Here is a 56,270-nt window from a genome sequence, read left to right as displayed (position 1 = left end):
GGGATGTCGTCCTCATCCGTCGACGAGATGACGATCGCGCCGGTCGGCAGCGGCTCGGAGAACGCCGGCTTGGTGCTCTCCTCTTCTTCGTCTTCGTCATCGGCCGCGGCGGGTGCGTCCGTCTCGGCGGCCTTGGTGCCACGGCGTGCGGGAGTCGCGGCGGTGTCGGCGTCGTCGGTGTCGTCAGCGACGTCTTCGAGGTCGTCGCCGTCGAGCTCGACCTCGTCGAGCTCTTCGACCTCGTCCTCCAGCTCGTCGTCTTCCTTGGCGGACTTCTTCGACGCGGTCTTGGGCGCAGCCTTCGCGCGGGTCGCCTTCTTGGCGGGAGTCTTCGCGGCGGCCGTCTTCTTGGCAGGCGCCTTCGCCGCTGTCGTGGTCTCGTCCGCCTCGGTGTCCTTCGCGGCCGAGCGGGCCTTGGTGTTCGTGCCTGAGGTCACGTTTCGCCTTTCACCGGATGCGTGTGCCGACGCCCCCGGTCGATTTCGGACACTAGTAAGACCCTTGTCAAGTCCTCGTTCCGCCGAGATGACCTCACGGAACCAGTTGACAACGGGTCAGAGCATCCAGTATCTCACACTTGGGATGCGCCGCCAGCACGTGTGCTGTCGCGTCGCATCGGTCCTCTGATGCAACGACGGGAGGGCGTGCGGCATTCCGGCTCAGGCGCCGCGCTTGTCGTCGTCGCCGCTCGGTCGGCTGGCCAGGAAGCGCTCGAGCTCGGCCGCGAGCTCGTCTGCGCTGGGCAGGTCCCCGGTGTGGATCATCGGCGTGGCGAGCGTGGAGCCGGCCATATACGCGTCGTAGCGCTCCTCGAGCCCCTGCACCATGCGCGACAGCTCGTCGCTCCCACCGACCTGGTCGTCGACCTTCGCGAGGTACTCGCGGTTCTCCTCGCGCAGCTCTTCCCCGGTGAAGACGAGTCCGGTGGCGACTGTCAGGCTGTCGAGCGCCGCCAATGCGGCGGCCGGGTACTCGGTATCGCCGAGGTAGTGCGGCACCAGGAGCACGAAGCCCGCCACCTGCACGCCGGCCTCGGCGAGCCTGTACTCGACGAGGTGACCCGCGGTCGAGGGCACCTGGGTCTGCGGCTTCCACACGGAATGCGCCTCGGTCAGCTCTCGCCGGGTGCCGCTCACGGTCGTGCCGATCGGGCGCGTGTGCGGCACGGGCATCGGAATGGCGTGCACCCACGTCACCGTCGACACCGAGTAATCGTCGACGAACGCCAGCACGGCTGATGCGAACGCGTCCCATCCGAAGTCCGGCTCGTACCCCGAGAGAACGAGGAATGGCTGGCCCAGCGCGTCGTGCGCGAGCGAGAGCTCGAGACGTGGTGGTCGGTAGTCCGTCAGATGGTCCTGATCGAACGCGATGACGGGGCGACGTGCGCGATAGTCGAGCAGCACATCGTTCGAGAACACCGCGAGCGGTGTGGGTACCAGATCGTCGCGGAAATACTCCACGACCCGACTCACCGCGCTGCCCGCGTCGGTGAATCCGGTGAGCGCGATCACCAGCGGAAGACCTCGCGGCACCGGGGGCGCGGAGGCCGAGCGCTCGAACAGCGGGCCGGACAGGGGCATGCCTCCATGCTACGAGCCGCCGTCGGGCGGAGGGCTCGCGCCGCTCCCGCTCAGAGCGAACACGCGACCTCCCTAGGATGGAGACCATGTCGTTTCCCGACCTCGCGTACAGCGATGCACCGATCCGAGAGTCCGACGCCGACGCGATCCTGATCGCACTTCCCCCGCTCGAGGGCGACGCTGCCCCCGATCTGGCCGACTGGCCGGGTCTGCGCGAGACGCTCCTCGCCACCGGTTTCACCGGGAGCCCGGGCGCGCTGCAGCGTGTCTACGCCCCCGAGTCGACGACCAAGCCGCTCGCGGTGGTCGGAACCGGCGCGAAGGCGGATGCCGCGGCCCTCCGCGAGTCCGTCGGCGCCGCGGTCCGAACACTGACGGGCTTCGAGACGGTCGCCGTGGCGGCGCCCGTCGCCGACCCCGCCCTGTGGACCGCCGTCGCCGAGGGCGCGGCGCTCGGCGGCTACCGCTTCGACGGATACAAGAGCGAGGCGCCGAAGGCGCGAGCCTCGCGCGTGATCGTGCACAGCACCGACCCGGAGGACTCCGGTGCGCTGGCGGGCGTCATCGCTGCCGCCGACGCCGTCGCCCTCGTGAAGGACCTCGTCTCGACGCCGGCAGAATGGCTCGGGCCCGCCGACTTCGCCGACCGTGCCGCGGCATCCGTCGAAGGGCTCCCGGTCTCGGTTGACGTGCTCGATGAGGAGGCGCTCCGGGACGGCGGCTATGGGGGCATCCTCGGCGTCGGACAGGGCTCGGACCGTCCGCCGCGGCTCGTCCGCCTGTCTTACGCCCCGGAGGGCGCGTCCCGGCACGTTGCCCTCGTCGGCAAGGGCATCACGTTCGACACCGGTGGACTGTCGCTCAAGCCTGCGGCATCGATGGTCGGCATGAAGTACGACATGTGCGGCGCCGCCACGGCGCTGGCCGTGCTTCGCGCGGTCGCCACCGTCGCGGCTCCGGTCGCGGTGACCGCCTGGCTGTGCATCGCCGACAACATGCCCTCGGGCCGTGCGACCCGCCCCGGCGACGTCCTGCGGATGCTCGACGGCACCACGGTCGAAGTCCTGAACACCGACGCCGAAGGCCGTCTCGTGCTGGCCGACGGTCTGGTCGCAGCCAGCCGCGAGCACCCCGACGTGATCGTCGACGTCGCCACCCTGACGGGGGCGATCACGATCGCGCTGGGCACGCGCCACACCGGCGTCATGGGCGACGACGATGCAGTCGCCGCGTACCTCGCGGCCGCCGCCGCCGAGTCGGAACCGGCCTGGCAGCTCCCGCTTCCGGCGCACATGGTGGACGAGCTCGATTCCCCCATCGCCGACCTCCAGAACGCCAAGATCGGCGACCCGGCGGGCGGGTCGCTCTTCGCCGGCCTTTTCCTGCGACACTTCGTCGGCCGCACGTCGGACGACGCCGACGCCCCGCGTATCCCGTGGGTCCATCTCGACATCGCCGGAGTCGGCATGAACAAGGGCGGCGGCTACGGGTTCACCGACAAGGGTCCGACGGCTGCCACCGTGCGCAGCCTGATCCGATTCGTCACGACAGAGGAGTCCTGATGACCGACCACACCTTCGATCTCGTCGTCCTCGGCGGGGGCAGCGGTGGTTACGCTGCCGCGCTGCGAGCCGCCGAACTGGGCAAGTCCGTCGCGCTGATCGAGAAGGACAAGGTGGGCGGCACCTGTCTCCACCGCGGCTGCATCCCGACCAAGGCGCTCCTGCACGCCGCCGAGGTCGCGGAGTATGCGAGGGACGCGTCTACTGTCGGCATCCGGGCGTCGTTCGACGGGGTCGACCCCGCAGGCGTGCGCGCGTACCGCGAGGGCATCGTCGCCAAGAAGTACAAGGGTCTCGAGGGACTGGTCAAGGCGCGCGGGATCACCGTGATCGCCGGCGAGGGGCGACTCGAATCCGGACCGGCCGTCCGCGTCGGCGACGACCTCTATCGGGGTGCGGACGTGGTTCTCGCCACCGGCTCGTACAGCCGCACTCTCCCGGGCCTCGAGATCGGAGGCCGCGTGCTCACGAGCGAGCACGCGCTCGAGCTCGACGAGATCCCGTCGCGCGTGGTCATCCTCGGCGGTGGCGTCATCGGCGTCGAGTTCGCGAGCGTCTGGCGCTCCTTCGGCGTGGAGGTGACGATCGTCGAGGCGCTCGACCACCTCGTGCCGAATGAGGACGTGGCATTGAGCAAGGCACTCGAGCGGGCGTTCCGGCGCCGTGGGATCGCCTCCTCTCTCGGCGTGCGGTTCCAGGGCGTGACGCAGACAGCGGATTCCGTCACCGTCACGCTCGAAGACGGCAAGACCTTCGAGGCGGACTACCTGCTCGTCGCGGTCGGCCGGGGACCCGCGACCTCCGGGCTGGGCTTCGAAGAGGCGGGCGTCACCTTGGACCGCGGATTCGTCGTCACCGACGAACGGCTTCGTACCGGCGTGCCGCACGTGTGGGCGGCGGGCGACATCGTGCCGGGCCTGCAGCTCGCGCACCGCGGCTTCCAGCAGGGCATCTTCGTCGCCGAGGAGATCGCGGGGCTCTCCCCCGTCGTCGTCCCCGACGCGCAGATCCCCAAGGTGACGTACAGCCACCCGGAGGTGGCCTCGGTGGGCCTCACCGAGGCCCAGGCGACCGAGGCGCACGGCGCCGACGCCGTCGTCGCCTACGAATACAACCTCGCCGGGAACGGCAAGAGCGAGATCCTCGGGACGTCGGGGATCGTCAAGGTCGTCCGAGCGAAGGACGGACCGGTGATCGGCGTGCACCTGATCGGCGATCGCGTCGGCGAGCTCATCACGGAGGGCCAGCTCGCCGTGGGCTGGGAGGCGCACCCCGAAGACATCGCACCCTTCATCCACGCCCACCCGACGCAGTCCGAGGCACTGGGCGAGGCATTCCTCGCTCTGGCGGGCAAGCCGCTCCACGCGCTCTGACGCTCGCGCCTCGGCGCTTCACTAAGCTAGTCCCGGAATTCTTTCTGAAGGAGATATCGACATGAGCACTTCCGTGGTCCTCCCCGCTCTCGGCGAGAGCGTCACCGAGGGTACGGTCACCCGCTGGCTCAAGCAGGTAGGCGACACGGTCCAGGCCGACGAAGGTCTGCTCGAGATCTCCACCGACAAGGTCGACACCGAGATCCCCTCGCCGGTCTCCGGCGTGATCGAGGAGATCCTGGTCCAGGAAGACGAGACCGTCGAGGTCGGAGCCGTGCTGGCCAAGATCGGAGACGGCTCGAGCGCCCCAGCCGAGGCGCCGCAGCCCGAGGCCGCCGCCGCTCCGGCCGAGGCGGCCCCTGCTGAGGCCGCTCCGGCCGAGGCTGCGCCGGCTGAGGCGGCGCCCGCGCAGGCGGCTCCCGCCGAGACCCCTGCCGCAGAGGCCCCCGCTCCCGCAGCGGAGGCGCCTGCCGCCGCACCGGCATCGCCGGCCGCCCCCGCGGGTGGCAAGGACGTGGTGCTTCCCGAACTCGGCGAGAGCGTGACCGAGGGCACCGTCACCCGCTGGCTCAAGAAGGTGGGTGACGACGTCGCGGTCGACGAGCCGCTGCTCGAGATCTCCACCGACAAGGTCGACACCGAGATCCCCTCGCCGTTCGCCGGAACGCTGCAGGAGATCCTCGTCCAGGAGGACGAGACCATCGCGGTCGGTTCACCGCTCGCGCGGATCGGCGAGGGCGGCGCTGCTGCGCCCGCCGCTGAGGCTCCCGCGCCCGCGCCGGCCGCCGAGCCTGCCCCGGCTCCGGCCGCTGAGGCCTCCGCTCCGGCCCCGGCCGCCGCGGCGGCTCCCGCTCCGGCCCCGGCCGCGGCGGCTCCGACTGCCGCGCCCGCTCCGGCCACTGCGCCTGCTCCGTCCGCGCCCGCCTCGGCCTCGCCTGCCGCGGACGATTCCGACGCCGTGTCGTACGTCACGCCGCTGGTCCGTCGCCTGGCGCAGCAGCAGGGCGTGGACCTCGCTTCGGTCAAGGGCACCGGCGTCGGTGGCCGCATCCGCAAAGAGGACGTGCTCAAGGCAGCCGAGGCCGCCACTGCCGCACCCGCCGCTGCACCCGCGCAGGCGGCGCCCGCTCCGATCGAGGTATCCCCGCTGCGCGGGACCACGCAGCCGATGTCGCGCCTGCGCAAGGTCCTCGCCGAGCGCGCTGTCGCTTCGATGCAGTCCACCGCGCAGCTCACAACGGTCGTCGAGGTGGACGTGACGAAGCTCGCCGCGTTCCGCGACTCGGTCAAGGGCGACTTCCAGAGCAAGACGGGCGACAAGCTGTCCTTCCTGCCGTTCTTCGCCCTCGCTGCTGCCGAAGCCCTGCAGGCCTACCCCGTGATCAACTCGACGGTCGACGGAACCGACATCGTCTACCCGCCGACCGAGAACCTGTCGATCGCGGTCGACACCGAGCGCGGCCTGCTGACGCCGGTCCTTCGCGACGCCGCGTCGAAGAACCTGGCGCAGATCGCGCACGAGATCGCCGACCTTGCGGCCCGGACGCGTGACAACAAGCTCAAGCCCGACGAGCTGGCCGGGGGCACCTTCACGCTCACGAACACGGGCTCCCGTGGTGCGCTGTTCGACACGCCGGTCGTGTTCCTGCCCCAGTCGGCGATCCTCGGCACCGGCATCGTCGTGAAGCGCCCGGGTGTGGTCTCGGTCGACGGCAAGGACGCGATCGCCGTCCGCTCGTACGTCTTCCTTGCGCTGTCCTACGATCACCGGGTGATCGACGGGGCCGATGCCGCCAGGTTCCTCGGAGCGGTCAAGGCGCGCCTCGAGGCTGCGGACTTCCAGGGCCAGCTCGGTATCTGATCGTTCGACTCACGGCTGCTGCGTGGCGTCATGGACGTCGCGCAGCAGCCATTCGCCGTCGACGGCGGCGATGACGACGAGCTGGGGCGGCAGCGAGTCCTCCTGCGCATCGACGCGCAGCACGGCGACCCCTCCGAAATCGTCGAGAAGGGCGAGCTCACGGTGTGCGGAAGGCAGAGCGGCGATACCTGTGACATCGGAGCGGTCTCCGAGGAAGAGCGCTCCCGCGCAGGCATGGTCGTCGCCGCAGGCGGCGAGACGGTCCAGCAGATCCCCCGTGACCGCCTCCAGGTCTTCCGCCTCGGGCGCCTGACCCGTCGGGGTCGGCTGGGGGCGGTCTCCCGTCCCGGGCGCACCGTCGACCGAAGGCGTCGGCGAGGCCGACAAACCCTCGGCTGTCGCGACGGGTCCTGAGTCCGCCGGCCAGAGCAGGCCGACGGCCAGTACGCCGGCGGCGGCGGATGCTGCCACCACGACGGGCGCTCGCCTGCGGCGGCCGGTCTCACGGCTGCGCCAGCGGCGCCACAGCCCGGTCGTCGCCTTCGAGACGAGGTCGGCCAGATCGCCGTCGACGTGCGCCATGAGGGATTCCCACATGCCGCGCCTCGGCGTGTCGGCCTGGTCGACGGTGGAGTCGCCGCGGGCGGGCCGCCCTCCGAGCGCGTCCGTATCCGGGGCGCGCAGATCGAGCGGCTCCGGCACGGCCGTGGCGAAGAGCGCCATCTCGGCACGATCGAGGTCGGAGGCGCTTACGCGCACCGCCCCCGCGGCCGAGACCGCCTCGTTCCAGGCATCGTCCCGGGGGACGGCGCGGGCGATCTCGTCGAAGAGCGACGTCGTCGTCTCGGCGAAGGGAGTGGGCGAGGCATCCGTCGCGAAGACAGGTCGACCGGATTCGGCGAGCCACCACTCCCCCGTCACCGACGCGCGCTCCGCGAGTTCGGCGCGCGCCCGCAGGAGACTCACCCCGATCGTCACCGCCTCCCCGACGCGAAGAGGCACGGCCGAGTCCGCGCGCCGGCGCAGGAACAGCGACAGGGGCTCGTGAAGCACCGGGAGGAGCACATCGTGCCCGTCGGCGCGGCGCGCCACGTCGAGCGCGGCCAGGACGTGGCCGCCGGGAGAGGCATCCCATCCGCGCCACCCGGCCGGGAGCACACGCGTGTCGACGAGCACGAACCGTTCACCCGACGGCCCTGCCGCGAGCATGCCGGGCCATGGTCCTCCGGATCCGGCGTGGACGGGTCTCACCGATCGGTACGGCGACCGCAGGCTGTCGGAGGACTTCACAGCTACAGCGTCACGGGGGAACGACGGCTGCCGGCGCTCGGACGACCGCGGCTGGGGACGATCGCCCGCCGCGAACGAGCTGGGGAGGAGCCGAAGCGAGCGCGCTCGGAAAGGTAGGCTTGACCCCATGGCCGCCCGCAGTTCCGCACCCGAGAAGCGTCCCGGGTTCTTTTCGCAGATCCGAACCCTCTACACGTTCACCCAGCAGGCGTTCGCCTGGCTGCCTTGGCTGATCGTCGGCGTCGTGCTGGTCGGCATCGCCGCGGGTGTGGGCGTCGGATTCCTGATCCCGCCGATGGCGATCTGGAGCATCATCCTGTGGGGCATCACGGGACTCATGCTCGGCATCCTCGGCGCCCTCATGATCATGACGCGGCTGTCCACCCGCGCGATGTACCGGAAGATCGACGGGATGCCGGGTGCTGCCGGCCACGTGCTGTCGACGTCTCTCGGCCGCAAGTGGCAGGCCGCCGACATGCCGGTCGGCGTGAACCCCAAGACCCAGGAGGCCGTCTACCGCGCGGTCGGTCGCGGCGGAATCGTGATCGTCGGCGAGGGAGCGCGCGGCCGCCTGACGCGCCTCGTCAACGACGAGCGTTCGAAGGCGCAGCGCGTCGCATCCGGCGTGCCGGTCACGGTCCTCTACATCGGGCACGGCGAGGGCGAGGTTCCGATCGCGAAGCTCGCGCCCACGATCAAGGCGCTTCCGAACAAGATCGACCGCGCGACGATGGCGGCCGTCGTCAAGCGCATCGAATCGGTGTCGCAGTCGCTCGCCTCCATGCCGATCCCGAAGGGCATCGACCCCACGAAGGTCCGGGCGCCCCGCCCACGCTGACCTTCGGCCGGCTCAGGCGCGCAGCAGGATCGTCCCGGCGGCCTTGTCGTGAAGCCCGCGCTGATCGACGTCCCAGATCACCGCGGGGATGACGACGATCAGCAGCAGCGTACGGATGATCGGCCGCCAGAGGCCCACCCATGCACCGTCGGCGCGCACGATGCGCAGGCCGAAGATGCGATGGCCGGGACTGCCCTGGAGCGTCGGGATGAACACCAGCTGGATGGCGGCGAAGATCACGAGGATGGCCAGCGCGTCCCAGCCGAAGAACCCCGAGATCAGGTACGCCGCGCCGTAGTCCAGGAAGAGGGCGCCGACTCGGCGGCCCAGTCTTCCGACGGATCCGGTGCCCTCGCGGGGCAGTCCGAGTCGTTCGCCGGGATAGCTCGGGGGGCTCTGCGTCACCCGTCCAGCGTATCCAGCCCGCCGTAACATCCCGGAAACAATGGTGTCACTGCCGGGCAATGCCCGACGGGTACCGTGCCACACAAGCGCGCATGCGTGGCAGTTCCCGATGCCCTATCACTGGAGCCTTCATGTTCAAAGATTCATCCGAGGTGCTCAAGTTCATCAAGGACGAGGACGTCAAGTTCCTCGACATCCGTTTCACGGACCTTCCTGGTGTGCAGCAGCACTTCAACATCCCGGCCTCGACCGTTGACGAGGAGTTCTTCACGGTCGGCCAGCTGTTCGACGGCTCCTCGATCCGCGGTTTCGCCAGCATCCACGAGTCCGACATGCAGCTGATCCCGGATGTATCGACGGCGTACCTCGACCCCTTCCGCGAGGCGAAGACGCTGATCATGATCTTCGACATCTACAACCCGCGCAACGGCGAGATCTACGCGAAGGACCCGCGTCAGGTCGCCAAGAAGGCCGAGAAGTACCTCGCATCGACCGGCATCGCCGACACGGCGTTCTTCGCCCCCGAGGCCGAGTTCTACATCTTCGACGACGTCCGCTACGAGGTGAAGCAGAACTCCAGCTTCTATTCGGTCGACTCCGAAGAAGGCGCCTGGAACACCGGCCGCGTCGAGGAGGGCGGGAACCTCGCCAACAAGACCCCCTACAAGGGCGGGTACTTCCCCGTCTCCCCCGTCGACAAGCAGGCCGACCTCCGCGACGACATCAGCCTCAAGCTCATCGAGGCGGGCCTCGTGCTGGAGCGCGCGCACCACGAGGTGGGCACGGGTGGCCAGGCCGAGATCAACTACCGCTTCGACACGATGGTGCACGCGGCCGACGACATCCTGAAGTTCAAGTACATCGTCAAGAACACCGCCCTCGAGTGGGGCAAGGTCGCCACCTTCATGCCGAAGCCGCTCTTCGGCGACAACGGTTCGGGCATGCACACCCACCAGTCCCTGTGGAGCGGCGGCCAGCCGCTGTTCTACGACGAGAAGGGCTACGGCGGACTGTCCGACATCGCCCGCTGGTACATTGGCGGCATCCTCGCGCACGCTCCCTCGGTGCTGGCCTTCACCAACCCGACCCTCAACAGCTACCACCGCCTGGTGAAGGGATACGAGGCTCCGGTCAACCTGGTCTACTCGGCCGGAAACCGCTCGGCGGCGATCCGCATCCCGATCACGGGTTCGAACCCCAAGGCCAAGCGCATCGAGTTCCGCGCTCCGGATGCCTCGGGCAACCCGTACCTCGCCTTCGCGGCGCAGCTCATGGCTGGTCTCGACGGGATCAAGAACCGCATCGAGCCGCACGAGCCGGTCGACAAGGACCTCTACGAGCTTCCCCCCGAGGAGGCCAAGAACATCCCGCAGGTGCCGAACTCGCTGCAGGACTCGCTCGACGCCCTCGCGGCCGACCACGAGTTCCTGCTCGCAGGCGGTGTGTTCACGCCCGAGCTCATCGAAACGTGGATCGAATACAAGATCGAGAACGAGATCAAGCCGCTCGCGGCGCGTCCGCACCCGTTCGAGTACGAGCTGTACTTCGGCGTCTGATCCTTTCCGGCGCTGATCCCGCACCACGTCCGCCCCTCTCCGACACGTTCGGAGAGGGGCGTTTCGTGTCGCCCTCGGCCGTCGCGATGTCCTGCATCCGGCGTACGCTGGACGCGTCGGCCGGAGGAAGCGAGGCTCCGCACGTGGCCGACTGGCATCCGATTCTCGCCGCCGTCGAGGGCCCGACCGGGGTGTGGCGGATGGTCGCCCCGGACGGTCGCGAATACGGCCGGATCGAGCTTCGACGCGTGACGAACGGCGCCCGTGTCCGGTACAAGACGGTCTGGCGCGGCGAGGTCCTGGGCTGGGCGGCCACGCTCCGCGAGGCGTGCTGGCGGCTGCACGGCGCCTACCTCGCCGCCCACGGTCCGAGCGGCGGGCCCGTCGCGGATTGGGGAGGACGAGATGCGTAGCTCGTCCCAGAGCCGACGGTCTGTGGCATATCCCAGGCGCCGGACCTAGGCTGAATCCGCTCCCCCACGATCGACCGAAGGTGCCCACATGCCCGCCCGCCCGGCTGCGAAGGCGCGCCGCTCGCGAACGCGACGGCCGACCTCCTCACCTCGCCGAGCAGGCACTCGTCCCCGGGTGAATCATCGGAGCAGGCGGCGATCCAGGGGTCTTCCCGGCCGCGCCGTGGCTGGGGCCTTGGCTGCCGTGATCCTGCTCGCGTTCGCCGTGGGCGCGGGTGCGATCACCGCGCACCTGCTTGCGGCACCGCTGGCCGACCGGGCCGAGGCAGCGCCGTTCGCCGCCCCGCCTGCCCCGCGCGCCCCCGGCGTCGCCGGTTACGGGCTCGAACAGCTGGCGAACGCCTGCACGATCATCACGGCGGGCCGGGACCTCGGCCTCGATGAGCGCGATCAGACGATCGCGGTCATGACCGCGATGGGCGAGTCCTCCCTGCGAAACATCGACTACGGCGACTGGGAGACCAGCGGAGTGACGAATCCCGACGGCTCGCGCACGACCTCGATCGGCCTGTTCCAGCAGCAGGACGGGTGGGGATCGCGTGAAGCCCGTCTCGACCCGTATACGGCGGCCAGCATCTTCTATCGGGCGATGACGACCCGGGTACCCGATCGAGCGACGCTCGAGCCGACGCTCGTCGCGCATCGGACGCAGATCAATGCCGACGCCTTCCACTACGCCCGGTACTGGGAGCGCGCCGTCCGTGTCGTAGCCGCACTCAACGGGGCTCCGCTGGAGCGGGATCGCGTCGAGGGCGTCCCTCTCTGCCGCGTTCCGTGAGGGATCGGATGCCGCGGCATCCGATCCCTCACCCGTAGAAGAGCTTCTCGAACACCCGGCGGGCGCGACGCGTGGTGCCGAGATAGTCCTCCTCGACCTGCGTCGCCGAGCGGGGCGGGTACCCGAGGAGCCGGCCGATTCCGTCGAGCTTGTTGCGATCGACCGGAAGCACGTCGCTGGTCTGTCCCGAGAGCAGCGTGTTCGCCGAACGGAGGCGGCTTGCGAGGCGCCAGGCCTCGCGCAGCCGGTCAGCGGAGGTCGCGGGGATGAGGCCGGCCTCCTTCGCGGCGGCGAGGGCATCGAGTGTCGACGTCGTGCGCATTCCGCGGATGGCATGCGCATGCTCGAGCTGCAGGAGCTGCACGAGCCACTCGACGTCGCTGAGCGATCCAGGCCCGAGCTTCAGGTGGCGCTGGGGGTCGGCTCCCTGGGGCAGCCGCTCGCTCTCGACGCGTGCCTTGATGCGCTTGATCTCGCGGAGACCTTGCGGATCCGCGCGCTCGGGATACCGCACCTGGTCGGCCAGCTCCGTGAAGGCGCGGATGAGCTTCGTGCTGCCCGCGACGCCCCGGGCGCGCAGGAGCGCCTGCGCCTCCCATGAGAGAGACCAGCGGCGGTAGTACGCCGCGTACGCGTCGAGTGACCGCGCGAGGGGGCCGTTGCGGCCCTCGGGGCGCAATCCTGCGTCCAGATCGAGGGGGACCCGATGGTCCTCGGACTGGGTCCGCAGCGCAGTGACGAGCTTGAGCGACAGTTCGTGGGCTCGCTGCGGGTCCACATCGTTGGCCCGGTACACGTACATCACGTCGGCGTCCGACCCGAACCCGAGCTCTCGGCCGCCGAAACGCCCCATCGCGATGACGGAGAAGTCGAGCGAATCGTCCTCGGGCGGCACGACCGTGGGCCGTACCGCCCGCAAGGTGGCCTGGATGGTGACCTCCGTGATCGTGGTGAGCGCGTCGGCCACCTCTTCGATCGTGACGGCGCCCAGGATCGCCCCCATCGCCGTGCGCAGAAGCTCCCGGCGGCGCAGCGCGCGCACGGACCTCATCGAATCGTCGACCGACCCGTGCCGAGCCTGAATGGCGCGCGCCTCCTCCTGCAGAGCGACCCCCGACCGCGGGCGCAGGAGATCGTCGTCGTCGAGCCACGCGGCCGACTCGGGGATCCACTCCATGAGCTCGCCGACATAGCGCGAGCCGGAGAGCACGCGGGTGAGGCTCTCCGCGGCGGCCGACGAGTCGCGCAGCATTCGGAGGAACCATGGCGTGTCCCCGAGACGCTCGCTCAGCCGCCGGAACACCAGCAGCCCGTAGTCCGGGTCGACGCCGTCGGCGAACCAGCGGATCATGACGGGCATCAGATGCCGCTGGATCGTCGCCTTGCGGCTCAGGCCGCTGGTGAGCGCGGCGATGTGCCGCAGCGCACCGGCCGGATCGGCGAATCCGATGGCCGCGAGGCGATCGTGCGCTTGCGCGGTCGAGAGCACCCGCTCCTCAGCCGGGAGGGCAGCCACCGCGGAGAGGAGCGGTCGGTAGAACAGTCGCACGTGAATGTCGCGGACTTCCCGCTTGACGGACTCCCACAGCTGCCAGATGCCCTCGCCGGTGTCCGCCAGGCCGGTCGCACGCGCCAGGACCCGCCGGTCCTCGGGCCGCGCCGGCATGAGGTGCGTGCGCCGGAGGTTGCGCAGCTGCACACGGTGTTCGAGAAGCCGCAGCACCCGGTAATCACGTGAGAACGCGGCCGCCTCCGTCCGCCCGATGTATCCCTCGGTGACGAGCGCATCCAGGGCCTCGAGGGTGCCGCGCTGCCGGATCCGGTCGTCGGAGAGACCGTGCACCAGCTGCAGGAGCTGGACCGTGAACTCGATGTCGCGGATGCCTCCGGGGCCGAGCTTCAGCTGAAAGGGGACGTCGGCGGCGGGGATGTGCTCGGTCACGCGCTCGCGCATCCGCTGCACGCTGTCGACGAAGTTCTCCCGCGCCGCGCTGGTCCACACCTTCGGCTGCACGGCGGCGACGTAGGCGTCGCCGAGAGCCGCGTCGCCCGCGATCGGGCGGGCCTTGAGGAGAGCCTGGAACTCCCAGCTCTTCGCCCAGCGGTCGTAGTAGGCCAGGTGCGAGTCGAGCGTCCGCACGAGCGCGCCCTGCTTGCCCTCCGGCCGCAGGTTGGCGTCGACCTCCCACAGCGGCGGCTCCACCTCGATGCTCGAGATGCCCCGCATCGTCTGCAGGGCCAGCCGTGTGGCGATGTCGACGACGCGGCTCTCGCCGATCGCCGCCAACGCGGAGTCGTCGGCGCCTGCGACGAAGATGACGTCCACATCGCTGACGTAATTGAGCTCGCGGGCCCCGGTCTTGCCCATGCCGATGATCGCAAGGCGCGCCGCAGCGACCTGCTCCCGGGGGAACAGCCCCGCGCCGGCGGCGCCACCCGAGACGCGTGTCCGCGCGACGGCGAGCGACGCCTCGAGCGCTGCGCCCGCGGCATCCGCCAACCGGGCGGCCACGGCCGGCACGTGATCGACGGGCGCGGCGCTGAGCAGGTCGTACGCAGCGATCCGTGCGAGGAGGCGCCGATACCGCACGCGCAGCGCCACCCAGGCGGCTTCGGCGCCGTCGGACGCGAAGCCGTCGACGGCACCCACCGACTCCAGGAGCGCATCCCGAAGCTCGGACGACGACGGCAGACCGGCGCCCGCACCCGCGAGGTGGTCGAGTTCGGCCGGGTGGCGGAGGAAGAAGTCGGCGAACCCGCTCGAGGCGCCCAGGAGCGCCCACAGCGCGCGACGCCCTGCCGCGTCCTCGTGCAGGCGGCGCGCAGCCTCCGCATCGCGTCGGGCGATGCGGGCGAGTGCGTTCAGTGCCTCGTCGGGGTCTGCGGCGACGGATGCCCCGTGCATGGCGGCCGCGCGAGGCAGGCCGTGCTCGGTCTCGAGTTCGGTGAGCAGTGCGTCGGCATCGCTCAGGCTGGTGAACCCCAGGCGCGCGAGGTGGGTGAGGGAGCTGGACCGTTCGCTGCCGGACATGCGTCGCCGAGACGGGTCAGAGCATCTCGAGATTGCTCTTGAGCTCGAACTGCGTCACCTGCGAGCGGTACTCCTGCCACTCGCGACGCTTGTTGAGCAGCACGTAGTTGAAAACCTGCTCGCCGAGGGTCTCGGCGACGAGTTCGGACTCCTCCATGTACTCGAGGGCGTGGTCGAGACTCGCCGGCAGCGGCGCGTAGCCGAGGGCACGGCGCTCGGCATCGGTGAGCGACCACACGTTGTCCTCCGCTTCCGGCGGAAGCTCGTACCCCTCTTCGATGCCCTTGAGGCCTGCGGCGAGCATGAGTGCATAGGCGAGATAAGGGTTCGCCGCGGAGTCGAGCGCGCGGTACTCCACGCGCGAAGACTGGCCCTTGCTCGGCTTGTAGAGCGGCACGCGAACGAGGGCGGAGCGATTGTTGTGACCCCAGCAGATGAAGCTCGGGGCTTCGTCGCCACCCCACAGTCGCTTGTAGGAGTTGACGAACTGGTTGGTGACCGCCGAGATCTCGTTGGCGTGGCGCAGCAGGCCGGCGATGAACTGTCGGCCGACCTTGGAGAGCTGATACTGCGCGCCCTCCTCGTAGAACGCGTTGACGTCGCCCTCGAACAGCGACATATGCGTGTGCATGCCACTGCCCGGCTTCCCGCTGAGGGGCTTGGGCATGAACGTGGCGTAGACGCCCTGCTCGATCGCCACCTCTTTGATGACGGTCCGGAACGTCATGATGTTGTCGGCCGTGGCCAGGGCGTCGGCGTAGCGCAGGTCGATCTCGTTCTGACCGGGACCGCCCTCGTGGTGACTGAACTCGACCGAGATGCCCAGGTCTTCGAGCATGCGCACCGAGCGACGCCGGAAGTCGTGAGCCGTTCCGCCGGGGACGTTGTCGAAGTAGCCGGCCGAGTCGACCGGCTCCGGGCCGTCGGCCCCGAACGACGACGACTTCAGCAGGTAGAACTCGATCTCCGGGTGCGTGTAGAACGTGAATCCCGCGTCCGCCGCCTTCGCGAGCGTGCGCTTGAGGACGTGGCGCGGATCGGCGACGGCGGGCTGGCCGTCGGGCGTGGTGATGTCGCAGAACATGCGCGCCGTCGGATCGATCTCGCCCCGCCAGGGCAGGATCTGGAACGTCGTGGGATCGGGGTGCGCGAGCAGGTCGGATTCGTAGGAACGGGTGAGGCCCTCGATCGCGGATCCGTCGAACCCGAGGCCTTCGCTGAAGGCGCCTTCGACCTCGGCGGGCGCGATCGCGACCGACTTGAGCGTGCCGATCACATCGGTGAACCACAGCCGGACGAACTTGACGCCCCGCTCCTCGATCGTCCTCAGAACGAAGTCACGCTGCTTGTCCATCGCATCCTCTCCGGGGTGCCTCAACGGGCCGTAGCCAGACTACTGGTCACGGCACGCCTCACCTGACGCCTCGCGGCCGCGCTATGAGTCCTCGCGCGCCTCTTCCTCGGCCCACGCGCGTGACCGCTCGCGCATGATCTCGGGAGCGCGGGCCGCCTCCTCCGCCGTCTCGAAGGGACCGGCGCGGTCGACCGCGGGTGACTCGTAGCCCTTCTCGACCTCCCCTGTCTTGAGGTTGTACCAGTACTTCTCGCTGTCGCTCGTCATGGCGTACTCCTCGCGTGGATGGGCCGGCGGTGGCTCAGGCTCGATCCTACTGACGACCCGCGGGATGCGGCGGGAGCGGCTGGATAGGCTGAGCGCATGGCATCTCAGGCGACGCGCGCCGTGGGCGTGGACATCGGCGGCACCGGCATCAAAGCGGGAGTGGTCGATCTCGAAAAGGGTCAGCTCCTCAGCGACCGCATCAAGGTGGCAACCCCTGAGGGTGCGGAGCCGCAAGACGTGCTGCGGGCGGTCACCGAGGTGCTCTCGACCCTCGGAGTGAGCGGCGAGACGATCCCGCTCGGTGTCGCGTTCCCTGCCATCGTCAAGAACGGCCGTACGCTGTCCGCCGCCAACGTGTCGGAGAAGTGGATCGACTTCGAGGCGGAGAGGTTCTTCGAGGACGGTCTCGGTCGCGAGATCCACTTCGCCAACGACGCCGACGTCGCCGGCGTCGCAGAGGTGCGCTACGGCGCGGCGAAGGACCAGCCCGGCCTCACGATCCTCACGACGCTCGGAACGGGCATCGGCTCGGCACTGCTGTACGACGGAGTGCTCATTCCGAACTCCGAGCTCGGCCATGTTCAGCGGGCGAAGCACGGGAGGGATGCCGAGGCGTACGCGGCATACTCCGCGATGGAACGTGAAGAGCTCACCTGGCAGGAGTGGGCCGCGCGGTTGCAGTGGTACTACAGCCACATCGAGTTCCTCTTCAGCCCGGACCTCTTCGTCGTGGGCGGTGGGGTCTCGAAGCACTCCGACCAGTTCCTGCACCTGCTCGAGCTGCGCACGCCGATCGTGCCGGCGGTGCACCGGAACAATGCCGGGATAATCGGGGCTGCCGCGCTCGCGCTCGGCTGATCCGCGGTCCGCCTCGCGGGGGGAAACCCGCGATCCTGATGGGACCTGCGCCGCAGCGCTCGCGGGCGCTGACGTGGGGCGAATGGGCCGGCCTGTACGCCGGGTTCTGTCCGGGGGCTCGCGCCCCGTGGACGGTCATCTCTCTCGGCGACACGTTGCCGTGCCGCTCCAGCGGCCTACCCGGGGACTCGGCGGGCCGCGTCATCATCCCCTGTCTGGCCTTGCTCCGGGCGAGGTTTACCGTGCGGGTCGTGTCACCACGACCCCGGTGGTCTCTTACACCACCCTTTCACCCTTACCGGCGCCGAGGCGCCGGCGGTCTGCTCTCTGTGGCACTGTCTCGCGGATCGCTCCGGGTGGGTGTTACCCACCGCCCTGCCCTGCGGAGCCCGGACGTTCCTCGGCGCGAGCGAACTCGCGACGCGACCGTCCAGCCGACCCATTCGCACTTCGGATTCTAGTCTGCGCGCGCAGGCGGCCTACCCGGGCGGTGAGGCGTCACACCCTTTCGATCGAGAATCGGTCTCAATTACTGGACTGAGCACAAATACAGGTTGACGCTGCCTCGGCCTGGGGAATACCTTTTCCGGCACAGGACAGCTCGGAGATCTCATGACACACACCACCACCGCGCCGCGCGCGTCCGAGCCGCGCGCGGTCACCGATTCCAGCAACCTTCTCGACCCGACGAGGCAGCCCGACCGGGAGCGGACCGTGACACCAGACGGCGCGCTCCCCCGAGAGCGCACTCGGCTCATGTCCGAGGCGCACGCCGATCGAGCGGTCGGCGTGGGGTGTCCACAAGACGCCCTCGTCACTCCACGAAAGAGGGAAGAAGTTGTTGAAATCCAGTGCGCGCCGCACCGGCGCGGCTCGGTGGGCCGTCGGCATCACGGCGCTGCTCACCTGTTCCACACTCATCCTTGTCCCGTCGATCGCCCACGCGACGACGGGCGATGAACCCGAGATCGTCGGCAGCGCCGCCGCGGGGGCCGTGGCCGGTGAGTACATCGTCGTCCTCAAGCCGGCGAGCCAGATCGGCACGGCGGAGGATGTCGCCGCAACCCTCACCGATCAGATCGGCGGCGAGGTCCAGGCGACCTACGACACCGTCCTCAACGGCTACTCAGCACAGCTGACCGAGGAGGAGGCGCTCGCTGTGGCCGCCGACCCCCGCGTCGACTACGTGGAGCAGGTCCAGCGCTTCACCGTCCTCAGCGAGCAGGTGGACCCGCCGAACTGGGGAATCGACCGCATCGACCAGCGCGATCTTCCGCTGAACGCGCGATATTCCTATCCCGACAACGGCGGTGAAGGCGTCAACGTGTACGTCGTCGACACCGGAATCCGGTCGACGCACACGGAGTTCGCCGGCCGTATCCGCCCCGGCTTCGACGCGGTGACGGCGGGCGGCGACGCCGGCGACTGCAACGGCCACGGAACCCACGTCGCCGGCTCTGCCGTCGGCGCCTCGTACGGAGTGGCCAAGAAGGCGACCGTCTACCCCGTTCGCGTGATCGACTGCACCGGCAACGCGACGACGGATGATCTGCTCGAGGGCATCGAGTGGGTCACCGAGAACGCCGTCAAGCCGGCAACGGTCAACTACAGCATCGGCTGCAAGTTTGCCTGCTCGATCCCTTCGATCGACGAGGCGGTGACGAACCTCATCGCGTCGGGCGTCACGTGGGTGCAGGCGGCCGGCAACAGCAACGACGACGCGTGCCGCTACAGCCCGCAGCTGCTGCCCGAGGGCATCACCGTGGGAAACATGACTCGCACCGACGCGAAGGCGTCGACGAGCAGCTGGGGCCGCTGCCTCGACGTGTGGGCGCCGGGAAGCTCGATCCCGTCGGCCTGGTACACCGGTGACACCGCGATCAACACGATCAGCGGCACGTCGATGGCCTCACCTCACGTGACCGGTGTGACGGCGCTGTACCTGGCGCAGAACCCCGAGGCCACCCCGGCGCAGGTCCAGGCGGCGATCGTCGGCAATGCGAGCACGGGCAAGCTGAGCGGGCTGGATGCCTCGTCCCCGAACCGCCTGCTCTACACCGGATTCCTCGGCGGCGGCACTCCGCCGGTGGGCACCGTCGACCTGACGACGCCCGCGAACCAGAGCAGCACGGCGGGGCAGCCGGCCAGCCTCGCGCTCTCCGCATCGGGAGGCACCGCGCCGTACACCTTCTCGGCCACCGGCCTCCCCGCAGGGCTCTCGCTCAACGCGTCTACGGGCGCGATCACGGGTACGCCGACCACGGCAGGCACCTCGACCGTGACGGTCACGGTGCGCGACGCCGCCAGCCCGGCCACGACGGACTCGGCGACGTTCACGTGGTCGGTCGCGGCGGCTCCGACGAGCACCTGCACCGGACCGCTCTCGCGCACCGGCACGCTCACCACGGGGCAGCAGGCGGCTCTCCCGTCGTTCACCCGCACCACCGGCGCGATCGAGGTGTGCCTCGATGGGCCGGCAGGCGCCGACTTCGACGTCTACCTGCAGAAGTCGACCTGGCTCGGATGGAGCACGGTGGCCCGCGGGACCTCGGTGAACCCCGATGAGAAGTTCACGTACACGGGCACGGCGGGCACGTACCGGCTCGTGGTCCTCGCGTATTCCGGATCGGGCGCCTATACGGCGACCGTGAAGTAGTCCCCCCGGACTCGCGGGTGCCGCGGAGCTCAGGCTCCGCGGCACCCGTCGCCGTTGGGGTCAGTCCTTGAGCGCAGTGTCGGAGATCCGGACGTCGAGGCGGAACTCGAGCGGGAAGTCCCCGAAGAGCAGGCGCCCAGCGGCAGCCGCGGCATCCGTCACCGCCCGCGCCGAATCCTCCGCGAGGGATTCCGGCGCGTGGACGATCACCTCGTCATGCAGGAAGAACGCGAGGTGCGGCCGTCGTGCGAAGACCGGCCCCGAGCGCGGAGCCGCCTGCGCGTCGCCGACGGGAGGCAGGGCGTACAGCCGGCCGCGCAGGTCCGCCAGCCACGACAGCGCCCATTCGGCGGCCGTGCCCTGGACGACGAAGTTGCGGGTGAATCGTCCGCGGTCGCGTGCCCAGCGTCGCGCGCGCATCTCGTCGGCGCCGGATGCCTCGGCCTCCGTCGCGCGCGACTGCGCGGCGCTCCAGGCCTCCGACGGCCGCGGCGAGGTGCGTCCCAGCCAGGTGGTCACGACGCCCCCGTCCTCGCCGGTGCGGGCCGCATCGTCGACGAGTCCCATGGCGCGGGGGTATGCCCGCCGGAGGCGCGGGACGAGGCGCCCCGACTCCCCCGTCGTCGCGCCGTACATGGCGCCGAGGAGAGCGATCTTCGCTTGCTGGCGCGTCGCGACGGCACCGCTGTCGACGATCCCCTCATAGAGGTCGCGCCCGCGCGCTGCGGTTGCGAGCGCGGTGTCGCTGGCCATCGACGCCAGGACCCGCGGCTCGAGCTGCGCCACATCGGCGATCACCAGCTTCCAGCCGGGGTCGGCGCGCACCGCCTCACGCAGCTGCCGTGGCAACTGGAGCGCACCGCCGCCGGATGACGCCCAGCGACCGGTCACGACGCCCCCGGGCACGTAAACGGGCCGGAAACGTCCGTCGTGCACCCACCCCTCGAGCCAGCTCCAGCCGTTCGCCGACTGGAGCCGGGCGAGCTTCTTGTATTCGAGCAGCGGTTCGATGACGGGATGCTTCTGCTCGGCGAGCTCCCAGCGGCTCGTGGACTCGACCAGGACGCCGGATCGATGGAGCGCACGCAGCAGCTTGGGCTGTGAGTCGAGGCTCGCGGCGGGATCCCCGAGCGCCTGGCGCACCCTGTCGGCGGCAGCGGCGAGCCGGGCCGGCTGTCCGCCGCCGGCGGGCCGAGCCCCGAGGGTCTCGGTCAGGATGCGATCGTGCGCCGCGGCGTCCCACGGCACGCCGGCCGCCCGCAGCTCCTCAGCCACGAGCGCGCCGGCTGACTCCGCCGCCGTCAGCAGCCGCAGGCGCGCCGGATCCGACGACCCGGCGATCGCGTCGCGCTGCCGGGCGAACTCGGCCAGCGCATCATCGAGCCCGTCGGGCAGGCCCGTCGCCACGGACGCCGCGTCGAGCTCGAACAGCGTCGGCGCCTTCTCGTCACCGGCTGAGGCGGGCGCAGCATCCCACTCGGTCGAGCCGCGCACGGCCGCACCGGCGTCGACGAAGGCGGACTCGCGCAGGATCGCATGACACAGACGCAGGTCGTGGCAGCGGGCCACGCGGACACCACTCGCGAGCAGCGACGCGTACCACTGCGGGGCATCGCTCCACACCCAGCGCGGGGCCGCCTGCGCTTCGTGGCGCTCGATCCAGGACGGGAGAGCGGATGCCTCGATCTGCTCGCGCGAGATCTCCGCGGCGTCCGCGGAAAGAAGCGCCGCGCGGATCCCGCCCGGCGCGCGGCCGAGGACGATCCAGCTCGGCGCGCTAACGCCGTCCGTCGAAGTCACCGCGGAGGCAGAACGCGCTCACAGCCCGGATTCCCCGGTGCGAACGAGGATGCTGCCGCATTCGGGGCACGTGAGGACGGCGTCTTCGGGCGCCTGGCGGAGGGTGTTGAGGTCCGTCCCGGAGAGGACCATGTGGCACCACTCGCAGGTGCGCGCGCGCAGCAGGGCGGCGCCCGCACTGCGAGTGGAGAGCTTCTCGTAGAGCGCGAGCAGGTCGGCGGGGACGGTGCCGGCCACCGCCGCGCGGTCACGCGTCGCCGCATCGAAGGCCGCCGTCGCCTCAGCTACCACGCGTTTGCCCTCGGCGCTCAGTTCCGCGCCCTGCTGGTTAGTTTCTGCGATCAGCGCCTCCTGCTCGGCGACGGCTGCTTCGGCCTGCTCGAGGCGCTCCATGATCTCGAGCTCGGCATCCTCGAGGTCCGACTTGCGGCGCGCGAGGGATGCGAGCTCGCTCTCGAGCCCCTGGGCTTCCTTGGAGTTGCTCGAGGAGGCGAGACGCTCGGCGTCACGGGCGCTCCGCGCATCCACCACGGCGACGTCGGACTCGATTCTCGCCAGCTCCGCCCGCAGGTCGTCGCGCGCGCCGAGACGCCGCGTGAGCTCCTGCGAGAGTGTCTGCCGCTGGGCGAGAAGCTCCTGCACACGCCCGGCCTGCGGGGGGTTCTTGCGGGCGTGGTCGGCCTGACGGATGCGGGCGTCGAGTTCGGCGACCTCGACGAGGCGAAGCTGGTCGGCGGGGCTGGCGTTCACGACACCAAACCTACCCGGCCATCGACGCTCGAGCGGGCCCCCGGCTAGCATTCAACGACCGGCCATGCGAGAAAGGCGAGAGCAGTGAGCGTTCTGCGCAAGAAATCCGTCGAGCAGTCGATCGCCGACACCGACGAGCCGGAGTTTCGACTCAAGAAATCGCTCAGCGCCCTCGACCTCACGGTCTTCGGCGTCGGCGTCGTGATCGGTGCCGGCATCTTCACGCTCACCGGCAAGGCCGCTCACGAGGTCGCCGGTCCCGCGATCGTCATCAGCTTCGTGGTCGCCGCGATCGCGTGCGCGCTGGCAGCACTCTGCTACGCGGAGTTCGCCTCCACCGTGCCGGTCGCCGGCTCGGCCTACACGTTCTCGTACTCGTCGCTGGGCGAGCTGTTCGCGTGGATCATCGGCTGGGACCTCATCCTCGAGATGTTCCTCGGCGCGAGTGTCGTCGCGCAGGGCTGGAGCGCCTACCTCGGCACGCTCATGGCCCAACTCGGAGCACCCATTCCTCCCGCCATCGCATACGGCGGGACCGTCGACGTGATGGCCATCCTGCTGGTGCTCGTCCTCGGCGGTCTGATGACCTTCGGCATCAAGGAATCGCTGCGAGTGAATCTGGTGCTGGTCGCGGTCAAGCTCTTCATCGTCCTCTTCGTCATCATCGCGGGCCTGCTCTTCGTGAACCCGGCCAACTGGTCGCCCTTCGTCCCGGAGGCGCAGCCCGCGGATGCGGCGAGCGGATTGGGGCAGCCGCTCCTCCAGTTCCTGTCGGGCATCGAACCCACCGCCTTCGGCATCGGAGGCATCTTCGCGGGCGCCGCCCTCGTCTTCTTCGCATACATCGGCTTCGACGTCGTCGCGACCACCGCCGAGGAGACGAAGAACCCGCAGCGCGACATGCCCATCGGCATCATCGCGTCCCTCGTGATCTGCACCATCCTCTACTGCGCGGTCGCCTTCGTCGTCACCGGCATGGTTCCCTACCAGGACCTCGACCCGAGTGCCGCGCTGGCGAACGCCTTCGTGTTCCACGGCGCCGACTGGATGGCCACACTGATCTCGGCCGGCGCGGTCGCGGGCCTGACGACCGTCGTGCTGACGCTTCTCATCGGCGCCACGCGCATCATCTTCGCGATGTCGCGCGACGCCCTGCTCCCGGCCGGACTGGCGAAGGTGCACCCGCGCTTCCGGACGCCGTGGGTCATCTCGATCCTGGTCACGATCGTCGTCGCCGTCGTCGCCGGTTTCACGCCGATCGGCGTCCTCGAGCAGATGGTGAACATCGGCACACTCTCGGCGTTCGTCCTGGTGGCCGTCGGGGTGATCGTGCTCCGTCGCACCCGTCCCGACCTGACCCGCACGTTCAAGGTGCCCCTGAACCCCTGGCTGCCCGCGCTGTCGGCTCTCGCAAGCCTCTACCTGATGCTCAACCTGAGCGTCGAGACCTGGCTGCGGTTCCTGATCTGGCTGGCGCTCGGGTTCGCGATCTATTTCGCCTACTCGCGCCGAAACTCCCGCCTCGGCCAGCCCGGGTACCAGGAGTTCGCGCTGCCGCACGTCGTGTCTCATCAGCGCGACGACAGCGACGACGACCCGCGCCGTTGAGTGGGCCCTGCCGGGATCGAACCGACGACATCCACGGTGTAAACGTGGCGCTCTACCAGCTGAGCTAAAGGCCCGTGGCCACCAGTGTAGGACGTGCGTCCGCGAGGGCTTCGACTGGGTAGGCTGAGAGATGGTGCGTTGTGCACGGTGAACAAAGCCTGCACCGCTCCGGTAGCGATTACCTGGCACGATCTGCCAGACGACGAAAGGTCATCTGTGACTGTCAACGATCAGGATCCGTACTCGCAGGACCCCCTCGACAGCGATCCCGATGAGACCTCCGAGTGGCAGGAATCCCTCCAGCAGCTCGTGCAGGCGAAGGGCCACGGACGTGGCCGAGAGATCATGCTCAGCCTTCTGCAGACCTCGCACGAGCTGCAGCTGAACGTGCCCCAGGTTCCGACGACGGACTACATCAACACCATCGCGCCCGACAACGAGCCCGAGTTCCCCGGTGACGAGGAGCTGGAGCGCCGATACCGCCGGTGGCTGCGCTGGAACGCGGCGATCACCGTTCATCGCGCGCAGCGCCCAGGAATCGGCGTCGGCGGCCACATCTCCACCTACGCCTCGTCGGCCTCGCTGTACGAAGTGGGGTTCAACCACTTCTTCCGCGGCCTCGACGACCCCAACGGCGGAGACCAGGTCTTCATCCAGGGCCACGCCTCGCCCGGGATCTACGCGCGTTCCTTCCTCGAGGGCCGCCTCTCCGAGGACCAGCTCGACGGCTTCCGTCAGGAGAAGTCCAAGGCGCCGGACGGCATCCCGTCGTATCCGCACCCGCGTCTCATGCCGGAGTACTGGCAGTTCCCGACGGTCTCGATGGGTCTTGGGCCCATCAACGCCATCTACCAGGCGATGACCAACAAGTACCTCACCAACCGCGGCATCAAGGACCTCTCCGAGTCGCGCGTCTGGGCCTTCCTCGGCGACGGCGAGATGGACGAGGTCGAGAGCCGCGGCCAGCTGCAGGTGGCCGCGAACGAGGGCCTCGACAACCTGACCTTCGTCGTCAACTGCAACCTGCAGCGTCTCGACGGCCCGGTGCGCGGCAACGGCAAGATCATCCAGGAGCTCGAGAGCTTCTTCCGCGGTGCCGGCTGGAACGTGATCAAGGTCGTGTGGGGCAGCGGGTGGGACGAGCTGCTCGCGAAGGACACCGACGGTGCCCTCGTTCATCTCATGAACACCACGCCCGACGGCGACTTCCAGACCTACCGCGCCGAGGACGGGGCCTTCATCCGCGAGCACTTCTTCGGACGCGACGAGCGCACGGCCGCACTGGTGAAGGACTGGTCCGACGAAGACATCTGGGGCAAGCTGCGCCGCGGTGGCCTGGACTACCGCAAGGTGTACGCCGCGTACAAGGCGGCGAGCGAGCACAAGGGCCAGCCGACGGTCATCCTGGCGAAGACGATCAAGGGCTACGGCCTCGGTCACCACTTCGAGGGACGCAACGCGACCCACCAGATGAAGAAGATGACGCTGCAGGACCTGAAGTACTTCCGCGACTCGATGCGCATCCCGATCACCGACGCGCAGCTCGACGAGAACCCGTACCTGCCGCCGTACTACAACCCCGGCGCTCAGGACGAGACGATCCAGTACATGCTGGAGCGCCGGCGCGCCCTCGGCGGTTTCCTTCCGGAGCGCCGCAGCCACCACGTGGGGCTGCAGCTTCCGGGCGACGACGCGTACGCCCTTCCCAAGAAGGGCTCCGGCACGCAGGAGATCGCCACGACCATGGCGTTCGTCCGACTGCTGAAGGATCTGCTGCGCTCGAAGGACTTCGGCCACCGCATCGTGCCGATCATCCCGGACGAGGCGCGCACGTTCGGCATGGACGCCTACTTCCCGACCGCGAAGATCTACAACCCGCACGGCCAGAATTACACCTCGGTCGACCGCGAACTGCTCCTGGCCTACAAGGAGAGCCCGCAGGGCCAGATCATGCACGTCGGCATCAACGAAGCCGGCGCCGCCGCGGCGTTCACCGCCACCGGAACCTCGTACGCCACGCACGGCGAGCCGCTCATCCCGGTCTACGTCTTCTACTCGATGTTCGGGTACCAGCGCACGGGTGACGCGTTCTGGGCGGCAGGCGATCAGATGACCCGCGGTTTCATCATCGGGGCCACGGCCGGTCGCACGACCCTGACCGGCGAGGGTCTGCAGCACGCCGACGGCCACTCCCACCTCCTGGCCGGCACGAACCCCGCCACGCTCTCGTACGACCCCGCGTACGGCTATGAGATCGCGCACATCGTGCGTGCCGGCATCGAGCGGATGTACGGGGGCAACCACCCCGACCCCAACGTGATGTACTACCTCACGGTCTACAACGAGCCGCTCGTTCAGCCGGCCGAGCCGGAGAACGTCGACGTCGAGGGCATCGTGCGAGGCATCCACCGCATCTCGCAGCCCGAGGGTGACGGTCCGCGCGCGCAGATCCTCGCCTCGGGCGTGGGCGTGCCGTGGGCGCTCGAGGCCCAGCAGCTCCTTCGCGACGACTGGGGCGTCCAGGCCGACGTCTGGTCGGTCACCTCGTGGAACGAGCTGCGCCGCGACGGCCTCGCCGCCGACGAGCACAACTTCCTGAACCCGGGTTCCGAGCCGCGCACGGCGTACATCACCGAGAAGCTGCGCGACACCCCCGGCCCTGTGGTCGCGGTGAGCGATTTCATGCACGCCGTCCAGGACCAGATCCGCCCGTGGGTGGAGCACCGCTTCGTCACGCTCGGTGCCGACGGGTTCGGATTCTCCGACACGCGTGCGGCCGCGCGCCGGTACTTCAAGATCGACGGACCTTCGATCGTGGTCCGCACGCTGCAGGCCCTCGCAGCCGACGGCACCGTCGACCGCGGCCTCGCGGCGCAGGCGATCGAGAAGTACCGTCTGCATGATGTGACAGCCGGCACGAGTGGGAACGCCGGCGGCGAGAGCTGACCGGAGCGATGCCCGCCCCCGCCTCGATGGACAAGACCGAGACGCTCGCCTGGCTCAGGCGAATCTCGGGCGACCTCGCGACCGCGACCATCAAGCGACTCGAGGACACGCTCCCCTGGTACGCCGACATGCCGCCGGCTCGCCGGTCGGCTGTGGGCCTCGTGGCGCAGGCGGGCATCACCTCGTTCATCTCGTGGTACGAGGATCCGACCTCGACGCCGTGGATCGCGGCCGACATCTTCGCCGTCGCACCGCGTGAGCTGCTGCGGTCGGTGAGCCTGCAGCAGACGCTGCAGCTGATCCGGGTGACCGTCGAGGTGACCGAGGAGCGCGTGGCGGGTAAGGGCGAGCACCTGCGCGAGGCGATCCTGCTGTACTCGCGCGATGTCGCGTTCGCGGCCGCCGATGTCTACGCACGCGCCGCCGAGGCCCGCGGACTATGGGACGCCCGGCTGGAAGCGCTCGTCGTCGACTCGATCCTCACGGGCGAGGCCGATGAGGAGCTGCCGAGCCGGATCGCCGCCCTCGGCTGGCACGGGCACGGTGAGGTGGCGGTGCTCGTCGGCACCACGCCGCCGCAGTTCGACATCGATCAGCTTCGCCGTACCGCGCGCAAGCTCGGCGTCGATGTGCTGATCGGCGTGCAGGGATCGCGACTGGTCCTCGTGCTCGGCCGCGCAGAGCCGCCGACGCGACCCGACGACGTTCCCGTCGACCTACCGTTCACCGAGATCGCCAAGCGCCTCGAGCCGGGGTTCGGTCCCGGGTTCCTGGTGCTCGGGCCGACGGTTCCCGCCCTCGTCGACGCGGGTCAGAGCGCTCGCGCCTCGCTCGCGGGATTCGCCGTCGCGCGGGCGTGGCGCCACGCGCCACGGCCCGTCGAGGCCGACGATCTGCTCCCCGAGCGCGCACTCGCCGGTGATCCGCTGGCGAAGCTGACCCTCGTGGACCGCATCTTCCGCCCATTGCAGGCCCACAGCGCCGATCTCGTCGCGACCCTGTGGAGCTATCTCGACAACGGGCGCTCGCTCGAGGCCACGGCGCGCGAGCTGTTCGTCCACCCCAACACGGTCCGCTACCGGCTCAAGCGCGTGTCAGAGGTCATCGGCTGGGACGCGACCGGGCCTCGCGAGGCTCTCATCCTGCAGACGGCCCTCATTCTGGGGTCGATCGGCACGGATGCCACGCGCCGCCGCAGCCCGCAGGCGCGCCGCCCCGCACACTGATCTGTGAGGCTCACACAAAGCCTTCGATCATTCTTGTGAGGCCATCGCCAGAAGGCCCTGCGTGATCCTTGGCAGGATGGACGAGTGAGAATCGCCGTCTTCCCCGGCCAGGGCTCCCAGTCCCCCGGTTTCCTGTCCTCCTGGCTCGCCGTCGACGGCGCCGCCGAGCGTCTCGCACAGTACTCGGAGTGGTCCGGTGTCGACCTGGTCGCCGCAGGCACCGAGTGGGACGCCGACCAGATCCGCGACACGCAGGTCGCGCAGCCGCTCATCGTCGCGGCGAGCCTGCTGTCGTGGAACGCTCTCCCGGACCGAGCCGGGGTCGAGGGCGTTGCCGGCCACTCCGTGGGCGAGTTCGCGGCCGCGGCCGCCGCGGGGATCCTCTCCGAGCAGGACGCCTTGACCCTCGTCGGCATTCGCGGGCGAGCCATGGCCGAAGCGGCCGCCGCCGAGCGCACGGGTATGAGCGCGGTGATCGGCGGGGACGAGGCATCCGTCGTCTCCCGCCTCGAAGAGCTCGGCCTCACGCCCGCGAACTACAACGGCGGCGGTCAGCTGGTCGCGGCCGGCGCGCTCGATGCCCTCGCCCAGCTCACCGCCGAACCCCCGGCGGGCACGCGAGTGATCCCGCTGCAGGTCGCGGGCGCGTTCCACACGCGCTACATGGCGCCCGCCGTCGAGGCCCTGCGAGCCGCGGCAGCAGAGGTCGACGCATCCGACCCCCGGGTCACCGTGTGGAGCAACCGCGACGGCGCCGCGGTCGCCTCGGGAAGCGACTTCGTCGGACTCCTCGTGGACCAGGTGGCCTCGCCGGTGCGGTGGGACCTGTGCATGGCGTCTTTCTCTGCAGCGGGTGTGTCGGGCATGGTGGAACTGTCGCCCGCGGGTACGCTCACGGGGCTCGCCAAGCGGGCTCTGCGCGGCGTCCCCGCCGTCGCGGTCAAGTCCCCCGACGACCTCCAGGCGGCCGCCGCGCTCCTCAGCGGCGCTGCCGACGCATGACCGGAGAGAACCCCGCATGACTCCCACTCTGATTCAGCCCACCGGCGCCGCCCACACGCGCATCTACGCGTACGGCGCGGCTCGCGGTGAGATCGCGGTCCCCAACGACGACCTCGTCGGCCCCATCGACTCGAGCGACGAGTGGATCCGCCAGCGCACGGGCATCATCACGCGCACGCGCGCCGTCCCCGAGACCGACGCGATCGACCTCGCCTCCGATGCGGCCCGCGAAGCGATCGAGAAGTCCGGAGTGGATGCCTCGAAGATCGACGCGGTCATCGTGGCGACCATCAGCAACCCCAAGCAGACGCCGTCCGTCTCGGCCATCGTCGCTGACCGCGTCGGCTCCAACCCGGCCGCCGCGTACGACCTCAACGCCGCCTGCGCCGGCTTCGCGTATGGCGTCGCCCAGGCGGACGCGCTCATCCGTGCCGGGGCCGCGAACTATGCGCTCGTCATCGGCACGGAGAAGCTCAGCGACGTCGTCGACCCGACGGACCGCAGCATCTCCTTCCTCCTCGGCGACGGCGCGGGAGCGGTCGTCATCGGCCCGAGCGACACCCCGGGCATCGGTCCGACCGTGTGGGGCTCCGACGGATCCAAGGCCGACGCGGTCGGAATGAACCACACCCTCACGGAGTTCCGCGACGGCCTCGCCCCGTGGCCCACTCTGCGCCAGGAAGGCCCGACGGTCTTCCGCTGGGCCGTGTGGGAGATGGTGAAGGTCGCGCGTCAGGCTCTGGAGGCTGCGGGCGTCGAGGCATCCGATCTCTCCGCTTTCGTTCCCCACCAGGCGAACATGCGGATCATCGACGAATTCGCGAAGCAGCTCGGCCTTCCCGACACCGTCGTGATCGGCCGCGACATCGAGACCACCGGCAATACGTCCGCGGCGTCCATCCCCCTCGCAGCCCATCGGCTGCTCGAGGAGAACCCCGAGCTCAGCGGCGGGCTCGCCCTGCAGATCGGCTTCGGAGCCGGTCTCGTCTACGGCGCACAGGTCGTCGTGCTCCCCTGAGCCACCCCCACCCCGACCATAGACTTGTCCCCGGACCGCCCGGTCCGGAACCCCCGAGGAAGCAGGAGAAACCATGGCATTCAGCAGCGACGAGGTCCTGGCAGGGCTCGCCGAGCTCATCACCGACGAGACCGGCATCTCCGCCGACGAGGTCGCCCTCGAGAAGTCGTTCACCGACGACCTCGACATCGACTCGATCTCGATGATGACGATCGTCGTGAACGCCGAGGAGAAGTTCGGCGTCACCATCCCCGACGACGAGGTCAAGAACCTCAAGACCGTCGGCGACGCCGTCATCTACATCACGTCGAACCAGGCGTAGGACCACCCCGGTGGGGGCTGCCTCAGCCCCCACCGGTCAACACGAGGACTCGATCTCTATGAGCACACCCCGCATCGTCGTCACCGGCATCGGTGCGTCCACCCCCCTGGGCGGCACGGCACCCGAGAGCTGGTCGGCCCTCCTGGGGGGCGCGTCCGGCGCCCACACCCTCGAGTACGACTGGGTGCAGGAGTACCAGATCCCCGTGACCTTCGCCGCCGAGGCGAAGGTGCGGCCGAACACGGTCCTCGAACGGCCCGTCGCCAACCGGCTCGACCCCTCTGCGCAGTTCGCGCTGGTCGCGGCTCTCGAGGCGTGGGCGGATGCCGGCGAGCCAGAGGTCGCCCCCGAGCGCTTCGGCGTCGACTTCGCAACCGGCATCGGCGGTCTGCAGACCACTCTGGCCGCGTGGGACACGCTCAAGGAGAAGGGCCCGCGCCGGGTCATGCCGATGAGCGTCCCGATGCTCATGCCCAACGCTCCCGCTGCGGCGGTGTCGATGCACCTCGGCGCCCGCGCCTACGCCCGTACCGTGGCATCGGCCTGCGCCTCGAGCACCGAGTCGCTCGTGAACGCCTTCGAGACGCTGCGCCGCGGCGACGCGGATGTGATCATCGCCGGCGGTTCGGAGGCGGTGATCCACGGGCTCACGCTCGCGGCTTTCGCGGCGATGCAGGCGCTGTCCAAGCGCAACGACTCCCCCGAGACGGCCTCGCGGCCGTACAGCGTCGACCGCGACGGCTTCGTGATGGGAGAGGGCGCCGCGTGCCTCGTGCTGGAGACCGAGGAGCACGCCAAGGCTCGCGGCGCGAAGATCTACGCCGAGATCGTGGGCGGCGGCGTGACCGCCGACTCGTATCACATCACCGCCCCCGAGCCCGAGGGCCTCGGCGCCTCCCGCGCGGTGCGCCTCGCGCTCGAGCAGGCGGGTGCCACGCCCGACGAGGTGACGCACATCAACGCTCACGCGACGTCGACTCCCACAGGTGACATCGCCGAGTACAAGGCGCTGCTGAGCGTCTTCGGCGACCGCGTGCACGAGATCCCTGTCTCGGCCACGAAGGCGTCGCACGGCCACCTCCTCGGTGGAACCGGGGCGCTCGAGGCGATCTTCACGATCCTCGCACTGCGGGACCGTGTCGCACCGCCGACCATCAACATCTCCGAGCAGGACCCCGACATCCCGCTGCGGGTCTCGGGCGACCCCATTCCGCTCGGCGACGGGCCGCAGCTCGCGATCACGAACTCGTTCGGCTTCGGCGGCCACAACGCGGTCGTCGCGATCCGCTCGGTCTGAGCACGACACCGACCACGCGAAGACGCCCCCGGGAAGCCTCCGGGGGCGTCTGTCGTGTCAGGCGGGGATTCGCGTTCCCGCTGCCCGGGGTGTTCCGCCGAGCTTCGGTAGTGACGCCTCATCCCGCCCGAGTCTGTGGTGCCGGTCAGCCGACCTTGTGGAGCCAGACGACCGGCGCGTCGTCACTCGCGTGGCGGAAGGCCTCGAGCTCCTCGTCCCACGCCGCGCCGAGCGCGACCTGCAGCTCGCGATGAAGCTCGATCGCGTTGCCGCCGGAGACCTCCATCGCGTAGCGGATGCGGTCCTCGCCGATGACGACGTTTCCAGCGGTGTCGGTCTGGGCGTAGTGGATGCCGAGACCGGGGGTGTGCAGCCACCGGCCGCCGTCGCTGCGCGGCGTCGGGTCTTCCGTCACCTCGAAGCGGAGGTGCTCCCACCCGCGGATCGCGGTCGCGAGCGCGGCGCCGGTACCGGCGGGCCCCTCCCAGTAGAACTCCGTGCGCCGCGCACCGTGCAGGACGGGCTGATCGGCCCAGTCGAAGTTCACGGCGCGCCCGAGGGCGCGACCGACCGCCCACTCGAGGTGCGGGCAGAGTGCTCGTGGCGCAGAGTGAATGTAGATCACTCCACGCGCCTGCGGTGTCGCCATGATCTCTCCGTTTCATCAGGTGCGTCTTCCCCAACGACCTGACACGGACATTCCGGCGATTCTTCGGTTGTGGGGCCATTATCGCGCACACCCACCGGGAATCACAAGCGTGTGATTCGCCGCGTGTCGAGGCATCCGTTCACGACGAAGGCCCCGGCCGTGAAGCCGGGGCCTTCGAGGGAGCGTGAGGTCAGGCCTCGCTCATGACGTTGACCGCCTGCTGGCCCTTCGCGGCGTAGTAGGCGGCGCGCGCGGCGTCCTTGCGGGCCTGCTCGGCGTAGCCCGCCTCGAGGACGTCCTGCGGCACGTGGACGCTCTCGGTGTGGTTCACGCCGTTGTACTTCTCGATGTAGGCGTCGAGCTCGGGGCCCGAGGTCCACGACGTGATGAGGCAGTAGCGGGGCTCGGTGCCGACGTGCGTCGCCGCGTGCCAGAGACGCTGCGTGTCGATGATGAGCTGAGCGCCGGCGGGCAGCGCGATGCGCACCTCGCCCTCGGGGTCGGTGCGGTTCTCGCGGAGGACGAAGAAGCTGTCCTTGTCGTCGGTCAGGTTGAAGAACCCGCGCACAACCCAGCCGGTGCCGTCGGGGTTGAGGCGGTTGTTGTCGTCCTGGTGCAGGTTGTACAGGCACTCGCCGTACGGGGTCGGCTGAAGCTCGATCACGCGGCAGCGGCCGACGTTGGCGCCCGGCTCCTGGGCGCGGCGCGTGAGGTTGGGGGCCTTGGCGACCTGCGAGTCGATCCACACGCCGTCCTTGTCGGTGCGCGGCGGCTTGTGGTTCCAGAAGCCGTTGCACTCGATCTCGCCGAACGCGCTCGCGAGCGGCGCGAACCGGGTGTCGCCCGAGGACTTCCAGTCGTTGTACTCGATGTCGAGCCACTCCTTGGGATCGAGCTCCTGGTTGTAGCGATCGAGGACGACGTAGCCGGTCTCCTCGAGCGCAGCGGACTTGATGTAACCCATGACGGATTGCCTTTCGGTCAGCGGACCAGCACGTTTTTACAGGTCCAACTAAGGCAAGCCTACCTCGGAGGCCTCAGCGGGCCCGGTGGCGGAACCGTGAATAACCCCGCCGCTCCGGTGCGCTCCGGGCTTGCTCGAGACGCTCGATTAGACTCGACGACGGCGTGTCCGGCGGCCCTCGACCCCCGCGCCGTCGAGCTTCGAAGGAGCGGATCCAGGCGATGGTCAGTGCCACGAACGTCGACGCGACAGCGGTCAACACGGTCGGGTGGCTCTCGTCGGGCGATTGGACGATCGTCGTCCCCGTCTACCAGCGGCAGTACCGCTGGGACATCGGCGCGTGCGAGCAGCTGCTGAGCGACATCCGCGCGGTCGCCGACCTGGACGACCGGCACATGCACTTCATCGGCTCGATCCTGTCATCGCTGGCCTCACCGGGTGCCGACCCGGAGCTCGTGCTCATCGACGGCCAGCAGCGCATCACGACGCTCATGCTGCTGGTCGCGGCGCTGCAGCACACCGTTCGGGACACCGACCCCGCCCTCGCCGCCGAGCTCGGGCGCGTCCTCGTGCGCGCCGACTCCGACGACCGCACGAAGCTGCGTCCGCATCGTGCGTGGGCGGGCGTCTTCGAGACCGTGGTCCTCGACCGGCGCGCCGGCGACGGAGCCCGGGACTCGCGGTTCGACGACAACTACGCCTTCTTCCGCAGCCAGATCAGCTCCGACGAGGCACCGCGCATCTGGCGTGGTCTGCAGAAGCTCGAGCATGTGGCCATCACGCTCGGGACGGGCGCCAACGCGCAGCAGATCTTCGAGAGCCTCAACTCCACGGGCGAACCGCTGCGCGATCACGAGCTGATCCACAACTACGTGCTGATGGGGCTTTCGCACGCCGAGCAGCAGGAGATCGAGGCGGACTTCTGGGTGCCGATCGAGCGCAACACCGGCGATGCGATCGCGGCGTTCTGGCGGCAGTACCTCGTCATGAAGACCGGTCGCGAAGTGGTCGTCACCGGCGGCCGCGGCGTGTACGACACCTTCCGGCAGGTGTTCCCCCGTCTCGAGATCGGCGACCTGCGCCGATACGCGGCCGAGTGGCGAGAGTTCTCCGACATCTACCGCATCCTGCTCTCCCCTGCCGAGGAGACGGATGCCTCGATCTCCCGTCAGCTCGCCTGGCTCAACACCTTCGGCAGCGGCATGTACCCGTTGGTCATGCGGGTCTACCGCGACCATGCCCACGGGCGCGTGAGGGCCGATGAGCTGATCCGCACGCTCGAGCACCTGCAGGCGCTGCAGCTACGGCGTGCGATCGTCGGAGTCGGCAACGAGCGGCTCGTCGCGCGACTGTGCCGCGCGCGCGAGGAGGGGGCGGATGCCCTCGACGCGGCGATCGCGCGCATCTCGCCGTCGGACGAGCGGATCCGCGCGGCCTTGAAGTACTCGCCGCTCCCCCACCCCGCGTACGTCCTGAGCCGGCTCGCCGGCCTGGACTCCGCCGCGGGACTCGACGTGGAGCATATCTTCCCCGCCGCGCCGTCCGACGTGTGGACGGGTGACGGTCGACGGGAGTGGAGCGAGTACACCGAGGACGAGCAGAACAGCCACCGGGCCCTGGCCGAGACGATCGGCAACCTGGCGCTGCTCGAGGAGGAGTTCGCGATGCGCGCCCTCGACGCCTCGTTCCCCGACAAGCGACGGCTCTACGGGCGGAGCGCGGTCGATTCCACGCGCGAGCTCGCTCAGGTCGAGGCGTGGGGCACGGCGGCGATCTCGCAGCGGTCGGCGACTCTCGCCCAGCGCGTCGCCGAGGTGTGGGCACGGCCGATCACGACTCTCATCGACGACGACGGCCTGACCCCGATCCTCGACGCTGTCAAGCGCCGGGGCTGGCCGCCCGGGTGGCAGCGCGAGTGGGACTACGTCGAGTACCGCGGCGAGCACTGGGAGGTGCCCGACGTGAAGTACCTGTTCAACCGTGTCTTCAAGCGACTGTGGGCCGACTCGCGCGCCGACGTCGTGGCCTACAGTGATCGACGCGGCGGGCCCGTGTACAAGGACCAGTCGTGGAACGGGCAGTGGGACCGCCTCGACGACGACAACTGGCTCTACATGGGGTGGGACTCGAGCTACATGCTCACCGCCGTCCAGGGCGTTCTCGAACAGGCCGGAATCGCAGCCGAAGTCTTCGTCAAGTACTCCTACATCGGGGCCGCGATGAAGTGAATGTCGCCGAACGCTAGGCTCGGTGTGAAGGGGGCGGTGGCCAAGCTGGTCAAGGCAGCGGGCTCATAACCCGACGATCGTGGGTTCAAGTCCCACCCGCCCTACGTCGAGGGGTCGCCGACGAGCGGCACCTTCTCATGGTCGTGGAAGGATCACCTCGTGGACGCGCTCGGCTGGACGGTACTCGCCGGCCTCGCCGTGGCGACGGCCGTGGTCATCGCGCTCGCACCCCGATTCAAGCGGCACCACCTCCAGAAGCAGCTCGACGGCACGGCCGGAGGTTCCCTGGCCGGCGTCGGCTCCGGCTTCGACTCGGTGTGGCGCCCATCGGCCGAGGATGCCCACGCCGATTGGGAAGCGCAGGTGGAGATGCCTGCGCCGGCTCCCGCTCCCGGTGACAAGGGCCGCGTCGAGGACGGCCGGCTCGTGATCGAGGTCGCCGACGATCCGGAGCCTGCGTGATCAGCGCCCCGGATCGCCCTTGTCTTTGACGGGAGGATCCGGCCACACCTTGGCGACCGCCTCGGTGACGCGGATCGAGCCGGTCATCGGCTGTGTCGCATCGGCCCCCGGTTCGCTGCCGCGCACGATCGGCAGCTCCTGGCTGTCGCTCAGCACCTGCGGGTGATAGCGCGCGAGCTGCCAGACGCCCCACACCGCCACGGCGCCGACGGCCGCGAATGCGAGGTACACCCACAGCGGCGCACCGCTGGCCTCGCCGAGGATGAACAGGCCGATGAGGATCGCCACGATCGGATCGATGACCGTGAGCCCGGCGATGACGAGGTCGGGCGGACCCGACGCGTACGCGGTCTGCACGAAGTAGGCGCCGATGGCAGCGCCGAGGATCAAGGCGACCAGGCACGTGAAGGTCAGCCACTCGAAGTTGCCGTCCTTGATGCGCTCGATGATCACCTTGGCGAGCGTGGCGACGAAGCCGTACATGATGCCGGCCGCGGAGATGTAGAACAGCGCGCTCAGGCGCTGGCGCCGCCACAGCCAGAAGGCCCCGAGCACGATGGTGACCACCGCGAAGAGCACCAGGATCACGATCAGCTGCTGATCCGACACGGGCTTCTCGGTCGCGAAAAGCGCGGCGATCGTGACGAACACGAAGATGCCGCCGACGCACGCGCCGATCGCCCCGAGCGACCGCTTGGTCGGACGATGGCCGCTGATCTGGGCGTTGAGGAGCGTCGTGATCACGAGGGCGATCGCTCCCAGCGGCTGCACGACGATGAGCGGGGCGACCGCGAGAGCCGAGAGCTGGCAGACGATCGCGAGGGCGAGCATCAGGGTGCCGATGACCCAGGACGGGCGCGACAGCAGCTTCAGGAAGTGCTGGGGGTTGAGTCCACCTGTTCCCGTCGCGCCGGTGAGCTTCTCGACCTTGATGACGCCGCGGTGCTGGTATTGCGCGCCGAACGACATGAAGACGGCACCGAGCAGAGCGAGCGGGATGCCCACGAGGATGCCCGGGTTCTGGAATGCGCCGACCAGTTGGTCGCCCACATCCTGCAGCTCGTCCACCGTCAACACCACATGACGACACTAGCCGCAGCCCCCGCTCGATAGGCTCAAGGCGTGGCCGTTCTGCCGATTCGCATCATGGGTGACCCCGTCCTCCACGCCCCCGCCGGACGGGTCGAGGAAGTGACCGACGAGATCCGCGCGCTGGTCGCGGACATGTTCGAGACGATGGATGCCGCGCCCGGCGTGGGCCTGGCGGGACCGCAGGTCGGCGTGCCGCTGCGCATCTACACGTACTCCTATGCCGACGACGACGGCGCGCCGTGGCGCGGCGTGATCCTCAATCCTGAGCTCTGGATGCGCCCGCTCGATCCCGGCGACCCCGACCCCGACGAGGAGTCGGAAGGCTGCCTGTCGTTCCCCGGCGAGCGATTCCCGCTCCGGCGCTCCGACGAGGTACTCGTCACCGGCACCGATCTCGAGGGCGCGCCCGTGCGCATTCAGGTCGACGGCTGGCGCGCGCGCATCATGCAGCACGAGTTCGACCACCTCGACGGCATCCTCTACGTCGACCGCCTGGGCGACAGCGACTGGAAGACGGCGCAGAAGATCGCGCGCAAGCGAGGCTGGGGGCGGCCCGGCCACTCCTGGACGCCGGGCGTCGACGACATCGAAGCCTGACCGAGCGCGCTTCCGGCAACGAAGAAAGCCCCGGGGGTGGAGCCCCGAGGCTTTCGCTCCCCCACTTGGACTCGAACCAAGAACCTATCGGTTAACAGCCGATTGCTCTGCCAATTGAGCTATGGAGGAATGCTGTCCCGCTCGCGCGGGCAACCACACCATATTAGCAAACGCTGAGGTGTGCTCGTGACGTCAGGACGCCACCAGGCGGTGGTCGGCGTCGCTGCTCGGGGTCCACAGCAGGTCGCGCGTCCCATGGCCGTACGCGATCGCGTGACCGGCCTTCATCACCAGCACGTCGGCGTCGAGCTCCCTCACGACCTCGGACTCGTTCGTCACCACGAGCGCCGACATCCCGTACTCGCGCCGGCGCCGGATCAGCGCGTCGCGCGCCGCGTGACGCACCTCGATGTCCATGTTCGAGAACGGCTCATCGCCGATGAACAGCCGCGGCTGCAGCACGAGCGCGCGCGCCATCGCGACCCGCTGCCGCATCCCCGCGCTCAGCTCGTAGGGATACTTCGCCGCCGCCCCCAGCGGCAGCATCAGCTCGTCCAGCAGCGAGGCGACCCGCACCGACAGCGCCCGCTGATTGACCCGGCGGTCCCGGCTCGTGATCGGCTCGCCGATGACCTCGGAGACCGTCAGTCGCGCGGGAAGGTTCGCGCCCGCGCGCTGCGGCAGGTAGCCGGTCACGTACGTGTGCACCCGGTGGCCCCGGCCCGGATGGCGTACGGCGATTCCCTCGACGACGGCATCGCCGCCCACGACCGCCACGCCGTCGTCATCGGAGCCGGCCAACACGGCGGCGAGACTGGACTTGCCCGATCCGGTCGGCCCCATCACGGCGAGCGTTCCGCCGTGCGGGAGGGTGAACGAGAGGCCGTCCACGACGCGCTCGGTGCCCGCACGGCCGGCCCGTGCGATCGACAGGTCGCTGCATAGGATGGCGACCTCAGCGTCGCGGCGTCGGGACATGTCCTCATCCTGCCGTGCCCGGCCAGCGCGCGCCAGCGTCGATGTGCGGTCAGGCTTCCGCGGCCAGCTCCTGGCGCTGCGCATCCAGTTCGCGCAGGCGGATCCGGATGGCGCGTCCCTCGTCGGATGCCGCGGGCACGCGCTGGATCGCACCGAGCAGCTCGTTCTTCTCCCCCTCGATCGCGCGGATGACGAGGCGACGAGACAGGTCCGTGGTCGAGGACACCGCGGCCTCGTCGTCGAGCGCCGGGAAGTCGGCTGCGAGCAGCTCACCGCCGAGGGCTCGGTAGGGTTCGCGCACAGCACCGATGGCATCCATGGCCCACCCGGGGCGCTGCATGCCCGTCTGCTCGACCGCATGGGCGACGGCGTGGCGGACCGCATCGAGTGCCGGATGCCGGAACGGCAGCGCGACCGCACGCGCGACCACCTGCGGCTCGAGACGATGGCCGAACTGCAGGAAGCCCATCAGGGCGTCGCGCTCGAGCGTGACATCGGCGGTCCGCGGGAGGGAGGCGAGCGTCACGCGAACCAGGGGCTCACCGGGAGCAGCGTCGACAGGGAGCGAGGCATCCGGAGCCTGATCGCGACGCGCAGCACCGCGACCCGCGCGCTCGACCTCGCGCCGCACATCTTCGGTGTCCATGCCGAGCCGGCGAGCGAGGACGCGCACGTACTCCGGCTGCAGCAGCGCATCCCGGAGCTCGGCGACGACCGGGGCCGCTGCGCGAAGCGCGCCGACGCGGCCCTCGACGGAGGCGAGGTCGAAGCCGGTGATGCGCTGGTCGAGCACGAACTCGACCATCGGCACCTTGGTCTGCATCAGCGCGCGCACGGCGCCGTCTCCGCGCTGCAGTCGCAGGTCGCACGGATCGAGGCCCTCGGGGCCGGTGGCGACGTACGTCTGGGCGTTGAAGCGCTTCGCGTCGGCGAAGGCGCGCAGCGCCGCCTTCTGGCCGGCGGCATCCGGATCGAACGTGAACACCACCTCGCCCGCGGTCGAGTCATCGCCCATCACGCGCCGCAGGACGGTGATGTGGTCCGAGCCGAAGGCTGTGCCGCATGTTGCGATCGCCGTCGTGATGCCCGCCAGATGGCACGCCATCACGTCGGTGTATCCCTCGACGACGACCACCCGGTGATCCCTCGAGATGTCGCGCTTGGCGAGGTCGAGGCCGTAGAGGACCTGAGCCTTCTTGTAGATCGTCGTCTCGGGGGTGTTGAGGTACTTGGGGCCCTTGTCGTCATCGAACAGACGCCGTGCACCGAAGCCGATGACCTGCCCGGTCACGTCGCGGATCGGCCACACGACGCGTCCGCGGAAGCGGTCGTAGACGCCTCGCTGACCTTGCGACACCAGGCCGGAGTTCGTGAGCTCCTCGTCGGTGAAGCCCTTGGCCTTGAGCGCGTCGTGCATCGCCGACCAGCCCTTCGGCGCGTAACCCACCCCGAAGTGCGCGGCCGCACCGGCGTCGAAGCCGCGCTCTCCGAGGAAGCGGCGGGCGATCTCGGCCTCGGGCGAGAGCAGCTGGGCCCGGAAGAACTCCGCCGCCGCGGCGTTGGCCGCGTACAGGCGCGTCCGCCCGGTGTGCTCGGGAGCCGCTCCCCCGTCCTCGTAGTGGAGGGTGTAGCCGACACGCGCCGCGAGACGCTCGACCGCCTCGGTGAACGAGACGTGGTCCATCTTCGTGAGGAACGAGTAGACGTCGCCGGACTCGCCGCAGCCGAAGCAGTGGTAGAAGCCCGCCTGCGGGCGCACGTTGAAGCTCGGGCTGCGCTCGTCGTGGAACGGGCACAGTCCCTTCATGGCCCCCACGCCGGCGTTCTTCAGGGCCACGCGCTCCCCGATGATGTCGGCGATGTTGGTGCGCGCCTTGACCTCTTCGACGTCGGCCTGACGGATGCGTCCCGCCATCAGCGCGTCCCGGCGGCGCGGGCGGTGGGCGCCCAGATGCCCAGCGACGCGGCGTCGAGCTCGCCGACGAGCCGCCCGTGCCAGGCGATCGCGACCTGGTCGGTGAGGCTTGCGACCTGGTCGACGATGACACGGCGGCGCGAGGCATCCGTCTGCGCCGCCTCGAAATCGAGCGCATGCAGTGCGTCGAGCTCTTCGGGGCGGTCCCACAGCGCCGAGGCGAGGCGCTTGAGCACGCGGCGCTGCTCTTTGTAGAGCTCCTTGCGCCCCTCGATCGACACGACGACCGCTCCGATGGTGCCCTTGAGCACGGCCATCTCGGCCTCGACGACCCGCGGCACGACCACGTGAGCACGATAGCGGGTGAGCGCCGACATCCCGTAGGCGTCACGTGTCGCGGTGGTGGCCGCGCGCGCGAACCGCCCGATGAGATCGGACGTCAGATTCTTCAGCCGGGCAAGGGATGCCCGCGTGCCATCGAAGGACGTGATCCATTCCGGCATCCGCATGAGGCGGTACAGGGCGTCCTCGAGCTCATCGCGCGCGAAGTCGAAGCCCACCCACGACTGGATCGCCGTGAGCAGCGCCTGGTGCTCGGCGGGGTCGGCGAGCCGCGCCGGGTCGAGGTAGCCGTTGACGACGGCGTCCTCGAAGTCGTGGACCGAATAGGCGATGTCGTCGGAGAGGTCCATGACCTCGGCCTCGATGCAGCGCACGCGGCCCGGCGCGCCCTCGCGCATCCAGCGGAAGACGTCCTCGTCGTCGGGGTAGACCCCGAACTTGAGACGGCCCCCGGGATCGGGCAGCGGGTGCTCGGCGGTCCAGGGGTACTTGCAGGTCGCGTCGAGGCTCGCACGCGTGAGGTTGAGCCCGAACGTGCGCCCGGCGTCGTCGACCACCTTGGGCTCGAGGCGCGTGATGATCCGGAGCGTCTGCGCGTTGCCCTCGAAGCCGCCGATGGCTTCGGCCCACTCGTTCATCGCCCGCTCGCCGTTGTGCCCGAACGGTGGGTGCCCGAGATCGTGGCTCAAGCAGGCCGTGTCGACGACGTCGGGCGCGAGGCGCAGCGCCGTCGCCAGCTCCCGGCCGACCTGGGCGACCTCGAGCGAGTGCGTGAGCCGGTTGCGCGCGAAGTCGGCCGGACTCGCAGGACTGAGCACCTGCGTCTTGGCGGCCAGGCGGCGCAGCGCTGCGGAGTGGAGCACGCGCGCACGGTCACGCGCGAAGTCGTCGCGCTGCGAGCGGTGGCGTTCGGCGTGGAATCGGGCGGCGTCGGCATCGTCGTAGCCGGCCGGGCGCTCGGACGTGATGCCGACCGCGACCGCGCCGTCACCCGCCACTGTGGTCGAGCTCCGCTTCGGCGATGGCACAGGATGCCTCGGCGCTCAGCTCGCGCGAGTCGAGCCAGTGCTCGGGAAGGGCGGGTCGCTTGGGCGTGCCCGCGCGACCTCGCTGCCCCTCGGCGGCGGAGCCCGGGTACGGTGCCTCGAGGTCGAGGGTGGCGAGGAGGTCGTCGATCTCGACGAGGCTCGACACCGTCGCGAGCTGCGCGCGGAGCTCGCCGCCCACCGGGTAGCCCTTGAAGTACCAGGCGACGTGCTTGCGGATGTCGCGGCATCCGCGATCCTCGTCCTCGAAGAACTCCACGAGCAGCTCCGCGTGACGGCGGAACGCCTGCGCCACGAAACCCAGGGTCGCGTCGACCGGGGCGCCGGCGACGGCATCCGGGCCGCCCAGTTCTCGAGCGAGGTCACCGAACAGCCAGGGGCGACCGAGGCATCCGCGCCCGACCACCACGCCGTCGCAGCCGGTCTCATCCATCATGCGCGCGGCGTCGGCGGCCGACCAGATGTCGCCGTTGCCGAGCACCGGAACGCTCGTCACGACCTCTTTCAGCTGCGCGATCGCGGTCCAGTCGGCCTCACCCGAGTAGAATTCGGCGGCCGTGCGGGCGTGCAGGGCGACGGCGGCGACGCCGGCGTCCTGGGCGATCCGGCCGGCGTCGAGGTAGGTCAGATGGTCGGAGTCGATGCCTTTGCGCATCTTCACCGTCAGCGGGACCTCGCCTGCTGCGCGCGCCGCGCGCGTGACGATGTCGCGGAACAGCCCCAGCTTCCACGGCAGCGCGGCGCCGCCGCCCTTGCGGGTGACCTTGGGGACCGGGCATCCGAAATTCAGATCGATGTGGTCGGCGCGGTCCTCTTCGACCAGCAGGCGGACGGCCGCCTCGGTCGTGGCGGGATCGACGCCGTAGAGCTGGATCGAGCGCGGCGTCTCGGACTCGTGGTGCGTGATGAGCCGCATCGTGGTCGCATTGCGCTCCACGAGGGCGCGCGTCGTGATCATCTCGCTCACATAGAGTCCGGCGCCGTACTCACGGCACAGGCGGCGGAACGCCGTGTTCGTGATCCCGGCCATGGGTGCGAGCACGACGGGCGCGTCGAGCTGGATGGGCCCGATGCGCAGGGTCCGCGCGGGCGCGAAGGCAGTGGTCACGTCGTCCATTCTCCCAGAGGATTCCGACCGTTCGCCGAACCGGAGGCCATAGCCTGGGGACATGACCGAGGCTACCGCGACCGACCTCCGAAGCATCCCGTTCCAGACCGCCGACGGCGGCACCGCGACACTCGCCGACTACGGCGACAGCGTGCTGCTCGTCGTGAACGTCGCCTCGAGGTGCGGCCTGACGCCCCAGTACGAGCAGCTGGAGCAGCTGCAGCGCGCCTACGCCGACCGCGGATTCACCGTGCTGGGATTCCCCTGCAACCAGTTCTTGGGGCAGGAGCCGGGCTCGATGGACGAGATCCTCGAGTACTGCTCGACCACGTGGGGCGTGTCGTTCCCGGTCCACGACAAGGTGAAGGTCAACGGCGGCAAGGCCGCGCCGCTCTACAAGGCGCTCAAGCAGGCCCACGATGCCGAGGGCAACAAGGGCCGCGTGCAGTGGAACTTCGAGAAGTTCGTCCTCACGCCTGCGGGCCAGGTGCACCGGTTCCGTCCGAACGTGAAGCCCGACGACCCGGCCATCGTCGAGGTCATCGAGGCGAACCTGCCGCGCTGACGCCCCCACCGACGAGACAAGCCCCGCCGCGGTTCGCGCGGCGGGGCTTGGTGGTCTTCAGGGGTCACGCCCCGACGGGAGCGTCCTCCCGGTGCTCGGCCCACACCTGGCGGACGATCTGCGCGAATGCCTCCGCGGGCTGCGCACCCGAGACGCCGTACTTGCCGTCGATCACGAAGAACGGCACCCCGTTGATCCCATATGCCTGAGCCTGCGCCTGGTCGGCGCGCACCGCGTCGAGGAACCGCCCGCTCCGCAGAGCTTCCCGCGCGCCGTCTGCATCGAGACCGGCGTCGGCCGCGAGCGAGACGAGCTCGTCCTCTTGGCCGAGGTGGCGACCCTCGGTGAAGTACGCGGACATGAGGCGCTCGGCGAGCTCGTGCTGGCGTCCCTGCTCCTTCGCGAAGTGGAGCAGCTCATGCGCCTTCACGGTGTTGGTGTGCTTGAGCAGGTCGAAGCGGTACTCCAGGCCCGCGTCGGCCGCGACCCCAGTCACGCGCTCGAGCATCTGCTGCGCCTGATCACGCGAGATGCCCTTGTGGGTGGCGAGGTAGTCCGCCTCGCCGCCGTCGAAGTCGACGGGAGTGTCGGGCGACAGCTCGAACGAGTGGAACACGACCTCCACAGCGGGGGCGTCGTCGTCGACGGATGCCTCGGCGAGCCCCTTCTCGAGATTCCGCTTGCCGATGTAGCACCAGGGGCAGGCGATGTCGCTCCACACGTCGATCTTGATCGCATCCGTCATGTGAAGGACAACGGCGGAGCACCGGCCCTGTATTCCGGCGAATGCGTCAGCCCTCGTTCGGCGGGTCGGCGTCGGGAAGGAACCGGAAGCGCACGCGCACGTCGTCGTACGGCACCACGATGGTCGAGGCATCCGCCGACCATTCGTCGGGCACCAGGTAGAGCCGGCCGCCGCCCTGCGCGAGCAGTCGCAGGCCGAAGTACCGGTAGCCGAACGTCGGCGACGTCGCTCCTTCCGCGGCGGGATCGGACGGCGGCGGCTCCCCCAGCTCACGCAGCTCGATGGCGGCGTTGCCGGGATAGATCAGCTCCTTCGTATCGAGGACGACCGCCGGCAGCGTGCGCAGGTCTGCGGCCAGAGACCGCGCCTGCCCGCGGCCCCACCACTGGGCGAGCGTCGCGGTCGACCAGAAGGTTCCCGCCACGAGCACGAGCACCAGGAGGACGACGACGCTGCGCCCGATGCCGGACCCGCCCAGCGCCCTCACCGTGGACGCGGCGTAGGCGGCCAGCCCGGCGCCGAGCGCGAGCAGCAGCGGCGCGAGCAGCTGCGCGTAGTCCCGCCCGACGAGGACCGGGATGAGGAACGCCAGGGCAAGACCCGCCAGCAGGAGGCCGATGCCCGTCCAGGCGATGATCGCGATCAGGCGGCGCCGAGGGGCGGGGTCCGCGCCCTCGAGGTAGCGCCGCAGCCGGCGGTGGCCGACGATGAGACCCGCGGCCAGCAGCAGGAGGATCATCACGGGGACGAAGAGCGCCCCCGGGCTGCGCATGACGAACTCCTGCGAGCTCAGGCCGATGATGTCGACGTCGATGCCGAAGTAGCGGAAGAACTCCCGGGTGGACACGTAGCCGAAGTAGAACAGCAGCGCGGTGACGAGCGTCAGCGGCGCCACGAACGAGGAGAGGAAGCCCATCCACTTCTCGAAGCCCAGACCGCGCTCGCGCGGAGCGGCGGGCTCCTCGGCGGGGGCTCCGGCGGGCGCGGGAGCGGGTTCGGCCGTCGCCGACTCGTCGCGCGTCATCAGGCGCCTGCCGGGGTGTTCACGACCACCGGGGGGCCGGGGTCGACGTCGCGACCCGCCATCGCGTCGCACACCTCGACGGTGGGGCACTCGAGGGTGCCGATGAACGTGATGCCGGTTCCGTCGACGAAGTCGGGCCCGGGACGCACTTCGAGGCCGCAGTATGCCGTCGCGTTCGCGTCGAATGGCAGACCGAGACACGACGCCAGCGGCACGCCCGACTCAGGATTCGTGCCGCATGCGGCGCGGGTCACCTCGAGCCCGGCCGCATCGACGACGGGCTCGGTGAAGGTGAACCGCACACCCTCCGGCACGGGTTCGCTTCCGCCCCAGAACACCTGGAGGGTCTTGCACCAGACGCCGGCCGCGACGACCTCGGCCTCGCCCTGGTCGCCGTAGGCCGGTCCGCCGTACTGAGCGACCGGCCCGGTCCGGACGCGGTCCTGCGTCGGATCCTCCTCGTCCCCCGGTGTCGGGTCCGGCGTGGGTTCGGGTGTCGGGTCGGGCGTCTCGACGGCGGTCGGGTCGGTGTCCGCTCCGCCCTCGTCCGAGGTCGGTGCGCATCCTGTCATCAGGAGGGCGAGGGCCACGAGAGCCGCGGCGATCTGCGTCCTCCCGGTGCGAGGCAGAAGAGACATGGCACACCTCCTGACCGGCCGCGGCGGGCGGCGCTCATCAGTGAAGAGGACGCTGACGCTCGCAGGATACGCCCGGTGGGGGCATCCGGAACAGGGCCCTAGAGTGCGGGCGCTTCCGGCGTATCGACGGCGCCGCCGAAGCGACGGTCGCGATCGAGGTAGCGGCCGATCGCCTCCCAGAGATCGGCGCGCGAGAAATCCGGCCACAGCGTGTCGAGGAAGACGAACTCGGCGTAGGCGGATTCCCACAGCAGGAAGTTCGAGGTGCGCTGCTCGCCGCTCGATCGGACGAACAGGTCGACGTCGGGCATGTCGGGCAGGTAGAGCCGCTTCTGGATGAGCTTCTCGCTCACGGCCGACGGGCGGAGGCGTCCTGCCGCGACGTCGTCGGCGATGGAGCGCATCGCATCGACGAGTTCGACCCGACCGCCGTAGTTGACGCACATCGTGAGCGTGAGCACGTCGTTGCCGGCGGTGAGCTGTTCGGCGAACTGCAGCTCCTTGATGACGCTCGACCACAGGCGGGGCCTGCGCCCCGCCCAGCGCACGCGCACGCCCCATTCGTTGAGCTGATCGCGCCGGCGATGCAGCACGTCCCGGTTGAACCCCATCAGGAAGCGCACCTCGTCGGGTGAGCGCGACCAGTTCTCGGTCGAGAAGGCATACACCGACAGGTGCTTCACCCCCGCCTGGATCGCGCCTGCCACGACGTCGAGAAGCGCCGCCTCGCCCGCCTTGTGCCCTTCGACGCGCGTCAGCCCGCGACGGTTCGCCCACCGCCCGTTGCCGTCCATCACGATCGCGACGTGACGCGGCACCGCGCCCGGCGGGAAGGCGGGCGGATAGACGCCCGTCCAGTCGATCGGCCGATAGGGCACCGCATCGCGGTGCGTGAACGGCTGGGGAGTCATCGGTCGCCCTCCTGCGGTGCCGCGACGTGAGACAGGGAGCGGATGCCCCGCTCGAGGTGCCATTGGGCGTAGGCCGCGATGAGGCCGGATGCCGCGGCGCACGACGCTGGGGACGCGGCGTCCACCTGATCCCACTCCCCCGCCATCAGCGACTGCAGGAGCCCGGCGGTCTCGGGGTGGACGCGCGCCGCCCCGGTCGGTGCGCAGTCCCGGCACACCATGCCGCCCAGCTGCGCGACGAAGGTGTCGTGCGGACCGGGCGCGCCGCAGCGGGCGCACTCGCCGAGCCCGGGCGCCCAGCCCGACAGTGCCATCGCACGCAGAAGGTAGGAGTCGAGGACGCTGCGTGAGGCGTGCTCGCCGCGCGAGAGGGCGCGGAGCCCGCCGACGAGAAGGAGGTACTGCTGCGGTGTGGCCTCGGCCTCGTTCAGCCGGTCCGCTGCCTCGACCATCGCATGCGCCGAGGTGTAGCGATCGTAGTGGGCGGCGATCTCGGCGCCGTACGAGCCGAGCGACTCCGCTTGCTGCACGATGTCGAGCGAGCGCCCCTGGTAGAGCTGCACATCGGCCACCATGAAGGGCTCGAGCCGCGCGCCGAAGCGCGACGACGTGCGGCGAACACCCTTGGCGACGGCGCGCAGCTTGCCGTGGCGACGGCTGAGCATCGTCACGATCCTGTCCGCTTCGCCCAGCTTGTGGGTGCGCAGGACCACGACTTCGTCGCGGTAGGTGGGCACTCGTCAATTATGGGCGCCCCCACCCCCGCCGGCGCGGCGGCGCCCCGCAGGCCCAAGGTCGACTTATCGTGTACACTATTCACTATGTCTGGTGTTCAGCTCCTCGACGCGCTGCTCGCCCTGACGGCCGTTCTGCAGGCGGACCAGGAGCGGGAACTCGATCGGCGTGGCCTGACGCCGTCGCGCACCCACCTGCTGTGGGTGCTGCACCACGGCGGTCCGGCGACCCAAGCACATCTCGCGCATGCCCTCGACGTCACGCCCCGCCACATCACCACCCTCGTCGACGCGCTGGAGGCGACCGGATTCGCCCGCCGCGAGCCGCACCCCACCGACCGGCGCGCGGTGCTGGTGAGCCTCACCGAGCGCGGTGCCGAGGTCATGCGGTCGATGGACGACGAGCACGACGCCTTCGGCGCCGCGCTCGTCGAAGGACTGGACGACGCGACGGTCGAGGCATCCATCCGCGCCGTCGAGCACGTGCGCGGCCGCCTCGAACACCTGATCGCCGAGAATGAGCGGTCGCTCGCAGAAAGGGACGAAGGCCGATGACGGAACTCGCTCCCCCGACCGCCGCGGCACCGCGGCGCGGCCTGGTCGCCCGCATCATGACACTCAGCCAGGCGGCCTGGCGTGCCGAGGTCGGCATCTGGAAGAGCCTGTACCGGTGGACGTTCCGACGCCCGCGGGTTCCTGCCGGGGCATCCGGATTCGCCTACCACTCCCCCGTCCTCACGATCCTCGTGGTCTTCATCGTGCTGTCGGCGATCGAGATCCCGATCATCGACCTGATCGTCCACGACATCGCGTGGCTGCGCATCCCCCTGCTCGTCCTGGGGATCTGGGGGCTCACGTGGATGATCGGCCTGCTGCTGAGCTTCTTCACCCGACCGCACGCCGTCGGGCCCGACGGGATCCGGGCCCGATCGGGCGCGGACGTCGACATCGACCTGCCGTGGGACGCCGTCGCCAGCGTCGAGAAGTCGCACGTCGTCGTCGAGAAGGCGCCGAAGATCCGCGAGGAGGCGCACGGCCGCACCCTCGCCTTGCGCATGCAGAACGAGACGAATGTTCTCGTGGTGCTCGAGCGCCCGGTGCGCACGGGTCTCGGTGGGTCCGAGGTCGAACTCGACGCGGTGCGGCTGTGGGTGGACGACCTCGACGGCTTCATGACGGCGGTGCGCACCCACATCCCCTGAGCCCCGGCCGACAATGGTGGGGTGGACGCGCCGATCATCGTCATCCCCCTGTGGGCAGACCTCACCGCCGTCGGCCTGGGCGGCATCCAGGGCGCCCTCTTCGCCTCGGGCTTCCGCGGGCAGCGGCGCCTCGATCTGCTGGGGGTCGCGATCATCGGCATCGTCGTCGGCATCGGCGGCGGCCTGATCCGCGACCTGCTGCTCAATGTGACCCCCGTCTCGCTGCAGAGCAACTGGTACCTGCTGACGGCGACGGGAGCCGCCCTCATCGGCATGCTGCTGGCGGGCGTGTTCCAGCGCCTCAACGCCGTCATCGTGGGCCTCGATGCCCTCGTCATGGGGATGTTCGGCGCGCTGGGCACGAGCAAGGCGCTCTACCTGGGGCTGCCGCTGGTGCCCGCCGTGTTCGTCGGGGTCTGCGCCGCGGTCGGCGGCGGCATCCTGCGCGACATGATCATGGGCCTGCCCGTGGCGATCATGCATGTCGGCTCGCTGTACGCGGTGGCCGCAGGCGCCGGATGCCTCGTCCTCGCCGGCGCGAACGCGTTCGGCGCCGACCTGGTCGTCTCGGCGATCGTGTGCGTCATCGTCACCACCGTGATCCGGCTGCTGGCCGTGATCTTCGACATCTCGCTGCCTGAGCAGCGTGCCCTCTACCGTCGGAAGGTCGCGGTCGAGACGTCGACCATCCCCATCGTGAAGTCCTGAATCCGGCCCGGGCGGCGCGATCGAGCCCGGGCCGGGCCGAGGAACTCACACGCCGGCGAGGGCTCCCGAGCGCTCGCGCGTGCGGATGGCGCGGTTGACACCGGAGACGATGGCCTTGAGGGACGCCGTCGAGATGTCCCCGTCGATGCCCACGCCCCACAGCCGCTCGCCGTCGACCTGCAGCTCGACATACGCCGCCGCCTGCGCGTCGCCGCCGGAGCTGAGCGCATGCTCGACGTAGTCGTACAGCGTGACATCGAAGCCCTGGGCGCGCACGACCTCGAGGAAGGCCGCAACCGGGCCGTTGCCGTGTCCGGACGCGTCGTACCGCTCATCGCCGTCTCGCAGCGTGACGTCGAGCGCGACGTCGCCCGACATGTCGCTGCGCGTGCTGGTGGCGAGCAGTTCGAAGCGGCCCCAGCGGTCGTCGGCGTTCTGCGAAGGCAGGTACTCGTCGGTGAAGATGGCCCAGATCTGATCGCTCGTGACCTCGCCGCCCTCGGCGTCGGTCTTGGCCTGCACGACTCCGGAGAACTCGATCTGCAGCTTGCGGGGCAGGTCGATCGCGTGGTCCGTCTTGAGCAGATAGGCGACGCCACCCTTGCCGGACTGCGAGTTCACGCGGATGACGGCCTCGTAGGAGCGGCCCAGGTCCTTCGGATCGATGGGCAGGTACGGCACGGCCCAATCGATCTCGTCGACGGACACGCCCTCGGCGGCAGCGCGCGCCGCCATCGCCTCGAAGCCCTTCTTGATCGCGTCCTGGTGCGATCCGCTGAACGCCGTGAACACCAGGTCACCCGCCCAGGGGCTGCGCTCGTGCACGGGCAGCTGATTGCAGTACTCGACCGTGCGCTTGACCTGATCGATGTCGCTGAAGTCGATCTGGGGGTCGATCCCCTGCGTCAGCAGGTTGATGCCCAGCGCGACGAGGTCGACGTTGCCGGTGCGCTCGCCGTTGCCGAACAGGCACCCCTCGATGCGGTCGGCGCCGGCCATGTAGCCGAGCTCCGCGGCTGCGATGGCCGTGCCGCGGTCGTTGTGCGGGTGCAGGGACAGGATGACGTTCTCGCGGTGGGCCAGGTGGCGGCTCATCCACTCGATGGAATCGGCGTACACGTTCGGGGTGGCCATCTCGACCGTCGCGGGCAGGTTGATGATCACCTTGCGCTCGGGCGTCGGCTCGAAGATCTCGATCACCTGGTTGCAGACGTCGACTGCGAACTCCAGCTCGGTGCCGGTGTAGCTCTCGGGCGAGTACTCGTAGTACACCGCGGTGTCGGGCACGCGCTTCTCGAACTCGCGGCACAGCCGCGCGCCTTCGAGCGCGATATCGATGATTCCCTGGCGGTCGGTGCGGAAGACGACCTCGCGCTGCAGCACGCTGGTCGAGTTGTAGAGGTGGACGATGGCCTGCTTGGCACCTTCGATCGACTCGTAGGTGCGCTCGATGAGGTGCGCGCGGGCCTGAGTGAGCACCTGGATGGTGACGTCGTCGGGGATGAGGTCTTCCTCGATCAGCTGGCGCACGAAGTCGAAGTCGGTCTGGCTCGCCGAGGGGAAGCCGACCTCGATCTCCTTGTAGCCCATGCGCACGAGCAGGTCGAACATGATGCGCTTGCGCTCGGGGCTCATCGGGTCGATGAGCGCCTGGTTGCCGTCGCGCAGATCGACGGCGCACCACCGCGGCGCCGTCGTGATGCGCTTGTCGGGCCACGTGCGGTCGGGCAGCGAAACGGCGATCTGCTCGTGGTACGGCCGATACTTGCGGATCGGCATGCCCGAGGGCTTCTGGGTGTTCTCCATGATGTGTCGTTCTTCTCTCGTCGAATGGCGGGCCGACGACAAGCTCCGCGACGAGGAGGGCCCTAGATCGAGGCCTCGTCGCGGCGGCTAAGGAGAAGCAGCGAGCCTGCACGCATGCGCCCAGGTTACACCCGTCCGCGGGCACGGAGCGAACCGCGTGTGTCGAGGCGGCGGACGGATGCCGGGGCATCCGTCTCCAGATCTCCTGAGACGATGCCCGTACCGCCGACACTCCACGGGTATGACACGTCATCGTCGACCTCTGGTCCTCGCGCTCGGCGCGGCATCCCTCCTCGCTCTGGCCGGGTGCGCGACACCCGCCGGGTCGACCCCCTCCCCTGCGTCGGACGCCCCCGCCGGCGCGTCGCTCGGCTCGCTGTGGCCCGCGCCACCCGAGGGGGATGTCGTCGCCCAGGGAACGGTCATGGACGTCGGAGGCGACGCCGAGCTGTGCCTCGGCGCCGTCGCCGAGTCCTACCCGCCGCAGTGCAGCGGCATCCCCCTCACGAACTGGACGTGGGAGGGCGTCGACGGCTCGGAATCATCCGGCGACACGACGTGGGGCGCGTACGCGGTGCAGGGCACCTACGACGGCGAGCAGTTCACCGTGACCCAGCCTCCGATCATGCTGGCGCTCTACGACCCGATGGTGCCCGAGGATCCGACCGCGGGAGAGCCCGGCGCGGGCGAGGAGGCGGAGCTGCTGGAGATCCAGGAGGAGCTTCCCGACATCCTCGGCGAGGCGTACCTGAGCTCGTACCCCGAGAACGGCTGGCTGTGGATCGACGTCGTGTGGGACGACGGCACGTGGCAGGATGCCGCGGACGACGACTACGGCGACGACAAGGTCGTCATCCGGTCGGCCATGCGACCGGTCGAGGGCTGAACCGGCTCAGAAGCCCAGCCGGCCGAGCTGCTTCGGGTCACGCTGCCACTCCTTCGCGACGCGAACGTGGAGCGACAGGAAGACGCGCGTCCCGACGAGCGGCTCGATGCCGGCGCGCGCACGCTTGCCGACGTCGGCCAGCCGCGACCCCTTGCGCCCGATGATGATGGCCTTCTGGCTGTCGCGCTCCACGACGATGTTCGCGTAGATGTCGGTGAGATCGGAGTCCTCCCGGGGGGCCAGGTCCTCGATCGTCACGGCGATCGAGTGCGGAAGCTCGTCGCGCACGCCCTCGAGGGCGGCCTCGCGGATGATCTCCGCCACCCGATCCTCGAGCGACTCGTCGGTCACCACATCGGCGTCGTAGAGCGCCGGTCCCTGGGGCATGAGGACCAGCAGCTCGTCGGTCAGCACGTCGAGCTGCTCGCGGGTCAGCGCGGAGAGCGGGATGACGGCGGCCCAGTCCTCGCGGAGCGAGTCGACCTCCATGAGCCGCTCGGTGATCTGATCCCGCGAGGCCGCATCGGTCTTGGTGACGATGGCGACCTTCTTCGCCCGCGGGTACCCGTCGAGGGACTGCGCGATCCGCCGGTCTCCGGGCCCGACCTTCTCGGTCGCCGGAACGCAGAACCCGATGACGTCGACGTCGCCCAGCACCTGCTCCACGAGGCTGTTGAGCCGCTCGCCCAGCAGCGTGCGCGGCTTGTGGATGCCGGGGGTGTCGACGATCACGAGCTGCCCGCCGGGACGGTTCAGGATGCCTCGGATGGCGCGCCGCGTCGTCTGCGGCTTGTCGCTCGTGATCGCGACCTTCTCACCGACGAGGGCATTGGTGAGCGTGGACTTTCCGACGTTCGGACGCCCGACGAACGTCACGAACCCGGAGCGGGACTCATCGGTCATGGGCGCTCACCTTTCCTGGGGGCGCGCACCTCTCCGGTGCGCGGTGTGACCACGCGGAGCTCGTCGGTCCGCGGCGCGCGGGCAGAAGCTCCCTCGATCGCGTCGAGCGACTCGCTGCGTTCGACGAAGACGGTGGAGATGCCGCGGCCTCGGCCGCGCGACGCGCCGCCGGTCATGACCAAGCCGCCGTACTCGGCGGTCGCCCCGGGCTGCGGCACGCGCCCCAGGGCCTTGCCGAGCAGTCCGCCGATCGAGTCGACGTCCTCGTCCTCCAGGTCGATGCCGAACAGGTCGCCGACCTCGTCGAGACCAAGCCTCGCGCTCACACGGAAGTGGCCGGGCTCGAGCTCGGTCACCTCGTCGCCGCGCGGGTCGTACTCGTCGGCGATCTCGCCCACGAGTTCCTCGATGAGATCCTCGAGGGTCACGAGGCCGGACACCCCGCCGTACTCGTCGACGACCAGGCACACGTGCACGGCATCCCGCTTCATCTGCTGGAGCAGCGTCTCGGCCTTCATCGACTCCGGCACGAAGACCGCGGGGCGGGCGATGCGGCTGATGGGCGCATCGCGCCAGCCCGCCTCGTCGCGGAAGCCGAACTGCACCAGATCCTTCAGATAGAGCACGCCGACGACGTCGTCGGCCTCGTCGTCGACGATCGGCACCCGCGAGATGCCCTTGTCGAGGAAGATGGCCATCGCCTCGCGGGTGGACGCCGAGGCATCCACCGTCACCATGTCGGTCCGAGGCACCATCACCGCGCGCACGAAGGTGTCGGTGAAGTCGAACACCGAATGGATGAGCTCGCGGTCGTCCTCTTCGATGAGCTCGTTCTCGGCCGCCTCGTCGATGATGCTCAGCAGCTGCTCCTCCGACGCGAACGACGAGCTGCGCCGGATCCCGGGGGTGATCCGCGTGCCGAGCGCGACGAGCCCGTGAGCGAGCGGCCCCAGCAGGATGCGCACGCCGCGCACGATCGGCGCGGAGCCGCGCAGCAGTCCCTTCGCGTGCTGACGGCCCACATTGCGCGGGCTCGCGCCGACGACGACATACGAGACGCCGGTCATGAGCGCCGCGGCCGCGAGCATCGCCCACCAGATGGAGTCGAAGAGCAGAGTGAACGCGACCGTGACCAGCACGGCCGCCGTGGTCTCGGCGAGGACGCGGATGAAGATCACCGCGTTGGCGTGCGCCTCGGTGTCGTCCGCGATGCGCCGGAGCGCGCCGGCGTTGCGGCCGGACGTGCCCAGTTCGGCCAGGTCGGCACGCGAGGTCACGCCGAGGGCGGCGTCGATCGCGACCATGAGGGCGCCGAAGGCCAGGAGGAGCGCCGCGGCGACGAGGAGCAGCGCTGCGGTCATGCGCGATTTCGGCGACGCTCGACGGCCTGGAAGGCCGTGATGAGCTCGCGCTGCAGCCCGAACATCTCGCGCTCCTCCTCCGGCTCGGCGTGATCGAAGCCGAGGAGGTGCAGCAGGCCGTGCGTCGTGAGCATCACGAGCTCGTCCATCGTCGAGTGCTTGGCGGCCACCGCCTGGGTCTCGGCCACCTGCGGGCACAGCACGATGTCGCCGAGGAGGCCTGCGGGGGTCGGCATGTCGTCCGTGCCCGGACGGAGCTCATCCATCGGGAAGCTCAGCACGTCGGTGGGCCCGGGCTCGTCCATCCACTGCACGTGGAGGGCCTCCATCGCGCCCTCGTCGACGAGGAGGATCGCCACATCGGCGTCGGGGCTGACGTGGAGCTCCGCGAGATTGTTCTCCATGAGCCGCAGCAGCACCGTCTCGTCGACGGCGATGCCCGACTCGTTGCTGATCTCGATGGTCATGAGCGTCCTCGCTTGGGCATGTGGTCGCGCGGGCCCTGCGGGCGCAGGCCCGCTCGCCGCTCGGCGCGGTTGGCGAACTCGGATGCCTCGTCCCTCTCGCGGCGCGCGGCGAGACGGCGCTCGTCGTACTCGCTGTACGCATCGACGATGCGCCCGACGAGCGTGTGGCGCACCACGTCGTCGCTGGTGAGGTAGGCGAAATGGATGTCGTCGATCTCGCCGAGGACGCGCGTCACGAGCCGGAGACCCGACGCGCCCTGCGGCAGATCGATCTGCGTGATGTCGCCCGTCACGACCATGCGCGTTCCGAAGCCCAGGCGCGTGAGGAACATCTTCATCTGCTCCGGCGTGGTGTTCTGCGCCTCGTCCAGCACCACGAACGAGTCGTTGAGCGTGCGCCCGCGCATGTACGCCAGCGGCGCCACCTCGATCGTGCCGGTCGCCATGAGCTTCGGCACCAGCTCGGGATCCATCATCTCGTTGAGCGCGTCGTAGAGAGGGCGCAGGTACGGGTCGATCTTGTCGGTGAGCGTGCCGGGCAGGAAGCCCAGCCGCTCCCCCGCCTCGACCGCCGGGCGGGTGAGGATGATGCGACTGACCTCCTTGCGCTGCAGCGCCTGCACGGCCTTCGCCATCGCGAGGTAGGTCTTGCCGGTGCCGGCCGGACCGATGCCGAACACGATCGTGTTCTCCTCGATCGCGTCGACGTACGCCTTCTGCCCGAGGGTCTTCGGACGGATGACCTTTCCTCGCGACGACAGGATCGCCTCGCCCAGCACCTCGGACGGCCGCGGGCCGCCCTCCGTGCGCAGGATGCGGCTCGACGACGCCACGTCGGAGGGATCGAGCCCCTGGCCGGCCTTGGCCATCGCGAGCAGCTCATCGACGAGCGAGCGGGCGGCGGCGACGGCATCCGCCTCCCCGGTCAGCGTGATCTCGTTGCCCCGCACGTGGACATCGACGTCGGGGTGCTCGCGCTCGACGACGCGGAGCAGACGATCCTGGGGGCCGAGCAGCTGCACCATGGCCACGCCGTCGGCATAGACACGGTCGATCGTAGGTTCGTCAGGCACCGAGGCTCTCTT

General features: G+C 69.7%; 51 protein-coding genes, 3 tRNA genes and 1 other RNA gene (2 of these 55 running past the window's edge). 25 read left to right on the top strand and 30 right to left on the bottom strand.

Annotation, left to right across the window (positions count from 1 at the left end):
- Both HF323_RS10290 and HF323_RS10285 read right to left on the bottom strand, forming a co-directional pair.
- Positions 1-437 carry the 5' portion of an RNA polymerase sigma factor gene (locus HF323_RS10290; RefSeq protein ID WP_169582488.1) on the bottom strand. 940 nt of this gene lie to the left of the window's left edge, so the window shows 437 of its 1,377 coding nt (coding positions 1-437); the start codon lies at positions 435-437; the stop codon falls past the left edge of the window.
- Between the two features lie 222 nt (positions 438-659).
- Entirely contained in the window at positions 660-1,583 is a 924-nt protein-coding gene (locus HF323_RS10285; RefSeq protein ID WP_169582487.1) for a PAC2 family protein, read from the bottom strand.
- Positions 1,584-1,669: 86 nt separating this feature from the next.
- Here HF323_RS10285 and HF323_RS10280 point away from each other — a divergent pair, with 86 nt between their 5' ends.
- The 3 genes from HF323_RS10280 to sucB all read left to right on the top strand — a co-directional run bounded on the left by HF323_RS10280 (position 1,670) and on the right by sucB (position 6,379).
- Positions 1,670-3,145: a leucyl aminopeptidase gene (locus HF323_RS10280; RefSeq protein WP_169582486.1), complete on the top strand. Its 1,476-nt coding sequence runs from the start codon at positions 1,670-1,672 to the stop codon at positions 3,143-3,145.
- The gene (gene lpdA / locus HF323_RS10275) at positions 3,145-4,518 is read left to right on the top strand and encodes a dihydrolipoyl dehydrogenase (RefSeq protein WP_169582485.1); all 1,374 of its coding nucleotides are present in this window, start codon (positions 3,145-3,147) and stop codon (positions 4,516-4,518) included. Before HF323_RS10280 ends, lpdA begins: the two co-directional genes overlap by 1 nt.
- A 61-nt stretch (positions 4,519-4,579) precedes the next feature.
- Positions 4,580-6,379, top strand: coding sequence for a 2-oxoglutarate dehydrogenase, E2 component, dihydrolipoamide succinyltransferase (gene sucB, locus HF323_RS10270; protein WP_169582484.1), 1,800 nt, complete (start codon positions 4,580-4,582; stop codon positions 6,377-6,379).
- Positions 6,380-6,388: 9 nt separating this feature from the next.
- Here the strand turns inward: sucB and HF323_RS10265 are convergent, their stop codons facing one another.
- On the bottom strand, positions 6,389-7,669 hold the full coding sequence (locus HF323_RS10265; RefSeq protein WP_169582483.1) for a hypothetical protein: 1,281 nt from the start codon (positions 7,667-7,669) through the stop codon (positions 6,389-6,391).
- 127 nt (positions 7,670-7,796) lie between these two features.
- On the opposite strand from HF323_RS10265, the gene HF323_RS10260 reads away from it, so the two are divergent.
- Entirely contained in the window at positions 7,797-8,507 is a 711-nt protein-coding gene (locus HF323_RS10260; RefSeq protein WP_169582482.1) for a DUF4191 domain-containing protein, read from the top strand.
- 12 nt (positions 8,508-8,519) lie between these two features.
- On the opposite strand, the gene HF323_RS10255 is transcribed toward HF323_RS10260, so the two are convergent.
- Entirely contained in the window at positions 8,520-8,912 is a 393-nt protein-coding gene (locus tag HF323_RS10255) for an RDD family protein (RefSeq protein ID WP_317451051.1), read from the bottom strand.
- A 131-nt stretch (positions 8,913-9,043) separates the two neighbouring features.
- Here HF323_RS10255 and glnA (HF323_RS10250) point away from each other — a divergent pair, with 131 nt between their 5' ends.
- From glnA (HF323_RS10250) to HF323_RS10240, 3 genes are all read left to right on the top strand, one after another.
- Positions 9,044-10,468, top strand: coding sequence for a type I glutamate--ammonia ligase (gene glnA, locus HF323_RS10250; protein WP_169582480.1), 1,425 nt, complete (start codon positions 9,044-9,046; stop codon positions 10,466-10,468).
- A gap of 143 nt (positions 10,469-10,611) precedes the next feature.
- Complete coding sequence (locus HF323_RS10245) at positions 10,612-10,881, top strand: hypothetical protein (protein ID WP_348981582.1); 270 nt, start codon at positions 10,612-10,614, stop codon at positions 10,879-10,881.
- Positions 10,882-11,125: 244 nt separating this feature from the next.
- On the top strand, positions 11,126-11,719 hold the full coding sequence (locus HF323_RS10240) for a hypothetical protein (RefSeq protein ID WP_317451067.1): 594 nt from the start codon (positions 11,126-11,128) through the stop codon (positions 11,717-11,719).
- Between the two features lie 28 nt (positions 11,720-11,747).
- Here HF323_RS10240 and HF323_RS10235 read toward each other — a convergent pair whose 3' ends face one another.
- From HF323_RS10235 to HF323_RS10225, 3 genes are all read right to left on the bottom strand, one after another.
- A complete protein-coding gene (locus HF323_RS10235) occupies positions 11,748-14,750 on the bottom strand; it encodes a bifunctional [glutamine synthetase] adenylyltransferase/[glutamine synthetase]-adenylyl-L-tyrosine phosphorylase (RefSeq protein ID WP_169582478.1) in 3,003 nt (1,000 codons plus the stop codon).
- 16 nt (positions 14,751-14,766) lie between these two features.
- Positions 14,767-16,104 carry a type I glutamate--ammonia ligase gene (gene glnA / locus HF323_RS10230; protein ID WP_169582477.1) on the bottom strand — a complete coding sequence of 446 codons (1,338 nt, stop codon included), beginning with the start codon at positions 16,102-16,104 and terminating at the stop codon, positions 14,767-14,769.
- An 81-nt stretch (positions 16,105-16,185) separates the two neighbouring features.
- Positions 16,186-16,371: an SPOR domain-containing protein gene (locus HF323_RS10225; protein ID WP_169582476.1), complete on the bottom strand. Its 186-nt coding sequence runs from the start codon at positions 16,369-16,371 to the stop codon at positions 16,186-16,188.
- Positions 16,372-16,467: 96 nt separating this feature from the next.
- Between HF323_RS10225 and ppgK the strand changes: the two genes are divergently transcribed.
- A complete protein-coding gene (gene ppgK / locus HF323_RS10220; RefSeq protein ID WP_169582475.1) occupies positions 16,468-17,229 on the top strand; it encodes a polyphosphate--glucose phosphotransferase in 762 nt (253 codons plus the stop codon).
- Positions 17,230-17,308: 79 nt separating this feature from the next.
- On the opposite strand, the gene rnpB is transcribed toward ppgK, so the two are convergent.
- Positions 17,309-17,671, bottom strand: an RNA gene (rnpB, locus tag HF323_RS10215) — RNase P RNA component class A.
- Positions 17,672-18,070: 399 nt separating this feature from the next.
- Between rnpB and HF323_RS10210 the strand changes: the two genes are divergently transcribed.
- Complete coding sequence (locus HF323_RS10210; RefSeq protein WP_169582474.1) at positions 18,071-19,885, top strand: S8 family peptidase; 1,815 nt, start codon at positions 18,071-18,073, stop codon at positions 19,883-19,885.
- Positions 19,886-19,945: 60 nt separating this feature from the next.
- Here the strand turns inward: HF323_RS10210 and HF323_RS10205 are convergent, their stop codons facing one another.
- A complete protein-coding gene (locus HF323_RS10205) occupies positions 19,946-21,685 on the bottom strand; it encodes a bifunctional 3'-5' exonuclease/DNA polymerase (protein WP_169582473.1) in 1,740 nt (579 codons plus the stop codon).
- Positions 21,686-21,703: 18 nt separating this feature from the next.
- Positions 21,704-22,435 carry a C4-type zinc ribbon domain-containing protein gene (locus HF323_RS10200; RefSeq protein WP_169582472.1) on the bottom strand — a complete coding sequence of 244 codons (732 nt, stop codon included), beginning with the start codon at positions 22,433-22,435 and terminating at the stop codon, positions 21,704-21,706.
- An 84-nt stretch (positions 22,436-22,519) separates the two neighbouring features.
- Between HF323_RS10200 and HF323_RS10195 the strand changes: the two genes are divergently transcribed.
- On the top strand, positions 22,520-24,043 hold the full coding sequence (locus tag HF323_RS10195; RefSeq protein WP_169582471.1) for an amino acid permease: 1,524 nt from the start codon (positions 22,520-22,522) through the stop codon (positions 24,041-24,043).
- Between the two features lies 1 nt (position 24,044).
- On the opposite strand, the gene HF323_RS10190 is transcribed toward HF323_RS10195, so the two are convergent.
- Positions 24,045-24,117: transfer RNA gene (locus HF323_RS10190), tRNA-Val, on the bottom strand.
- Positions 24,118-24,259: 142 nt separating this feature from the next.
- Here HF323_RS10190 and aceE point away from each other — a divergent pair.
- The 6 genes from aceE to HF323_RS10160 all read left to right on the top strand — a co-directional run bounded on the left by aceE (position 24,260) and on the right by HF323_RS10160 (position 31,854).
- Complete coding sequence (gene aceE / locus HF323_RS10185) at positions 24,260-26,989, top strand: pyruvate dehydrogenase (acetyl-transferring), homodimeric type (RefSeq protein WP_169582470.1); 2,730 nt, start codon at positions 24,260-24,262, stop codon at positions 26,987-26,989.
- An 8-nt stretch (positions 26,990-26,997) separates the two neighbouring features.
- Positions 26,998-28,215: a helix-turn-helix domain-containing protein gene (locus tag HF323_RS10180; protein WP_169582469.1), complete on the top strand. Its 1,218-nt coding sequence runs from the start codon at positions 26,998-27,000 to the stop codon at positions 28,213-28,215.
- An 84-nt stretch (positions 28,216-28,299) separates the two neighbouring features.
- Positions 28,300-29,217: an ACP S-malonyltransferase gene (locus tag HF323_RS10175; RefSeq protein ID WP_169582468.1), complete on the top strand. Its 918-nt coding sequence runs from the start codon at positions 28,300-28,302 to the stop codon at positions 29,215-29,217.
- 16 nt (positions 29,218-29,233) lie between these two features.
- Entirely contained in the window at positions 29,234-30,235 is a 1,002-nt protein-coding gene (locus HF323_RS10170; protein WP_169582467.1) for a beta-ketoacyl-ACP synthase III, read from the top strand.
- Between the two features lie 73 nt (positions 30,236-30,308).
- The gene (locus HF323_RS10165) at positions 30,309-30,557 is read left to right on the top strand and encodes an acyl carrier protein (protein ID WP_169582466.1); all 249 of its coding nucleotides are present in this window, start codon (positions 30,309-30,311) and stop codon (positions 30,555-30,557) included.
- Positions 30,558-30,615: 58 nt separating this feature from the next.
- Positions 30,616-31,854: a beta-ketoacyl-[acyl-carrier-protein] synthase family protein gene (locus tag HF323_RS10160; protein ID WP_169582465.1), complete on the top strand. Its 1,239-nt coding sequence runs from the start codon at positions 30,616-30,618 to the stop codon at positions 31,852-31,854.
- A 145-nt stretch (positions 31,855-31,999) separates the two neighbouring features.
- On the opposite strand, the gene HF323_RS10155 is transcribed toward HF323_RS10160, so the two are convergent.
- Positions 32,000-32,503 (bottom strand): DUF3145 domain-containing protein, encoded by a 504-nt coding sequence (locus tag HF323_RS10155; protein ID WP_169582464.1) that lies wholly within the window; start codon positions 32,501-32,503, stop codon positions 32,000-32,002.
- 190 nt (positions 32,504-32,693) lie between these two features.
- On the bottom strand, positions 32,694-33,467 hold the full coding sequence (locus HF323_RS10150) for a hypothetical protein (RefSeq protein WP_169582463.1): 774 nt from the start codon (positions 33,465-33,467) through the stop codon (positions 32,694-32,696).
- Between the two features lie 221 nt (positions 33,468-33,688).
- Between HF323_RS10150 and HF323_RS10145 the strand changes: the two genes are divergently transcribed.
- The 3 genes from HF323_RS10145 to HF323_RS10135 all read left to right on the top strand — a co-directional run bounded on the left by HF323_RS10145 (position 33,689) and on the right by HF323_RS10135 (position 36,157).
- A complete protein-coding gene (locus HF323_RS10145) occupies positions 33,689-35,695 on the top strand; it encodes a DUF262 domain-containing protein (RefSeq protein ID WP_169582462.1) in 2,007 nt (668 codons plus the stop codon).
- Positions 35,696-35,725: 30 nt separating this feature from the next.
- Positions 35,726-35,799, top strand: a tRNA-Ile gene (locus HF323_RS10140).
- 55 nt (positions 35,800-35,854) lie between these two features.
- Positions 35,855-36,157: a hypothetical protein gene (locus HF323_RS10135; protein ID WP_169582461.1), complete on the top strand. Its 303-nt coding sequence runs from the start codon at positions 35,855-35,857 to the stop codon at positions 36,155-36,157.
- Here the strand turns inward: HF323_RS10135 and HF323_RS10130 are convergent, their stop codons facing one another.
- The gene (locus HF323_RS10130; RefSeq protein ID WP_169582460.1) at positions 36,158-37,237 is read right to left on the bottom strand and encodes a DMT family transporter; all 1,080 of its coding nucleotides are present in this window, start codon (positions 37,235-37,237) and stop codon (positions 36,158-36,160) included. It lies immediately after the preceding gene.
- A 42-nt stretch (positions 37,238-37,279) separates the two neighbouring features.
- Here HF323_RS10130 and def point away from each other — a divergent pair, with 42 nt between their 5' ends.
- The gene (gene def / locus HF323_RS10125; protein WP_169582459.1) at positions 37,280-37,846 is read left to right on the top strand and encodes a peptide deformylase; all 567 of its coding nucleotides are present in this window, start codon (positions 37,280-37,282) and stop codon (positions 37,844-37,846) included.
- 56 nt (positions 37,847-37,902) lie between these two features.
- Here the strand turns inward: def and HF323_RS10120 are convergent.
- The 5 genes from HF323_RS10120 to dusB all read right to left on the bottom strand — a co-directional run bounded on the left by HF323_RS10120 (position 37,903) and on the right by dusB (position 43,244).
- A tRNA-Asn gene (locus HF323_RS10120) sits at positions 37,903-37,975 on the bottom strand.
- Positions 37,976-38,038: 63 nt separating this feature from the next.
- Entirely contained in the window at positions 38,039-38,824 is a 786-nt protein-coding gene (locus tag HF323_RS10115) for an ATP-binding cassette domain-containing protein (protein ID WP_169582458.1), read from the bottom strand.
- Positions 38,825-38,873: 49 nt separating this feature from the next.
- Positions 38,874-40,739 (bottom strand): DNA primase, encoded by a 1,866-nt coding sequence (gene dnaG, locus HF323_RS10110; RefSeq protein WP_169582457.1) that lies wholly within the window; start codon positions 40,737-40,739, stop codon positions 38,874-38,876.
- On the bottom strand, positions 40,739-42,079 hold the full coding sequence (locus tag HF323_RS10105; protein WP_169582456.1) for a deoxyguanosinetriphosphate triphosphohydrolase: 1,341 nt from the start codon (positions 42,077-42,079) through the stop codon (positions 40,739-40,741). Before HF323_RS10105 ends, dnaG begins: the two co-directional genes overlap by 1 nt.
- Positions 42,069-43,244, bottom strand: a complete 1,176-nt coding sequence (gene dusB / locus HF323_RS10100; RefSeq protein ID WP_211160440.1) for a tRNA dihydrouridine synthase DusB — start codon at positions 43,242-43,244, stop codon at positions 42,069-42,071. Before dusB ends, HF323_RS10105 begins: the two co-directional genes overlap by 11 nt.
- Positions 43,245-43,296: 52 nt before the next feature.
- Between dusB and HF323_RS10095 the strand changes: the two genes are divergently transcribed.
- Positions 43,297-43,800: a glutathione peroxidase gene (locus tag HF323_RS10095; protein WP_169582454.1), complete on the top strand. Its 504-nt coding sequence runs from the start codon at positions 43,297-43,299 to the stop codon at positions 43,798-43,800.
- A 64-nt stretch (positions 43,801-43,864) separates the two neighbouring features.
- Here the strand turns inward: HF323_RS10095 and HF323_RS10090 are convergent, their stop codons facing one another.
- From HF323_RS10090 to recO, 5 genes are all read right to left on the bottom strand, one after another.
- Positions 43,865-44,545: a DsbA family oxidoreductase gene (locus HF323_RS10090; RefSeq protein WP_169582453.1), complete on the bottom strand. Its 681-nt coding sequence runs from the start codon at positions 44,543-44,545 to the stop codon at positions 43,865-43,867.
- Between the two features lie 46 nt (positions 44,546-44,591).
- The gene (locus tag HF323_RS10085; protein ID WP_169582452.1) at positions 44,592-45,569 is read right to left on the bottom strand and encodes a hypothetical protein; all 978 of its coding nucleotides are present in this window, start codon (positions 45,567-45,569) and stop codon (positions 44,592-44,594) included.
- Entirely contained in the window at positions 45,569-46,207 is a 639-nt protein-coding gene (locus HF323_RS15285) for a hypothetical protein (protein ID WP_188241686.1), read from the bottom strand. Before HF323_RS15285 ends, HF323_RS10085 begins: the two co-directional genes overlap by 1 nt.
- Positions 46,208-46,305: 98 nt before the next feature.
- Positions 46,306-47,118: an isoprenyl transferase gene (locus HF323_RS10075; RefSeq protein ID WP_169582451.1), complete on the bottom strand. Its 813-nt coding sequence runs from the start codon at positions 47,116-47,118 to the stop codon at positions 46,306-46,308.
- Positions 47,115-47,855 carry a DNA repair protein RecO gene (gene recO, locus HF323_RS10070; protein ID WP_169582450.1) on the bottom strand — a complete coding sequence of 247 codons (741 nt, stop codon included), beginning with the start codon at positions 47,853-47,855 and terminating at the stop codon, positions 47,115-47,117. Before recO ends, HF323_RS10075 begins: the two co-directional genes overlap by 4 nt.
- Positions 47,856-47,939: 84 nt before the next feature.
- Between recO and HF323_RS10065 the strand changes: the two genes are divergently transcribed.
- The 3 genes from HF323_RS10065 to HF323_RS10055 are packed head-to-tail and all read left to right on the top strand — an operon-like array spanning position 47,940 to position 49,762.
- Positions 47,940-48,407: a MarR family transcriptional regulator gene (locus HF323_RS10065; protein WP_169582449.1), complete on the top strand. Its 468-nt coding sequence runs from the start codon at positions 47,940-47,942 to the stop codon at positions 48,405-48,407.
- On the top strand, positions 48,404-49,054 hold the full coding sequence (locus HF323_RS10060) for a hypothetical protein (protein WP_169582448.1): 651 nt from the start codon (positions 48,404-48,406) through the stop codon (positions 49,052-49,054). Before HF323_RS10065 ends, HF323_RS10060 begins: the two co-directional genes overlap by 4 nt.
- Before the next feature lie 21 nt (positions 49,055-49,075).
- Entirely contained in the window at positions 49,076-49,762 is a 687-nt protein-coding gene (locus HF323_RS10055) for a TRIC cation channel family protein (protein ID WP_169582447.1), read from the top strand.
- A 45-nt stretch (positions 49,763-49,807) separates the two neighbouring features.
- On the opposite strand, the gene leuA is transcribed toward HF323_RS10055, so the two are convergent.
- Positions 49,808-51,568, bottom strand: a complete 1,761-nt coding sequence (leuA, locus tag HF323_RS10050) for a 2-isopropylmalate synthase (protein WP_169582446.1) — start codon at positions 51,566-51,568, stop codon at positions 49,808-49,810.
- A gap of 241 nt (positions 51,569-51,809) precedes the next feature.
- Here leuA and HF323_RS10045 point away from each other — a divergent pair, with 241 nt between their 5' ends.
- The gene (locus HF323_RS10045) at positions 51,810-52,454 is read left to right on the top strand and encodes a hypothetical protein (protein WP_169582445.1); all 645 of its coding nucleotides are present in this window, start codon (positions 51,810-51,812) and stop codon (positions 52,452-52,454) included.
- A 6-nt stretch (positions 52,455-52,460) separates the two neighbouring features.
- On the opposite strand, the gene era is transcribed toward HF323_RS10045, so the two are convergent.
- The 5 genes in view from era to HF323_RS10020 are tightly spaced (at most 40 nt apart) and all read right to left on the bottom strand, a layout consistent with a single transcriptional unit that may run on beyond the window.
- A complete protein-coding gene (era, locus tag HF323_RS10040; protein ID WP_169582444.1) occupies positions 52,461-53,357 on the bottom strand; it encodes a GTPase Era in 897 nt (298 codons plus the stop codon).
- On the bottom strand, positions 53,354-54,718 hold the full coding sequence (locus HF323_RS10035) for a hemolysin family protein (protein WP_169582443.1): 1,365 nt from the start codon (positions 54,716-54,718) through the stop codon (positions 53,354-53,356). The genes era and HF323_RS10035 overlap by 4 nt, the downstream gene beginning before the upstream one ends.
- Positions 54,715-55,185 carry an rRNA maturation RNase YbeY gene (gene ybeY / locus HF323_RS10030; protein ID WP_169582442.1) on the bottom strand — a complete coding sequence of 157 codons (471 nt, stop codon included), beginning with the start codon at positions 55,183-55,185 and terminating at the stop codon, positions 54,715-54,717. Before ybeY ends, HF323_RS10035 begins: the two co-directional genes overlap by 4 nt.
- On the bottom strand, positions 55,182-56,210 hold the full coding sequence (locus tag HF323_RS10025) for a PhoH family protein (RefSeq protein ID WP_223169349.1): 1,029 nt from the start codon (positions 56,208-56,210) through the stop codon (positions 55,182-55,184). Before HF323_RS10025 ends, ybeY begins: the two co-directional genes overlap by 4 nt.
- A gap of 40 nt (positions 56,211-56,250) precedes the next feature.
- Positions 56,251-56,270, bottom strand: partial view of an HIT domain-containing protein gene (locus HF323_RS10020; RefSeq protein ID WP_169582440.1) — the 3' portion only. Its footprint extends 328 nt past the window's final position; the window shows 20 of its 348 coding nt (coding positions 329-348); its start codon lies beyond the right edge, outside the window; the stop codon is at positions 56,251-56,253.

The organism is Microbacterium sp. MF43 (assembly GCF_012847295.1).
Lineage (GTDB): Bacteria > Actinomycetota > Actinomycetes > Actinomycetales > Microbacteriaceae > Microbacterium.
Note: the sequence above shows the minus strand (reverse complement) of the source record. Positions and strands in the feature narration are given on the sequence as shown.

What these genes read in the sequence shown, in the direction of transcription:
- HF323_RS10225 (WP_169582476.1), bottom strand. Translation starts at nt 16,371, where the DNA reads ATGACGAGCGACAGCGAGAAGTACTGGTACAACCTCAAGACAGGGGAG.
- HF323_RS10075 (WP_169582451.1), bottom strand. Translation starts at nt 47,118, where the DNA reads ATGACTCCCCAGCCGTTCACGCACCGCGATGCGGTGCCCTATCGGCCG.
- HF323_RS10025 (WP_223169349.1), bottom strand. Translation starts at nt 56,210, where the DNA reads ATGGTGCAGCTGCTCGGCCCCCAGGATCGTCTGCTCCGCGTCGTCGAG.
- dusB (WP_211160440.1), bottom strand. Translation starts at nt 43,244, where the DNA reads ATGGACGACGTGACCACTGCCTTCGCGCCCGCGCGGACCCTGCGCATC.
- HF323_RS10095 (WP_169582454.1), top strand. Translation starts at nt 43,297, where the DNA reads ATGACCGAGGCTACCGCGACCGACCTCCGAAGCATCCCGTTCCAGACC.
- sucB (WP_169582484.1), top strand. Translation starts at nt 4,580, where the DNA reads ATGAGCACTTCCGTGGTCCTCCCCGCTCTCGGCGAGAGCGTCACCGAG.
- era (WP_169582444.1), bottom strand. Translation starts at nt 53,357, where the DNA reads ATGACCGATGAGTCCCGCTCCGGGTTCGTGACGTTCGTCGGGCGTCCG.
- HF323_RS10150 (WP_169582463.1), bottom strand. Translation starts at nt 33,467, where the DNA reads ATGGGTTACATCAAGTCCGCTGCGCTCGAGGAGACCGGCTACGTCGTC.
- HF323_RS10045 (WP_169582445.1), top strand. Translation starts at nt 51,810, where the DNA reads ATGACACGTCATCGTCGACCTCTGGTCCTCGCGCTCGGCGCGGCATCC.
- HF323_RS15285 (WP_188241686.1), bottom strand. Translation starts at nt 46,207, where the DNA reads ATGTCTCTTCTGCCTCGCACCGGGAGGACGCAGATCGCCGCGGCTCTC.
- leuA (WP_169582446.1), bottom strand. Translation starts at nt 51,568, where the DNA reads ATGGAGAACACCCAGAAGCCCTCGGGCATGCCGATCCGCAAGTATCGG.
- HF323_RS10170 (WP_169582467.1), top strand. Translation starts at nt 29,234, where the DNA reads ATGACTCCCACTCTGATTCAGCCCACCGGCGCCGCCCACACGCGCATC.
- glnA (WP_169582480.1), top strand. Translation starts at nt 9,044, where the DNA reads ATGTTCAAAGATTCATCCGAGGTGCTCAAGTTCATCAAGGACGAGGAC.
- HF323_RS10060 (WP_169582448.1), top strand. Translation starts at nt 48,404, where the DNA reads ATGACGGAACTCGCTCCCCCGACCGCCGCGGCACCGCGGCGCGGCCTG.
- dnaG (WP_169582457.1), bottom strand. Translation starts at nt 40,739, where the DNA reads ATGGCGGGACGCATCCGTCAGGCCGACGTCGAAGAGGTCAAGGCGCGC.
- HF323_RS10285 (WP_169582487.1), bottom strand. Translation starts at nt 1,583, where the DNA reads ATGCCCCTGTCCGGCCCGCTGTTCGAGCGCTCGGCCTCCGCGCCCCCG.
- HF323_RS10235 (WP_169582478.1), bottom strand. Translation starts at nt 14,750, where the DNA reads ATGTCCGGCAGCGAACGGTCCAGCTCCCTCACCCACCTCGCGCGCCTG.
- HF323_RS10115 (WP_169582458.1), bottom strand. Translation starts at nt 38,824, where the DNA reads ATGTCCCGACGCCGCGACGCTGAGGTCGCCATCCTATGCAGCGACCTG.
- HF323_RS10260 (WP_169582482.1), top strand. Translation starts at nt 7,797, where the DNA reads ATGGCCGCCCGCAGTTCCGCACCCGAGAAGCGTCCCGGGTTCTTTTCG.
- HF323_RS10065 (WP_169582449.1), top strand. Translation starts at nt 47,940, where the DNA reads ATGTCTGGTGTTCAGCTCCTCGACGCGCTGCTCGCCCTGACGGCCGTT.
- HF323_RS10160 (WP_169582465.1), top strand. Translation starts at nt 30,616, where the DNA reads ATGAGCACACCCCGCATCGTCGTCACCGGCATCGGTGCGTCCACCCCC.
- HF323_RS10090 (WP_169582453.1), bottom strand. Translation starts at nt 44,545, where the DNA reads ATGACGGATGCGATCAAGATCGACGTGTGGAGCGACATCGCCTGCCCC.
- HF323_RS10145 (WP_169582462.1), top strand. Translation starts at nt 33,689, where the DNA reads ATGGTCAGTGCCACGAACGTCGACGCGACAGCGGTCAACACGGTCGGG.
- HF323_RS10280 (WP_169582486.1), top strand. Translation starts at nt 1,670, where the DNA reads ATGTCGTTTCCCGACCTCGCGTACAGCGATGCACCGATCCGAGAGTCC.
- HF323_RS10180 (WP_169582469.1), top strand. Translation starts at nt 26,998, where the DNA reads ATGCCCGCCCCCGCCTCGATGGACAAGACCGAGACGCTCGCCTGGCTC.
- ybeY (WP_169582442.1), bottom strand. Translation starts at nt 55,185, where the DNA reads ATGACCATCGAGATCAGCAACGAGTCGGGCATCGCCGTCGACGAGACG.
- ppgK (WP_169582475.1), top strand. Translation starts at nt 16,468, where the DNA reads ATGGCATCTCAGGCGACGCGCGCCGTGGGCGTGGACATCGGCGGCACC.
- HF323_RS10035 (WP_169582443.1), bottom strand. Translation starts at nt 54,718, where the DNA reads ATGACCGCAGCGCTGCTCCTCGTCGCCGCGGCGCTCCTCCTGGCCTTC.
- HF323_RS10085 (WP_169582452.1), bottom strand. Translation starts at nt 45,569, where the DNA reads ATGACGCGCGACGAGTCGGCGACGGCCGAACCCGCTCCCGCGCCCGCC.
- lpdA (WP_169582485.1), top strand. Translation starts at nt 3,145, where the DNA reads ATGACCGACCACACCTTCGATCTCGTCGTCCTCGGCGGGGGCAGCGGT.
- HF323_RS10155 (WP_169582464.1), bottom strand. Translation starts at nt 32,503, where the DNA reads ATGGCGACACCGCAGGCGCGTGGAGTGATCTACATTCACTCTGCGCCA.
- HF323_RS10165 (WP_169582466.1), top strand. Translation starts at nt 30,309, where the DNA reads ATGGCATTCAGCAGCGACGAGGTCCTGGCAGGGCTCGCCGAGCTCATC.
- glnA (WP_169582477.1), bottom strand. Translation starts at nt 16,104, where the DNA reads ATGGACAAGCAGCGTGACTTCGTTCTGAGGACGATCGAGGAGCGGGGC.